This window comes from Aliiruegeria lutimaris (assembly GCF_900099935.1).
Classification (GTDB): Bacteria; Pseudomonadota; Alphaproteobacteria; order Rhodobacterales; family Rhodobacteraceae; genus Tropicimonas; species Tropicimonas lutimaris.
This window is the reverse complement of record NZ_FNEK01000007.1, coordinates 55,852-111,394: the sequence shown is the minus strand read 5'-3', so window position 1 is coordinate 111,394 and position 55,543 is coordinate 55,852. Positions and strand designations below refer to the sequence as shown.

56 protein-coding genes (2 of these 56 running past the window's edge) are annotated in these 55,543 nt (G+C 62.1%); 28 read left to right on the top strand and 28 right to left on the bottom strand.

Translation table 11 applies throughout. From position 1 onward, the window contains the following. Window positions 1-402, bottom strand: partial view of a flagellar basal body-associated FliL family protein gene (locus BLR85_RS05430; protein WP_093151152.1) — the 5' portion only. 102 nt of this gene lie to the left of the window's left edge; 402 of the gene's 504 nt are visible here — the first part of the coding sequence; the start codon lies at window positions 400-402; the stop codon falls past the left edge of the window. Between the two features lie 204 nt (window positions 403-606). Here BLR85_RS05430 and BLR85_RS05425 point away from each other — a divergent pair, with 204 nt between their 5' ends. From BLR85_RS05425 to BLR85_RS05395, 7 genes are all read left to right on the top strand, one after another. Further along, complete coding sequence (locus tag BLR85_RS05425; RefSeq protein ID WP_093151149.1) at window positions 607-1,218, top strand: ribonuclease D; 612 nt, start codon at window positions 607-609, stop codon at window positions 1,216-1,218. Between the two features lie 4 nt (window positions 1,219-1,222). Further along, the gene (locus BLR85_RS05420; protein WP_093151144.1) at window positions 1,223-2,200 is read left to right on the top strand and encodes a KpsF/GutQ family sugar-phosphate isomerase; all 978 of its coding nucleotides are present in this window, start codon (window positions 1,223-1,225) and stop codon (window positions 2,198-2,200) included. 4 nt (window positions 2,201-2,204) lie between these two features. After that, window positions 2,205-2,825: an LPS export ABC transporter periplasmic protein LptC gene (gene lptC, locus BLR85_RS05415; RefSeq protein WP_093151141.1), complete on the top strand. Its 621-nt coding sequence runs from the start codon at window positions 2,205-2,207 to the stop codon at window positions 2,823-2,825. Window positions 2,826-2,838: 13 nt separating this feature from the next. After that, window positions 2,839-3,351: an LptA/OstA family protein gene (locus BLR85_RS05410; protein WP_342028772.1), complete on the top strand. Its 513-nt coding sequence runs from the start codon at window positions 2,839-2,841 to the stop codon at window positions 3,349-3,351. Next, window positions 3,348-4,112: an LPS export ABC transporter ATP-binding protein gene (gene lptB / locus BLR85_RS05405; RefSeq protein ID WP_093151132.1), complete on the top strand. Its 765-nt coding sequence runs from the start codon at window positions 3,348-3,350 to the stop codon at window positions 4,110-4,112. The genes BLR85_RS05410 and lptB overlap by 4 nt, the downstream gene beginning before the upstream one ends. A gap of 338 nt (window positions 4,113-4,450) precedes the next feature. Continuing rightward, window positions 4,451-5,029 carry a ribosome hibernation-promoting factor, HPF/YfiA family gene (gene hpf, locus BLR85_RS05400; RefSeq protein WP_093151128.1) on the top strand — a complete coding sequence of 193 codons (579 nt, stop codon included), beginning with the start codon at window positions 4,451-4,453 and terminating at the stop codon, window positions 5,027-5,029. Window positions 5,030-5,067: 38 nt separating this feature from the next. After that, window positions 5,068-5,532: a PTS sugar transporter subunit IIA gene (locus BLR85_RS05395; protein WP_093151122.1), complete on the top strand. Its 465-nt coding sequence runs from the start codon at window positions 5,068-5,070 to the stop codon at window positions 5,530-5,532. A 9-nt stretch (window positions 5,533-5,541) separates the two neighbouring features. Here the strand turns inward: BLR85_RS05395 and BLR85_RS05390 are convergent, their stop codons facing one another. The 8 genes from BLR85_RS05390 to cysQ all read right to left on the bottom strand — a co-directional run bounded on the left by BLR85_RS05390 (window position 5,542) and on the right by cysQ (window position 14,642). Continuing rightward, window positions 5,542-6,954 carry a hypothetical protein gene (locus tag BLR85_RS05390; RefSeq protein ID WP_093151118.1) on the bottom strand — a complete coding sequence of 471 codons (1,413 nt, stop codon included), beginning with the start codon at window positions 6,952-6,954 and terminating at the stop codon, window positions 5,542-5,544. 4 nt (window positions 6,955-6,958) lie between these two features. After that, window positions 6,959-8,656, bottom strand: coding sequence for a DUF5927 domain-containing protein (locus BLR85_RS05385; RefSeq protein ID WP_093151114.1), 1,698 nt, complete (start codon window positions 8,654-8,656; stop codon window positions 6,959-6,961). Then, on the bottom strand, window positions 8,653-9,639 hold the full coding sequence (locus BLR85_RS05380; protein WP_093151182.1) for a glycosyltransferase family 2 protein: 987 nt from the start codon (window positions 9,637-9,639) through the stop codon (window positions 8,653-8,655). Before BLR85_RS05380 ends, BLR85_RS05385 begins: the two co-directional genes overlap by 4 nt. Before the next feature lie 269 nt (window positions 9,640-9,908). Then, window positions 9,909-10,946 carry a glycosyltransferase family 2 protein gene (locus tag BLR85_RS05375; RefSeq protein WP_244520607.1) on the bottom strand — a complete coding sequence of 346 codons (1,038 nt, stop codon included), beginning with the start codon at window positions 10,944-10,946 and terminating at the stop codon, window positions 9,909-9,911. Beyond that, the gene (gene galE, locus BLR85_RS05370; protein WP_093151106.1) at window positions 10,943-11,926 is read right to left on the bottom strand and encodes a UDP-glucose 4-epimerase GalE; all 984 of its coding nucleotides are present in this window, start codon (window positions 11,924-11,926) and stop codon (window positions 10,943-10,945) included. The genes BLR85_RS05375 and galE overlap by 4 nt, the downstream gene beginning before the upstream one ends. A gap of 16 nt (window positions 11,927-11,942) precedes the next feature. Next, window positions 11,943-12,836 carry a UTP--glucose-1-phosphate uridylyltransferase GalU gene (gene galU, locus BLR85_RS05365; protein ID WP_093151103.1) on the bottom strand — a complete coding sequence of 298 codons (894 nt, stop codon included), beginning with the start codon at window positions 12,834-12,836 and terminating at the stop codon, window positions 11,943-11,945. Between the two features lie 208 nt (window positions 12,837-13,044). Next, window positions 13,045-13,845, bottom strand: a complete 801-nt coding sequence (locus BLR85_RS05360; protein WP_093151098.1) for a 3-deoxy-manno-octulosonate cytidylyltransferase — start codon at window positions 13,843-13,845, stop codon at window positions 13,045-13,047. After that, complete coding sequence (gene cysQ, locus BLR85_RS05355) at window positions 13,842-14,642, bottom strand: 3'(2'),5'-bisphosphate nucleotidase CysQ (protein WP_093151094.1); 801 nt, start codon at window positions 14,640-14,642, stop codon at window positions 13,842-13,844. The genes BLR85_RS05360 and cysQ overlap by 4 nt, the downstream gene beginning before the upstream one ends. A 131-nt stretch (window positions 14,643-14,773) precedes the next feature. Here cysQ and BLR85_RS05350 point away from each other — a divergent pair, with 131 nt between their 5' ends. Both BLR85_RS05350 and BLR85_RS05345 read left to right on the top strand, forming a co-directional pair. Beyond that, complete coding sequence (locus tag BLR85_RS05350; RefSeq protein ID WP_093151090.1) at window positions 14,774-15,595, top strand: ABC transporter permease; 822 nt, start codon at window positions 14,774-14,776, stop codon at window positions 15,593-15,595. Continuing rightward, entirely contained in the window at window positions 15,592-16,212 is a 621-nt protein-coding gene (locus BLR85_RS05345) for an SH3 domain-containing protein (RefSeq protein ID WP_093151086.1), read from the top strand. The genes BLR85_RS05350 and BLR85_RS05345 overlap by 4 nt, the downstream gene beginning before the upstream one ends. Window positions 16,213-16,224: 12 nt before the next feature. Here the strand turns inward: BLR85_RS05345 and BLR85_RS05340 are convergent, their stop codons facing one another. Continuing rightward, window positions 16,225-16,836, bottom strand: coding sequence for an alpha-ketoglutarate-dependent dioxygenase AlkB (locus BLR85_RS05340; RefSeq protein ID WP_093151083.1), 612 nt, complete (start codon window positions 16,834-16,836; stop codon window positions 16,225-16,227). Between the two features lie 178 nt (window positions 16,837-17,014). Here BLR85_RS05340 and dnaK point away from each other — a divergent pair, with 178 nt between their 5' ends. The 3 genes from dnaK to radC all read left to right on the top strand — a co-directional run bounded on the left by dnaK (window position 17,015) and on the right by radC (window position 20,978). After that, window positions 17,015-18,928: a molecular chaperone DnaK gene (gene dnaK, locus BLR85_RS05335; protein WP_093151080.1), complete on the top strand. Its 1,914-nt coding sequence runs from the start codon at window positions 17,015-17,017 to the stop codon at window positions 18,926-18,928. Between the two features lie 73 nt (window positions 18,929-19,001). Beyond that, a complete protein-coding gene (gene dnaJ / locus BLR85_RS05330; RefSeq protein WP_093151075.1) occupies window positions 19,002-20,156 on the top strand; it encodes a molecular chaperone DnaJ in 1,155 nt (384 codons plus the stop codon). 48 nt (window positions 20,157-20,204) lie between these two features. After that, the gene (gene radC / locus BLR85_RS05325) at window positions 20,205-20,978 is read left to right on the top strand and encodes a RadC family protein (RefSeq protein ID WP_093151178.1); all 774 of its coding nucleotides are present in this window, start codon (window positions 20,205-20,207) and stop codon (window positions 20,976-20,978) included. Window positions 20,979-21,003: 25 nt separating this feature from the next. On the opposite strand, the gene BLR85_RS05320 is transcribed toward radC, so the two are convergent. The 3 genes from BLR85_RS05320 to secA all read right to left on the bottom strand — a co-directional run bounded on the left by BLR85_RS05320 (window position 21,004) and on the right by secA (window position 26,396). Beyond that, window positions 21,004-22,566 (bottom strand): phosphate ABC transporter substrate-binding/OmpA family protein, encoded by a 1,563-nt coding sequence (locus BLR85_RS05320; protein WP_093151069.1) that lies wholly within the window; start codon window positions 22,564-22,566, stop codon window positions 21,004-21,006. A 19-nt stretch (window positions 22,567-22,585) separates the two neighbouring features. After that, window positions 22,586-23,575 carry a hypothetical protein gene (locus BLR85_RS05315; protein ID WP_093151066.1) on the bottom strand — a complete coding sequence of 330 codons (990 nt, stop codon included), beginning with the start codon at window positions 23,573-23,575 and terminating at the stop codon, window positions 22,586-22,588. A gap of 118 nt (window positions 23,576-23,693) precedes the next feature. Then, window positions 23,694-26,396: a preprotein translocase subunit SecA gene (gene secA / locus BLR85_RS05310; RefSeq protein WP_093151062.1), complete on the bottom strand. Its 2,703-nt coding sequence runs from the start codon at window positions 26,394-26,396 to the stop codon at window positions 23,694-23,696. A gap of 174 nt (window positions 26,397-26,570) precedes the next feature. On the opposite strand from secA, the gene BLR85_RS05305 reads away from it, so the two are divergent. Genes BLR85_RS05305 through mutT form a run of 3 tightly spaced genes read left to right on the top strand, consistent with a single transcriptional unit; the run spans window position 26,571 to window position 29,076 of the window. Beyond that, the gene (locus BLR85_RS05305; protein WP_093151058.1) at window positions 26,571-27,422 is read left to right on the top strand and encodes a peptidylprolyl isomerase; all 852 of its coding nucleotides are present in this window, start codon (window positions 26,571-26,573) and stop codon (window positions 27,420-27,422) included. Window positions 27,423-27,433: 11 nt separating this feature from the next. Beyond that, window positions 27,434-28,681: a bifunctional glutamate N-acetyltransferase/amino-acid acetyltransferase ArgJ gene (argJ, locus tag BLR85_RS05300; RefSeq protein ID WP_093151054.1), complete on the top strand. Its 1,248-nt coding sequence runs from the start codon at window positions 27,434-27,436 to the stop codon at window positions 28,679-28,681. Continuing rightward, a complete protein-coding gene (gene mutT, locus BLR85_RS05295; protein WP_093151050.1) occupies window positions 28,678-29,076 on the top strand; it encodes an 8-oxo-dGTP diphosphatase MutT in 399 nt (132 codons plus the stop codon). The genes argJ and mutT overlap by 4 nt, the downstream gene beginning before the upstream one ends. A gap of 222 nt (window positions 29,077-29,298) precedes the next feature. Here the strand turns inward: mutT and infB are convergent, their stop codons facing one another. From infB to rimP, 4 genes are read right to left on the bottom strand one after another with little or no spacing between them, the layout of a single operon-like run. Then, window positions 29,299-31,908, bottom strand: coding sequence for a translation initiation factor IF-2 (infB, locus tag BLR85_RS05290; RefSeq protein ID WP_093151047.1), 2,610 nt, complete (start codon window positions 31,906-31,908; stop codon window positions 29,299-29,301). Continuing rightward, window positions 31,905-32,540 (bottom strand): RNA-binding protein, encoded by a 636-nt coding sequence (locus tag BLR85_RS05285; protein WP_093151043.1) that lies wholly within the window; start codon window positions 32,538-32,540, stop codon window positions 31,905-31,907. Before BLR85_RS05285 ends, infB begins: the two co-directional genes overlap by 4 nt. 27 nt (window positions 32,541-32,567) lie before the next feature. Then, entirely contained in the window at window positions 32,568-34,187 is a 1,620-nt protein-coding gene (nusA, locus tag BLR85_RS05280) for a transcription termination factor NusA (RefSeq protein ID WP_093151039.1), read from the bottom strand. Window positions 34,188-34,204: 17 nt separating this feature from the next. Continuing rightward, window positions 34,205-34,804 carry a ribosome maturation factor RimP gene (gene rimP / locus BLR85_RS05275; RefSeq protein WP_093151036.1) on the bottom strand — a complete coding sequence of 200 codons (600 nt, stop codon included), beginning with the start codon at window positions 34,802-34,804 and terminating at the stop codon, window positions 34,205-34,207. A gap of 217 nt (window positions 34,805-35,021) precedes the next feature. On the opposite strand from rimP, the gene BLR85_RS05270 reads away from it, so the two are divergent. Continuing rightward, the gene (locus BLR85_RS05270; protein WP_093151032.1) at window positions 35,022-36,227 is read left to right on the top strand and encodes a cation:proton antiporter; all 1,206 of its coding nucleotides are present in this window, start codon (window positions 35,022-35,024) and stop codon (window positions 36,225-36,227) included. An 8-nt stretch (window positions 36,228-36,235) separates the two neighbouring features. Here BLR85_RS05270 and pip read toward each other — a convergent pair whose 3' ends face one another. Beyond that, window positions 36,236-37,225, bottom strand: coding sequence for a prolyl aminopeptidase (gene pip / locus BLR85_RS05265; protein WP_093151027.1), 990 nt, complete (start codon window positions 37,223-37,225; stop codon window positions 36,236-36,238). A 69-nt stretch (window positions 37,226-37,294) separates the two neighbouring features. Between pip and ubiG the strand changes: the two genes are divergently transcribed. Beyond that, window positions 37,295-38,041 (top strand): bifunctional 2-polyprenyl-6-hydroxyphenol methylase/3-demethylubiquinol 3-O-methyltransferase UbiG, encoded by a 747-nt coding sequence (gene ubiG, locus BLR85_RS05260; RefSeq protein WP_093151023.1) that lies wholly within the window; start codon window positions 37,295-37,297, stop codon window positions 38,039-38,041. 6 nt (window positions 38,042-38,047) lie between these two features. On the opposite strand, the gene thpR is transcribed toward ubiG, so the two are convergent. From thpR to BLR85_RS05235, 5 genes are read right to left on the bottom strand one after another with little or no spacing between them, the layout of a single operon-like run. Then, entirely contained in the window at window positions 38,048-38,596 is a 549-nt protein-coding gene (thpR, locus tag BLR85_RS05255; RefSeq protein ID WP_093151019.1) for an RNA 2',3'-cyclic phosphodiesterase, read from the bottom strand. 3 nt (window positions 38,597-38,599) lie between these two features. Next, window positions 38,600-39,040: a MarR family winged helix-turn-helix transcriptional regulator gene (locus BLR85_RS05250; protein ID WP_093151015.1), complete on the bottom strand. Its 441-nt coding sequence runs from the start codon at window positions 39,038-39,040 to the stop codon at window positions 38,600-38,602. After that, the gene (locus BLR85_RS05245) at window positions 39,037-39,870 is read right to left on the bottom strand and encodes a carbon-nitrogen hydrolase family protein (protein WP_093151012.1); all 834 of its coding nucleotides are present in this window, start codon (window positions 39,868-39,870) and stop codon (window positions 39,037-39,039) included. Before BLR85_RS05245 ends, BLR85_RS05250 begins: the two co-directional genes overlap by 4 nt. Before the next feature lie 9 nt (window positions 39,871-39,879). Beyond that, on the bottom strand, window positions 39,880-40,143 hold the full coding sequence (grxC, locus tag BLR85_RS05240; RefSeq protein ID WP_093151007.1) for a glutaredoxin 3: 264 nt from the start codon (window positions 40,141-40,143) through the stop codon (window positions 39,880-39,882). A gap of 35 nt (window positions 40,144-40,178) precedes the next feature. Continuing rightward, complete coding sequence (locus tag BLR85_RS05235) at window positions 40,179-40,925, bottom strand: double zinc ribbon domain-containing protein (RefSeq protein WP_093151003.1); 747 nt, start codon at window positions 40,923-40,925, stop codon at window positions 40,179-40,181. On the opposite strand from BLR85_RS05235, the gene BLR85_RS05230 reads away from it, so the two are divergent. Together BLR85_RS05230 and hemH are read left to right on the top strand one after the other, a co-directional pair. Continuing rightward, a complete protein-coding gene (locus BLR85_RS05230) occupies window positions 40,924-41,784 on the top strand; it encodes a methyltransferase domain-containing protein (protein ID WP_093150998.1) in 861 nt (286 codons plus the stop codon). The genes BLR85_RS05235 and BLR85_RS05230 overlap by 2 nt on opposite strands. 55 nt (window positions 41,785-41,839) lie before the next feature. After that, window positions 41,840-42,874, top strand: coding sequence for a ferrochelatase (gene hemH / locus BLR85_RS05225; protein WP_093150994.1), 1,035 nt, complete (start codon window positions 41,840-41,842; stop codon window positions 42,872-42,874). 92 nt (window positions 42,875-42,966) lie between these two features. On the opposite strand, the gene msrA is transcribed toward hemH, so the two are convergent. Next, window positions 42,967-43,629 (bottom strand): peptide-methionine (S)-S-oxide reductase MsrA, encoded by a 663-nt coding sequence (gene msrA / locus BLR85_RS05220; RefSeq protein ID WP_093150990.1) that lies wholly within the window; start codon window positions 43,627-43,629, stop codon window positions 42,967-42,969. A 134-nt stretch (window positions 43,630-43,763) separates the two neighbouring features. Here msrA and BLR85_RS05215 point away from each other — a divergent pair, with 134 nt between their 5' ends. Beyond that, entirely contained in the window at window positions 43,764-44,681 is a 918-nt protein-coding gene (locus BLR85_RS05215) for a D-amino acid aminotransferase (protein WP_093150986.1), read from the top strand. After that, window positions 44,681-45,403, top strand: a complete 723-nt coding sequence (locus tag BLR85_RS05210) for a sulfotransferase-like domain-containing protein (RefSeq protein WP_093150982.1) — start codon at window positions 44,681-44,683, stop codon at window positions 45,401-45,403. The genes BLR85_RS05215 and BLR85_RS05210 overlap by 1 nt, the downstream gene beginning before the upstream one ends. Before the next feature lie 27 nt (window positions 45,404-45,430). Here BLR85_RS05210 and BLR85_RS05205 read toward each other — a convergent pair whose 3' ends face one another. Beyond that, complete coding sequence (locus BLR85_RS05205; protein WP_093150978.1) at window positions 45,431-45,718, bottom strand: SCP2 sterol-binding domain-containing protein; 288 nt, start codon at window positions 45,716-45,718, stop codon at window positions 45,431-45,433. Window positions 45,719-45,844: 126 nt separating this feature from the next. After that, a complete protein-coding gene (locus BLR85_RS05200) occupies window positions 45,845-47,068 on the bottom strand; it encodes an argininosuccinate synthase (RefSeq protein ID WP_093150974.1) in 1,224 nt (407 codons plus the stop codon). A gap of 237 nt (window positions 47,069-47,305) precedes the next feature. On the opposite strand from BLR85_RS05200, the gene ilvA reads away from it, so the two are divergent. Beyond that, complete coding sequence (gene ilvA / locus BLR85_RS05195) at window positions 47,306-48,550, top strand: threonine ammonia-lyase IlvA (RefSeq protein ID WP_093150970.1); 1,245 nt, start codon at window positions 47,306-47,308, stop codon at window positions 48,548-48,550. Window positions 48,551-48,640: 90 nt separating this feature from the next. On the opposite strand, the gene BLR85_RS05190 is transcribed toward ilvA, so the two are convergent. Next, on the bottom strand, window positions 48,641-48,973 hold the full coding sequence (locus tag BLR85_RS05190; RefSeq protein WP_093150967.1) for an Hpt domain-containing protein: 333 nt from the start codon (window positions 48,971-48,973) through the stop codon (window positions 48,641-48,643). A 185-nt stretch (window positions 48,974-49,158) separates the two neighbouring features. Here BLR85_RS05190 and BLR85_RS05185 point away from each other — a divergent pair, with 185 nt between their 5' ends. Further along, on the top strand, window positions 49,159-50,427 hold the full coding sequence (locus BLR85_RS05185) for a PP2C family protein-serine/threonine phosphatase (RefSeq protein WP_093150962.1): 1,269 nt from the start codon (window positions 49,159-49,161) through the stop codon (window positions 50,425-50,427). Here the strand turns inward: BLR85_RS05185 and BLR85_RS05180 are convergent. Next, on the bottom strand, window positions 50,399-50,869 hold the full coding sequence (locus BLR85_RS05180) for an NUDIX domain-containing protein (RefSeq protein WP_093150958.1): 471 nt from the start codon (window positions 50,867-50,869) through the stop codon (window positions 50,399-50,401). The two genes, BLR85_RS05185 and BLR85_RS05180, sit on opposite strands and share 29 nt — an antisense overlap. A 77-nt stretch (window positions 50,870-50,946) precedes the next feature. Between BLR85_RS05180 and hslO the strand changes: the two genes are divergently transcribed. The 5 genes from hslO to BLR85_RS05155 form a co-directional block, all read left to right on the top strand. Beyond that, window positions 50,947-51,942: an Hsp33 family molecular chaperone HslO gene (gene hslO, locus BLR85_RS05175; RefSeq protein WP_093150953.1), complete on the top strand. Its 996-nt coding sequence runs from the start codon at window positions 50,947-50,949 to the stop codon at window positions 51,940-51,942. Continuing rightward, window positions 51,929-52,534 carry a CoA pyrophosphatase gene (locus BLR85_RS05170; RefSeq protein WP_093150949.1) on the top strand — a complete coding sequence of 202 codons (606 nt, stop codon included), beginning with the start codon at window positions 51,929-51,931 and terminating at the stop codon, window positions 52,532-52,534. The genes hslO and BLR85_RS05170 overlap by 14 nt, the downstream gene beginning before the upstream one ends. Beyond that, window positions 52,531-53,694 carry a CCA tRNA nucleotidyltransferase gene (locus BLR85_RS05165; protein ID WP_093150946.1) on the top strand — a complete coding sequence of 388 codons (1,164 nt, stop codon included), beginning with the start codon at window positions 52,531-52,533 and terminating at the stop codon, window positions 53,692-53,694. The genes BLR85_RS05170 and BLR85_RS05165 overlap by 4 nt, the downstream gene beginning before the upstream one ends. Next, the gene (locus BLR85_RS05160) at window positions 53,691-54,287 is read left to right on the top strand and encodes a LysE family translocator (protein WP_093150942.1); all 597 of its coding nucleotides are present in this window, start codon (window positions 53,691-53,693) and stop codon (window positions 54,285-54,287) included. The genes BLR85_RS05165 and BLR85_RS05160 overlap by 4 nt, the downstream gene beginning before the upstream one ends. A gap of 80 nt (window positions 54,288-54,367) precedes the next feature. Beyond that, on the top strand, window positions 54,368-55,543 hold the 5' portion of the coding sequence (locus BLR85_RS05155) for an ABC transporter ATP-binding protein (RefSeq protein WP_093150937.1). The gene runs 669 nt beyond the window's last position; 1,176 of the gene's 1,845 nt are visible here — the first part of the coding sequence; its start codon is at window positions 54,368-54,370; the stop codon falls past the right edge of the window.

Here is a 55,543-nt window from a genome sequence, read left to right as displayed (position 1 = left end):
CATGGGCCGCTCGAGGTCTTCGGTAGCAACCGCGCGCAGATAGCCGTTCAGAACATCCATGATCCGCGGCATGATATCGGCCACTGCTTTTTGATGCGCAGGAATGGTCTCGATATGGGCCCGGAACCGCAGATGGCGCGGAGTATCGCCGCCCGGAAGCGATATCAGTATCGGTTCGATGGGCACGAATGCCACCTCCGCGATTTCGGTTGAGTGTGCGTCCGTAGCGGCGTGAGCCGCGTTCTGGCTGCCGCCCAGCAAGCCGTTCAGCATTCCGGAATACGCCGCGAAGAATCCGCCAGCCCCGAGCCCGATAGAAAGTACGAGCCCGATCAGGATCGGCAATATTCCTTTTTTCTTTGGCGCCGCCTCGTTGGCTGGCGTTTTGGATTCGTCCGCCATCGGGAATCTCCGTTGAGCTTTCTCTTCGATGGTTACGACGCCCAGGACTAACCGACTGTTAAGCACGCCCGATTTTTTCACGGAGTGACTCAGCGCGCGTGGAAGATCGTGCAGGAACGACCGGCATGCGTCCGACCCCGCCCATTGAATTTACCCGACGGACCCCGTATTTGAGCCCAGATCCTTAATAGTAAGGGCCCCGAAATGGCCATCTACCTCTATCAGAACGACCTTCCGGACGATCTGGATCTTGGATCCGTCGTCGCAATCGACTGCGAAACGATGGGGCTGAATCCACATCGGGACCGGCTTTGCCTGGTGCAGCTTTCTGGAGGAGACGGCAACGCGCATCTCGTTCAGGTCAGCAAGGGCCAGACCGAGGCTCCGAATCTCGCACGCATGCTGACCAACCCCAAAGTATTGAAACTGTTCCATTTTGGCCGGTTCGACATCGCGGCGCTGTATAACAGCTTCGGCGCGCTGGCGGCGCCGGTCTACTGCACCAAGATCGCGTCGAAACTCGTGCGGACCTACACGGATCGCCACGGACTGCGAAACCTGTGCCAGGAACTGATCGAAATCGATATCTCGAAGCAGCAGCAGTCCAGCGACTGGGGCGCGGCGCATCTCACGATTGCTCAGAAGGAGTACGCGGCCTCGGACGTTCTCTACCTGCATCGCCTGCGCGAGGAGCTGGACCGCCGGCTGGAGCGCGAAGGCCGAAGCGACATCGCGAAGGCCTGTTTCGACTTCCTGCCGACCCGCGCCAAACTCGATCTGGCCGGGTGGCCCGAGATCGATATCTTTGCCCATTGATCCGATGCTGGTTTCCTCAGACGACGCCGCACTTCTGACGACCGGCCACCGCGTGATCCAACGCGAAGCCGCGGCGCTGCGCATGCTCGACGAGTCGCTTGGCCCTGGATTTGCCGAGGCCGTGAATCTGATCCTGCAGGCCCGGGGGCGTGTGATCGTCTCCGGAATGGGGAAATCGGGCCATATCGCCCGCAAGCTGGCGGCCACTTTTGCCTCGACCGGAACCCCGGCCCATTTCGTCCACCCGGCGGAGGCCAGCCACGGGGATCTCGGCATGATGGCGGCGGGAGATGTTGCGCTCCTGCTGTCCAATTCCGGTGAAACGCCGGAACTGGCGGACATGATCGCCTATACCCGCCGATTCCAGATCCCGCTTATCGGCATCGCCAGCCGAGCCGGAAGCACGCTTCTCAACCGCTCCGACGTTGCGTTGCTATTGCCGCAGGCTCCGGAAGCCTGCGCCACCGGAATTGTCCCGACCACATCGACAACGATGACATTGGCGCTTGGCGACGCCATCGCCATCGCGCTCATGGAGCATCGCAAGTTCACGCCGGAGGATTTCCGCGACTTCCATCCCGGGGGCAGCCTTGGCGCCCAATTGTCCAGCGTCCGCGACCTGATGCACGGCGGAGATGCGCTGCCACTGGTGCGGCCGGAAACCCCCATGTCGGATACCTTGCTGGTCATGACCCAGAAGGGCTTCGGCGTGGTCGGTGTCACCGACGAAAGCGGGCACCTGCATGGTGTTATCACCGATGGCGACCTTCGGCGACATATGCAGGGTTTGCTAAACATGTCCGCCGCGGCCGTCATGACCCGGAATCCAAAGGTCATTCTGCCCGAGGCCCTCGCCGAAGAGGCCGTCGCGGAAATGAATGCACGCAAGATCACCTGCCTTTTCGTCGTCGCGGGCGAGACCACGAAGGACGTCGTCGGGGTTCTCCATATTCACGACTGCCTGCGGGCAGGGATCGTGTAACGTCATGGCTTCACACGATAACCTGCACTCGCGAATCGTCGGATGGTTGAAGATCATCCTGCCGCTATCTGCGCTTGTATTGTTGTCTTCCGTGTTCCTCGTCGCACGCTTCAAGGAGCATCGCGGAACGCTTCCCTATTCCAAGATTGCCCTCAAGGAACTGGCGAGCGTGCAAACGGTGGCGGACCCTGTCTTTACCAGCGTGACCGACGAGGGCCAGCACGTGGTGGTCACCGCGAAGGAAGCGACCCCGCGCGACGGGGATTACAACGTCGTGGACGCAGTGGGGGTTCACGGAATCCTGCAGGAGACGGATGGCGAAACTATCAATATCTGGTCAGACGCAGGAACGGTATTTTCGGCGGAATCGCGCACGATTCTTCAGGGAAACGTGCGGATCGAGACATCTTCCGGCTACAATCTCTTCACCGATCAACTGATTTCCGCGGTCGATCGCACGGATATCGAAAGCCCCGGACCTGTCCGCGGCGAAGGCCCGTTGGGAACAATCGAGGCCGGCCGAATGGAAGTAAGCTCGCAACAGACGGCGGAAGGAACGGAAGAGAAGGTAACCGTGGTTTTCAAGGACGGTGTTAAAGTGATATACACGCCGCAAACTCAGTAAGGTGTAGCGGTCTGTGTCTTTGAGAACTTCCCTGCTCGGAATTGCCCTGTCCCTTGTCGCCCTGTCGGCCGCGGCCCAAGGTACGGAAGTCGGTTTTGGAAACCCGGAACATGACAGCTCCGCGCCAGTGGAAGTCGTCGCCGACCAGCTGGACGTTCAACGCTCTGAAGGCAAAGCGAAATTCACCGGAAATGTTGTCGTCACGCAAGGGCTGATGAAGCTCTTCGGCGACGTGGTCGACGTAGAATATGCCGAGAACGCCGCAGGCGACACCGAGATCCAGTGGGTCCACGCAATCGGTAATGTCACCCTTCTGAACGGGGTCGAAGCCGCGGAGGGCGACGATGCCGTCTACACGGTCGAATCTGGCGTGGTCGTCATGACGGGCGATGTCCTGGTGACGCAGGGCGAGAACACGATGGCCGGCGAAAAGCTGACCGTACAACTCGAAACCGGTGTTGGCCAGATGGAAGGCCGGGTGCGGGTGCTGTTCAACCCCGAAAGCGAGCCGGAAAAAACCGAATGAACAGGGACGGACGCGGCTTATCGATCGCTCCCGGTTCCAGCGGGTTGCAAGTCGTCCAATTGCGCAAGAGCTATCGCCGACGCCCTGTTATCCATGACGTGACACTGGAATTGCAGCGTGGCGAGGTCGTGGCCCTGCTCGGCCCGAACGGCTCCGGAAAGACCACCTGTTTCTATTCCATCGCCGGGCTTCTCACGCCCGAATCCGGCCTCGTGCAGATCGACGGGCGGGATGTGACCACCCTGCCCATGTATCGCCGCGCCCGCTACGGGATCGGCTACCTCCCACAGGAAGTCTCGATTTTCCGCGGCCTGTCGGTCGAGGATAATATCATGGCGATTCTCGAGATCACCGAGCGCGACCGTCACAAGCGGCGGGAACGGCTCGAAAACCTGCTCTCGGAATTTGGCATCGACCATCTGCGCCGCGCCTCCGCGCTGTCGCTCTCGGGCGGCGAACGCCGACGGGTCGAGATAGCCCGCTGCCTCGCTGCCAAGCCGAAATACCTGTTGCTCGATGAACCCTTTGCTGGCGTCGACCCAATCTCGGTCGGCGACATCCGTCACCTCGTGACCGATCTGAAGAACCGCGGGATCGGCGTTCTGATCACCGACCACAATGTCCGTGAAACGCTGGAGATCGTGGATCGGGCCTATATCCTGCACGACGGGCAGGTCCTGATGAGCGGCACGGCGGAAGACGTCGTGCGCGACGAGAATGTGCGCCGGGTCTATCTCGGTCAGAATTTCCGCATCGGCTGAGCCCCTGCGCCCCCTTGGACACATCTTTCACGCTATCCGTATGATTTGACACGGATCATGGACGGCGGCACCATTGCGTCGTCCGCTTGGGGGGACAGCTTCGCAGCGATTCCTTGCCAGCAAGGCGTTGACAGAGCGGGGCGAAGCGTCGCCAAATAGGAAAAATGCAAAAGCATACCGTCAGAATTCCGCCCCATGCCGAGCTCCGCCAGGTGCGCTTGAGCAATGTGTCGGGCAATTTCCACACTTCTCTTCGCATTCACGAAATTTCGGCTTTTCAACCGGGTTCGGAAAGCGTTTGCTGGACGAACCCCTAACTTCAACCTCATGGAGGCGAGATGCGCTATCAGATCAGCGGTCACCAGATCGATATTGGGGAATCCCTCACGACCCATGTAAAATCGGAGCTCGGCGAAGCCGTGGCGAAGTATTCGGATCGGCCCACGGATTCCCAGGTGATCTTTTCCCGGCGCGGCCACGAATACATGTGCGAGACGACGGTCCATCTTTCGACCGGCCTGAACGCACAGGCGAGTGGGCGCGCCAGCGAGATCTATGCCGCCTTCGACGATTGCCGCGAGAAGCTCGAAAAACAGCTTCGCCGTTACAAGCGTCGCCTGAAGGACCACTACAAAGACCGCAAGGAGCCGGTTGAAGTCTTCGGCGCAGCCTCGTATATCCTCGCCGGATCTGACGCGGGCGTTGAGGAACAGGAACCCGAGACGCTTCAGCCGATGATCATTGCGGAGATGGAGACACAGATCCCCAGCTTGTCCGTGGGTGAGGCCGTCATGCAGATGGAGCTCGCCGGCGCACCGGTTCTGATTTTCCGCCCGGAAGGAACGAGCGCCGTCAACGTGGTCTACCGGCGTGACGACGGAAACATCGGTTGGATCGACCCGAAAACAGGGAATTGATCCGGCCCGAGGCGTAAGCCAAGGCAATTGGAAAGAAGATGGATCTTTCGAGCATTCTGAAGCCCGAGGCAGTTAAGGTTATTTCCGAGGCAAGCAGCAAGAAACGGCTGTTCCAGCGCCTCGGGGAAATCGCCGAGGCCGCCTATTCCATCGATGGGCTTCAGGCCGCCGAGGCGCTCCTTGAACGGGAGAGCCTTGGCCCGACGGGCGTGGGCCACGGCATTGCGCTGCCCCATGCCCGCCTTCTGGATGCTTCCAAGGTCACCGGCGTCTTCTTCAAGCTGGAGCGTGCGCTCGATTTCAAGGCGGTCGACCGGCAGCCGGTCGATCTTGTCTTTGCCCTTTTCGCGCCCGAGAATTCGGGCGTGGAGCATCTTAAGGCCTTGGCCCTGATCTCCCGGACGATGCGCGACCCGAAGGTCTGCGCGAAGCTGCGTGCGAATGACAATCCGACAACCCTGCACACGGTTCTGACCGAAGGGCTGGCACCGCAGGCCGCCTGACCCGCGCCCTCAGGCGTCCCAGCGCCGGAAACCGAAGGCCATGAAGTCCCGGTTATACGCCGACCTTACCGCCGCCTCGACCTCGTCATCATAGATCTCTGCCAATGCAGCGTGCCCGTCCAGTTCGGCGGACGGCGCATCCGGTATTTCTGCCAGTCCCGCTTGCTGCGCCGCTTGCGACAAGCCGAGCGCGATTTGCTCCGCCCGGATGATCATATCGATGGGAAGCACTTCGGACAGGCCTTGCAGCAGCGCCTCCTGGCTCGAAAACGCCGGGTCGGATCGAAGCGCCGTCTGCCCCGACAGCGTTTTTTTCACCACCTCTAGATAGCCGAGAAACGCGGTTCGCCGTTCCCGGGCTGTGTAGGTTTCATCCGCCGCGCCGTCCGGGATCGGCAAACCATGATCGGCCCGGAGCCGCGCGCGGATATGCGCGAAACTGCCCGGGCCACAATCGAGCACATAGCGTTCGAACACGGCATGGGCTCGCTCCACCGGGTGCGAAACGATGGTGAAACTGCGCGCATCCTTGTTGCGGTTCTTCCATTGGCGGAGGGTCTTGCGGGTAAATCCGCTCTGAACACCGCCGAACGCGGCCAGCCAGCGCGCGACTGCCTCGGTCGGCCCGCCCTTGACCGGCATGAACAGAAGCGGCGCTGCCTCTGAGACAAGGAAAGCCGGAACTGCTGCGCCGTGCCGTGGCTCGCTCGCGCCCGCCTGCACCAACCCGTCGAGATTCATCCCGGCCAACGCCGCCTGCATCTCCTCGAAATTCTCGACCTTGTCGCTCAAGGGTGCCGGGTTCTGCCGTTTCAGGCGGCCCGAAACCATGGAAATCTGCTGATTTAGCCCAAGATAGCGCGCCAGCCCGTTCAGGATCTCCACGTCGCCGATCTGCTCGAAGGAAAGCTGAAACGATGCCTGCCCTGTGGTCTGCAGAACTCGGGCGATATGCACCTCGTGTCGGCGGCGACGTGCCAGCACCGCTTCGAACTCGGCCGGCTCAAAACGGATCTTGGCTGTTTTCCGGTGCCGTTCATTGGTCAGCCGCCATTGCCCCGTCGCGTTGGCGATTTTCAGCGAGACATAGGCATCGAGCGGGTTCCGCGTCAGGTGGATCTTGGCGACCCTCGGCTCAGACAGAACGGCATCGAGCACCGCCGGATCATGATCGTGAAAAAAGCGAAACCCGCCAATCCCATCGGCCTGCTCGAAAACACGTCTCATCATCTCCAACGGGTCGGCATCCCGCGCTGCCCGGTCCATGCCGAACAATTCCTGGCTGTCGTGATGCCCCACGAAATCGGGATTGAACACCTCGCCGAGGCAGTGCAGCCCGTCGAACTGGTTCAGGCTCTCTTCGAGATGGTTCGAGCCGGTGCGCATCTCCGCCAGAAGGACAAATCCGTCGAAACGCGCCATCGTCTCACCTCACCAGATAAGGGCGGGCTTGCGGGTTCAGCGGCGCCGGTGCGTGCCCCGCGGGAAAATCGCCGGCCATATGCAGGTTCATCCCGTCATTCTTGAGCTGTTGCAGGAAGCGCCCGAAGCCGGACAGATCCGCCAGGCGCGGCACTTCGGTCAGCCGGCGCGGCCCGTGCAGGCTGATCTCGTCGAGGATCTCCTGCAGGTTGTCCATCGGGGCCTCGATAAACTCGGCGAGGTTCCAGATCCGGATCCGCGCCTTGGCCCAGCGCGACCGCAGGACCTCCACATGCGCCTGCTCGATACGCTGAAGCCGTGCGGCTTCCTTGCGGACAACCTCGGAGGTTATGTTGGTGCGGTAGAGGCCAATGGCCCAAGCCCCGGTAATCACCGATATCTGCGCATTCGGATCGCTGGCCATGAAGCCTTCGGGATGCTGGTTGTCCTGCGGGCCGAACATCAGGCATTGTCGTTCACCGCGCGTGTTCCAGACAAGATTGGTGAGAAAACCGCAGGGATTGTAGTCCCTGAGCGACGCGCTGTCCGACAGACCGCCGTTGAAGACCTTTTCCCCGGCTGCGAACTCGACCCGCCCGGGGCTGTACAGATGGCCATGCACCCGGCAACCGGTGACCTTGCCCAGCCAGGACTCGAAATTCTCAAACAGGTGGTCGAATCCTTCGAAGACCGAATAGGGCCCGGCGGAACGGGCATTGTCGCGCTCCTGCGCCGGGAACCGGCTCTGCATGTACAGGCCCGGTCGCCCCTGCAGGCGGGTCTCGGAGGCCTTGGCGAACAGACGGTCGATTTTGCCAGGGCTTGGCTCCGCATTCTTGGTTACCGACGGGTCGTTGGACAGGAAGCTCGAATAGAGCCGTTCCGCCCGAGGCCAGATCTTGCGCGCGACGAAACAATCGGAGCGGCGCAGCAATTGCAGATGATCGTCATAGAAGGTGTGCGGCTTGCCCTGGTGGTCGAATTTCGACAGAGTCAGCGAGCGGCTTTCGATCCGTTGCGAATGCAGCCGCGCAAGGCTCTGGAAATAGCTCTCGTCCGGGATCCAGACATTGCGGAAGAAGCGGTCATACTCCGCGCGGCGCGGATCGTTCAGGATCGCGTCAAGCGTCCGGCGGCTCAGGCACCACCATTGTGACCCCAGATGCGGCACCAGGCCTTCGGGCAGGTGCCGCTTCACGCCGAGCTTTCGCTGAAACTCCACGAAATGGTCGAACAGGAAACGCTTTCGCTTGAAGGAAAACGGGAAACGCAGCGCGAACCGCTCGTGATCGAAACCGCCCTTGGACCAACGAACGTCTTCAATGGTCACCGACTCGATGAAATCGGTGCGCGGCCGCTCGGCAAGATAGGCGACCAGCTCGGGCACCGGGCGCAGCGGCAGGCAGGAGCCCGAGGCGAGATAGACATGGCCGAGATCCGGATACGCCTCCAACATCTGCGCGGCCGCATCGATCGTTGCGCCGACGATGCCCCAGGTGCCCCATTCACATCTCTGCCGGCGCTCGGCGAAGATTACGTTTTGCAGATCCTTCAGAGAGTCCCGGAAGGGAATGAATTCCGCATCGGGAACCTTCGCGTCGGCATGGATCACCACCGGGCAGCCGCTCTGGGCCCAGTGCCGTGCTACCTGCGTCGCGCGATCCAGCGCGGTGTGAACCAGCATCACGTAGCCGACGCTCATGCCCAGTTCCCCTTCGACATCAGCCCGAGGATCTCAAGCTGCCGCCAGTTGATGTATTTCTCGGACCAGCGGTTCCACAGCACCGTCCTGTCCTTCAGATGCTCGGCATAGGCGCGGTATTCCCGGCTGCCGGCATAATGCTCGCCGCGCTGGAGTTCCTCTTCGGCCTTCTGCTCCAACGTGTTGAGGAATTTCGCATGCAGCAGCGCGCCGGAGGTCATCTCGCCCCCCTGCCGGTCATAGACGTGGTTCAGCCCGCGCGGCAGCAGCATATGGGTGGACTGCACGTAGACGTAATTCTTCCGCCATTTCACCAAAGGGATCTTGTTCAGCGAGGGCGCGGCTTTCGGCTTGTCGGCAAAGAAGGCCCGCGCCCGTGGCCCGCCCTGAATCCACAGGTTATGGTAGAGCGGATTGCGGGTGATGGTGTAATTGCCGCTGTCGAACCAGTTGGCGATCTCCATCGGGTTCTGCCCCTCCTGGTAGGACTCGGCATCCAGCTGCCCCTTGGGGTAGAGGTCGATCAGCATCGCCCCGAAACTGCGCTGCCCGCAGGCATCGAGCCAGTCGGTCAACGCCTGCACGGGGCGGGTGTCGCAGAACGGGTAGATGAAGAACTCGTCGGGATCGACAACCAGCGTCCAATGCCCGTGCCCATGGCGCCGCATCAGGTGGTTCAGCCAGTCCACACCATAGCGGGACGCCTTGTAGCTCGCCGGTGTCGTCCACAGCGAAACATCATCCTGCTCGGCGAGGTATTCGCGCCCACCATCGTCGCTGCCATTATCGACGATCAGGAAGTGCCCTGCGCCGATCTTGCGATAATAGTCGAGGAAATAGGGCAGGCGCAGGCGTTCATTCCGCAGGGTGACGAAAACCAACACGTCCTGCGGGCCAATACTCGCTGTCCGGTCCGAAACCTTGCGCAATTCGAAGCTCTTGCGCAGCGCACGCAGCCGGTACCGCTTGCGCCGCAGGCGCATCCGGTAGGATTGCAGAAGGCTCATCGCATCGCTCCCGGCATCTGACCTCTTCCTCTTCGCGCGGACTTTCGCGCGCCAAGGTTAAGAACGCCTTGCCTCGGTCCGGCCGGCGCGCGGTCTGAATGGTTCGGAAATGCTCTTTGCACGATCTGGCGTCGGCCTCATGAAAGTCTTTGGAAAAGAATAGGCAATCCCGCGACGCGGGTAAACTGGAGCGAATCCACTGTGCTGCTTCTACGAGGCGACGTCACGCAATCGCATCACAAGTGCTAACGCCAGTCCCCGGTCGCCATCAGGCCCAGGGCTTCCAGTTGCTTCCAATCGTGAAGCTCGACCGAGTCCGGACACCACAGATCCGGGTTGCCCGAAATCGCATCGTAATAACTGTCATAGTGCCCCGGCGCGCCGAAATGCTCCTGCCGGGCTTTCTCCTCCACCGAGCGGGACACGATGGAGGGCAGGAACTTCGTGTGCAGGAGCACGCCGCAAGGTCCGGCGTCGCCCGGCCCCTCATAGGCAAGATTCAACTGCCGCGGCAGGATCGAGTGCGTGGAATTGCGATAGGCATAGTGCCGTTTCCAGCGCACCAGCGGCAGCTTGTTGAGTGTCGGCGCCCGTTCGGGCCGATCCGGGAAAAACAGCCGGTCCCGCACGCCGCCCTGCACCCAGAGGTTCCACTCCGGCAGCTTGCGCCGCGTCCGATAGGGCCCGGCATCGAAATAACGAAGGTTCCTGAGCGGATCCTCCCCCGGCACATGGACGCTCCCGCCGACCGCACCTCGCGGATAAAGGTCGAGCATCAGAGCGCCGAAGGCAACGCGACCGCGCGCCTCCAGCCATCCAACCAGATCTGCGAGGGTCCGTTCCGGCCAATGCGGGATCAGCAGCAATTCATCGGCATCGACGGTCAGGCACCAATGGCCGTGGCCATAGCGCATTTGCAGCCATGTCAGCCAATCCACGCCGAAACGCGATTTCTTGTAACTCGCCCCCGTGCGCCAAAGGGAAACGTTGCCTTGCTCGGAGAGGTATTCCGCCGATCCGTCATCGCTGCCATTATCGACGATCAGGAAATGCGACACGCCCAACGCGCGGTTATGCGCAAGGAAGGCAGGCAGGCGGTCCATCTCGTTGCGAAGGGTCGAGAAGCCGAGGATGTCTCCGGTTCGAATAGCCTTCGTGCGGTTGATGACGACGCTCAACTGGTGCCGCGCACGGAAGGAGCGCCAAAGCAGCCTGCGCCGCTTCCAGCGCAGGCGAATTGAATCCCGAAAGTTCGAGAACACTCCCTCCGGGGCGCTGCTCACTTCTCGTAATGGCCGGTTTGGTGCCAGCGCCAGGCATCCTCGATCATCTGCGGCATGGTCGAACGGCGCGGCTTCCAGCCCAGCTCGTCGATCGCCCGGCTGGAACCGGACACAAGCCGGGTGGCGTCACCCGCCCGCCGCGGCCCCTCGTCATAGGGAACGGGGCGGTTCGTAACCTGCCCGGCCGCATCCATCACCTCGCGTACCGAAAAGCCGGTTCCGGTGCCAAGGTTGAACTCACGGCTCTGCTTGCCGGATTCCAGCCATTTCAAGCCCAGAACATGCGCCTCGACCAGGTCCATCACGTGTACATAGTCCCGGATGCAGGTCCCGTCCGGCGTGTCATAGTCGGTGCCATAGATGGTCAGCTTGGGCCGACGCCCGTCGATTGCGTCCAGAACCAGCGGGATCAGGTGGGTCTCGGGACGGTGGAACTCGCCGACCTGCGCTTCCTCATCGCCACCCGCGACATTGAAATAGCGATAGATCACCCGCTTCATGCCGAAACTGGCTTCGAAATTGTCCAGGATATCCTCGATGGCGCGCTTGGAGGCACCATAGGCGTTGATCGGCATCTGCTTGGAATTCTCGTCCAGAACCACACCGTCCTGATCGCCATAGGTGGCGCAGGTGGAAGAGAAGATGAACTTCTCACAGCCCGCTTCGACCGCCGCTTCGCACAGATTCGCCGCCCCGCCGACATTGGAGCGCCAGTACCAGCCCGGCACCTGCATCGACTCGCCCACCTGGCTCAGGGCGGCGAAATGCATGATCGCTTCGGGCTTGTGCTTGGCAAAGACCTCGTCGAGCCGTTCCCGATCCAGCAAGTCGCCCCTCTCAAACGGGCCGAACTGCACCGCGTCTTCCCAGCCGGTGGAGATATTGTCGAAGGTAATCGGGGTATAGCCCTCGCGGGCCAACACCTTGCAGGCATGCGAGCCGATATAACCCGCACCGCCTGTCACAAGAATCTTGGTCATGATCCCGTCCCGATGATTATTGCGCGGCGTTTCTTACCGCCATCAGGTCTTCGAGGTAATGGGAGAATTCGTCACGCAAATCTTCCCGCGCGAGGCCGAAGGCCACCGTCGCCTGCAGGAAACCCGCCTTGGAGCCGCAGTCGTAGCGCTTGCCCTCGAACTGGAAACCGAAGACGTTCCGCCCAACCCGGATCTCATCTGAAATCGCATCCGTGAGCTGAATCTCGCCGCCAGCACCGGATTTCATCCGGTTGATGTTCTCCAGGACGCTCGGCGTCAGGATATAGCGGCCGATCACGGCAAGGTTCGACGGCGCATCCCCCGCCTTGGGTTTCTCGACCATCCCCTTGACCCGGATCTTGGCACCGTCCACGGAGTCCACGTCGAGGATACCATAGGCCGAGGCCTTGTCCTCCGGCACTTCCATGGCAGCGACCATGCAGCCACCGGTCTCTTCATAGGCTTCGACCATCTGCTGCAGGCAGGGCTTCTCGGCCGAGATCACGTCATCGGGCAGCATCACCGCGAAAGGCTCGTCGCCGATAAGACGCCGGGCACACCATACAGCGTGACCAAGGCCAAGCGCCTGGTGCTGGCGAATGTAGGCAATCGCACCGCTGGGCATGTTGCTCGACTGGAGCGCCTCCAGCAGGTCGGTTTTGCCCTTGCGCTGCAACGCCGCTTCCAACTCCGTCGAGGTGTCGAAATAATCCTCCAGCGCGCTCTTGCCCCGAGAAGTCACGAAAATGAAATCGGTGATCCCAGCCGCGCGTGCCTCGTCGATGGCGTATTGAATCAGCGGGCGGTCGACCAGAGTCATGATCTCCTTCGGAACCGACTTTGTTGCCGGCAGAAAACGGGTTCCAAGACCCGCCACAGGAAACACGGCCTTCGTGACCTTGCGTTGCATGTATTCTATTCCTTTCCTTCCGGTTTCACGGATCGCGCCCTCCCAGCTCGAGCTGGACCGGTATCAAAACAATTCGGGCGCACCTTAGCGGCACTTCACTGTCAATGTCCCGGTCGATACTGCCATATAGCGGCCAGAGCAGCACGACGATTGCTCAAATCACAAGCGTTATTAGCATGTTCGCTCGATATTTTAGCACGAGTTATGGTCATTCAATCCCCATCTCCGCCATCATGGTCTCCAACCGGGGAACATCCTGCGGGTTGTTGAGCTCCCAGAACTGCCGTCCGCGCGCATCGACCTCGACGCAAAGCACGTGCCGTCCGTTCTCCAGGAACCGCAACTGCTCCAGCCCTTCCAGGGCTTCGAGCGGGCCATGTGCCCATTTCGGATAATCCGCAAGTGCCGCCGCGCGATAGGCGTAGACGCCGACATGGTGATAAACCGGCGTTTCGGCCTCGGGCGCATAGACAGTCGCGGTATAAGGCACGACTTCCTTGGAAAAATAGAGCGCCCGGTGATCGGCATCGAAAACCGCCGTCGTTCCGCCCACCCGGCCCTCCGCTCGGTCACCCTTCAGGGCGGCCAGCGCGCGGCCATCGCAGCGCAAGACCGGCGTGGCGATCTGCGCCTCCGGAGAGGATCGCAGACCGTCGATGAGATCGGACACGAACCAGGCCGGCGTCAGCGGCGCGTCCCCTTGCAGGTTCACCACGATCTCGTATCCGCCGCCGAGGTTCTCATGCGCTTCCGCACAGCGTTCGGTACCGTTCACACAAGCCTCGGAAGTCATCACAACCTCCGCGCCAAAGCTTTCTGCCTCGGCCCGAATGCGGGTGTCGTCGGTGGCCACGACCACCCGGTCGACGCCCTTGACCGCCATTGCCGCCTCCCAACTCCGCCGGATCAGGGTCAACGACTTGCCGCTGACGCCCTTGAGCGGGACCAGCGGCTTGCCGGGATAGCGATGCGACGCGTAGCGGGCGGGAATGGCGATCAGGACACTCATGAGGCGGGTTTCAACTCCACTCCTGGGGCATAGGCAATGAAGAACGGGTTTTCGTAGCCGGGCTTGCCATAGGTGAAATCGGTATGGTCATCGAAGCGGACCATCTTGCCGCCGGCGCCCCGCAGAACGGCGTCGGCCGCGGCGGTATCCCATTCCATCGTCCGGCCAAGGCGTGGGTAGAGATCCGCTTCGCCCGCCGCCACGAGGCAGAATTTCAGCGAGGATCCAGCCGAAGTCATGTCCTTCACGCTGTACTTGGCGATGTAGTCGTCGGTCGCCTGATCGCGGTGCGATTTCGAGGCAACAACCATCAGCGCCGTATTGTCCGGCGTGGTCACGGCGAGCGGACGCACCGGGCCGGGGGCGTCCTTGGCGAACTCACCGGTCTCCTCGACCGTCTGCCCGCTGGCGTCGGTATAGAACAACCGACCCTTTGCGGGGGCATAGACGACACCGCGCAAGGGTGTGCCGTTCTCGATATAGGCGATATTGACCGTGAACTCCCCGCGGCGCTTGACGAATTCCTTGGTGCCGTCGAGCGGGTCGACGATCAGGAAATTCACTGCACTCTCGCTATGGGACGCCGCCTGCTCCTCGGTCACAACCAGAACATCGGGGAAAGCCTCGGCCAGACCGGCAGAAATGAGCGCATCGGCGGCTTCATCCGCTTCCGTTACCGGGCTCTCGTCGGATTTCGATTTCACCTCGAAATCGTCCGAATTGTAGATCTCCATAATCTTGTCCCCCGCTTCCAGCGCGAGGCGCCGGGTCACGTTGGCCAGTTTTTCAAAATCCATTTTCATACTCCAGGGGGCAGGTGAATTCGTTGATATATGCCATCCAGCCCCTTATCGTTCCGCGTCAAGGGAACGGCAAGTTTTCCTTGGCAAAAAGAACTGGCCCTAACCTAAAAGCGACAATTCTCCACATGTTCCAGGTCAGCAAACCGAATAGCAGCACCGGGTCGGCCCTCCGGCTCGGACAGCTGATCTATCACGCGACCGTCCGCAGCCTGCGCAAGACGCATGGCAACGCCCTCATCGGCCTGTTGATGAACATGATGCAGACGGTCGTCTTCGTGATGGCCTTTTTCGTGATGTTTTCGGTCATGGGGTGGCGCGGCGCGGCCCTCAGGGGGGACTTCCTGCTCTACATCATGTCGGGGATCTTCCTCTTCATGACCCATACCAAGGCCATGGGCGCCGTGGTCAGTTCCGAAGGGCCGTCCTCGGCGATGATGAAACACGCGCCGATGAACACGATCATCGCGATCTCGGCGGCGGCTTTCGGTGCGCTCTATATCCAACTGCTGACAATGCTCGTGGTGCTGGGCATCTATCACCTCGCCATCACCCCGGTCATCATCGACAAACCGATCGGCGCGATGGGCATGGTGTTGCTCTCCTGGTTCTCGGGCGTGGCCATCGGCATGGTCTTTCTGGCGATCAAGCCGTGGTTCCCTGGCTTCGTCCAGGTCGTTTCCAGCGTCTATTCCCGTGCGAACATGATCGCCTCGGGCAAGATGTTCGTGGCCAACCAGATGCCCGGATTCATGCTCGCCTTTTTCACCTGGAACCCGCTTTTTCACACGATCGACCAGTGCCGCGGATACGTGTTCATCAATTACAATCCGCACCACTCGAACATCGCCTACCCGTTCTGGCTCAGTGTCGCGCTCATTTTCATCGGTTTGATGGGCGAGCATTACACCCGCAAGAACGCATCCCTTTCCTGGCAGGCCAAAAGATGATCCTCAGAACCCTTTGCATCCTCGCCGCTGTCGCCCTGACAGCTTCCAGGCTCTCCGCACAAATCGAACAGGTCCACATCCCGCAATTGCATGATGTCACCGGGGTGGCCGCGGACGACACGCTGAATATCCGCGCCGAAGCGAGCGGCGCGGCAGCGATCATCGGCGAACTGGGCCCTTTCGAGACCGGTATCGAGGTGACCGCTCTGAACTCCTCCGGCGCCTGGGGCCGGATCATTGCCGGGGAAACCGATGGCTGGGTCTCGATGGCGTATCTGAGCCCGCGCCCGCTTCCTTCGGGCGGTTTTCCCAACGGTATGCGTTGCTACGGGACAGAGCCGTTCTGGTCGATCGACTTTTCGGACGGGATGGCCACCTATAGCGAGATGGGAGACGCTCAGCCGCAAACCGGCTCCTTCTTCGCCGCGCGTCTCTACGACGTTGTGTCCGGTTTCGACATTCCCTTGCCGAACCACGATCTGTCCGGCGTCATCGAACCGGCTTCCTGCACGGACGGGATGTCGGACCGGACCTTCGGCTGGCAACTCCTGCTGCTCACGAGGCAGGGAAACGCCCGACATCTCCTCCATGGCTGTTGCACCCTCGACCAGCGCTGACCCCTTTGCCGGTTAGCGCGCCACCCTCAGCGTCAGGTTGATCCGCCCGCCCTCCGGCAGCAATTTCGAGCTTCCCGTCCGGATCCGGTCGATCCCGTGATAGACAAGCCGGGCCGCGCCCCCCATCACCAGCACATCGCCCGATTTCAGCCAGACGGACTCCGTCTTGCCGCCACGGGTCAGGTTGCCGATGCGAAACAACGCGTCATCGCCGAGCGAGATCGACACCACCGGCTGCTCTAGGTCTACCTCGTCGCGATCCTGGTGCATGCCCATGCGGGCATCGGCATCGTAAAAATTGACAAGGCAGGAATCGGGCGTCCGCGCATCCGGGGCGACCCGCGACCACACCGCGAGAACCGACTCGGGAATGGGCGGCCACTCTGCGCCGTCGGGATGGCGCGGCTCGTAGCGATACCCCCGCCGGTCACTCACCCAGCCGACCTGTCCGGCCGACGTCATTCGCACCGACATCGCCTGTCCGCGCGAGGTCACCGGGCGAAAGAAAGGAGCCGCGCGGGCCACTTCCCTGAGCGCAGCGACCATTTCCGCCTGGGCGGCCGAATCGAGCAGCCCTTGGAAAATCGAGACGCCTCGAATGCACAAACTCGGTGTCGGTTCCATTTTCTTCACCTTTTTTGCCCCATATCTGCTTCGCTTCCCGGCTTGCAGGGGTAGGAATGCACTCCTATATACCCCGAGATGCTCGGCCGGGCAGCCATCCGGCCGACTAACCGGGATTGGGGACGGGAGCCTGACAGGGCCTGTGCCCCGCAACATCGCCAAGAGAGGTAGAAAGCAAATGGCCAAAGTCATCGGTATCGACCTCGGTACGACGAACAGCTGCGTCGCCATCATGGACGGGTCGCAGCCCCGCGTGATCGAGAATGCCGAAGGCGCGCGTACGACCCCGTCGATCGTCGCCTTTACTGAGAACGAACGGCTCGTGGGCCAGCCCGCCAAGCGGCAGGCCGTCACGAACCCCGAGAACACCATCTTCGCCGTGAAGCGCCTGATCGGCCGCCGCGAAGATGACCCCGCGGTCGCCAAGGACCGCAAGATCGTCCCCTTCGAAATCGTCGATGGTGGCAACGGCGACGCCTGGGTTCAGGCGCGCGGTGAAAAGTACTCCCCGAGCCAGATTTCGGCCTTCATCCTGCAAAAGATGAAAGAGACCGCTGAGTCCTACCTGGGTGAAAGCGTCACGCAGGCGGTGATCACGGTTCCCGCCTATTTCAATGACGCCCAGCGTCAGGCCACCAAGGACGCCGGCAAGATCGCCGGCCTCGAAGTGCTGCGGATCATCAACGAGCCGACTGCGGCCGCGCTGGCCTATGGCCTCGACAAGGAAGAGACCAAGACGATCGCCGTGTACGACCTCGGCGGCGGTACGTTCGACGTCACGATCCTCGAGATCGACGAAGGCCTGTTTGAAGTTAAATCCACCAACGGCGACACGTTCCTCGGCGGTGAAGACTTCGACATGCGGATCGTCCAGTACCTGGCCGACGAGTTCAAGAAAGAGCACGGCGTCGACCTGACGAAGGACAAGATGGCCCTGCAGCGCCTGAAGGAAGCCGCCGAGAAGGCCAAGATCGAGCTTTCCTCCAGCCAGCAGACCGAGATCAACCAGCCCTTCATCTCGATGGACCCGAATGGCGGCACGCCGCTGCACATGGTCATGAAGCTGACCCGTGCGAAGCTGGAAAGCCTCGTCGGCGACCTGATCAAGGCGTCGATCAAGCCTTGCCAGGCCGCGCTCAAGGACGCCGGCGTTTCCATCAACGAAATCGACGAGATCGTTCTGGTCGGCGGTATGACCCGCATGCCCAAGGTGGTCGAGGAAGTCACCAAGTTCTTCGGCAAGGAGCCGCACAAGGGCGTGAACCCCGACGAGGTCGTGGCCTCCGGTGCTGCCATCCAGGCCGGCGTTCTGCAGGGTGACGTTAAGGACGTGGTCCTGCTTGACGTGACCCCGCTCTCGCTCGGTATCGAAACGCTGGGCGGTGTGTTCACCCGCCTGATCGACCGCAACACCACGATCCCGACCAAGAAGAGCCAGATCTTCTCGACCGCCGAGGACAACCAAAACGCCGTTACGATCCGGGTGTTCCAAGGCGAGCGCGAGATGGCTGCCGACAACAAGATGCTCGGCCAGTTCAACCTGGAAGACATCCCGCCGGCGCCGCGCGGCATGCCGCAGATCGAGGTGACCTTCGATATCGACGCCAACGGCATCGTGTCGGTCTCCGCCAAGGACAAGGGCACCGGCAAGGAGCAGAACATCACGATCCAGGCTTCTGGCGGTCTCAGCGACGACGAGATTGACCAGATGGTCCGCGACGCCGAAGCGAATGCCGAGGCCGACAAAGAGAAGAAGGAACTGGTCGAGGCGAAAAACCAGGGCGAAAGCCTGCTGCATTCGACCAAGAAATCGATCGCCGATCACTCCGACAAGGTCGACCCCTCGACCGTCGAAGCGATCGAACTGGCGATGGGTCCGCTCGAAGAGGCACTCGAAGGTACCGATCTGGGCAAGATCAAGTCCGGTATCCAGAACCTGACCGAAGCCGCGATGAAGCTTGGCGAAGCCATCTATAAAGCCGAGCAGCAGAAGGCTGGCGAAGCCGCGCCGGAAGGCGATGACGAGCCACATGGTGTCGACGAAGACATCGTGGATGCCGACTTCGAAGATCTCGGTGACGAAAAGCGCTGAGCACCGTAATACCTCCAGTGGGCCGGTCCGGGTAACCGGGCCGGCTTGCGTCGTGGAGGCAAAGGGATAACCGATGGCAAAACGTGACTATTACGAGGTGCTGGGCGTCGCGCGTGGAGCATCGGAGGCCGAGATCAAGAAGGCCTACCGCCGCAAGGCTCGTGAGCTTCACCCAGACAGCAATTCTGACAACCCGAATGCCGAAGCCCAGTTCAAGGAAGCGAACGAGGCCTATGACGTTCTGAAGGACGCCGACAAGAAGGCCGCCTATGACCGCTTCGGCCACGCCGCCTTCGAGGGTGGCATGGGGGGCGGCCCCGGTGGCGGTCCGCGCGGTGGCTTCCACGGCCAGGGCGATTTCGCCTCGGCCTTCTCGGACGTTTTCGATGATCTGTTTGGCGATTTCATGGGCGGCCAGCGCGGCGGTGGGCGGCAACGCGCAACCCGTGGCTCCGACCTGCGCTACAATCTGAAAGTGACCCTCGAGGATGCCTACAAGGGCGTTCAGAAAACGATCAACGTTCCCACCTCCGTCGCTTGCGGTGCCTGCTCTGGCACCGGTGCCGAAGGCGGTGCGGAGCCCGTTTCCTGCCCGACATGTTCGGGCATGGGCAAGGTTCGCGCGCAGCAGGGTTTCTTCACGGTCGAGCGTACCTGCCCGACCTGCAACGGGCTCGGCCAGATCATCAAGAATCCCTGCCAGACCTGCCACGGCAATGGTCGTGTCGAGAAGGAGCGCTCGCTCTCCGTCAATATCCCCGCCGGGGTCGAGACGGGCACGCGCATTCGTCTCGCGGGCGAAGGCGATGCCGGCACGCGCGGCGGCCCGTCGGGCGACCTCTACATCTTCATCGAAGTTGCCCAGCACGAGATCTTCAACCGGGACGCGCAAAACCTGTTCTGCCAGGTTCCCGTGAGCGTGTCATCGGCGGCGCTTGGCGGCGATATCGAGGTTCCGACCATCGAGGGCGGCCGCAGCCGGGTCAAGGTGCCCGCCGGTTCGCAAACCGGCAAGCAGATGCGCCTGCGTGGCAAGGGGATGCCGGCGCTGCGGGGGGCTGGCTTCGGCGACATGTTCATCGAGCTTGTCGTGGAAACGCCGGTGAACCTGACCTCTCGTCAGAAGGAACTGCTGCGGGAATTCGACGAGTTGAGCGCCGAGAACAACCCGCGTTCATCGAACTTCTTCTCCAAGGTGAAGGATTTCTGGGACGAGATGAAGGGATAACCCTTTACCCTTAATCTTTGATTCAAAAGCTTGGGCGATGGTTTGGACATGACCATCGCCCAAGCTTTTTCCGAGTCCTCCCTGCCGCTTTTCGGCACTGACGAGGCGCCGGTTCCAGCGCCACCAGCGCATGGAGCGGAAACGACGCCGCCATCCTACCTGAAGGATCATCGTCAGCGCCTTCGGGAACGTTTTCTTCAGGCAGGCCCCGCGTCGGTTCCCGATTACGAATTGCTGGAACTGGTGCTCTTCCGCGCCGTGCCCCGCCGCGACGTGAAACCGCTGGCCCGGCAGCTGATCGACACCTTCGGCGATTTCAACCGCGTCATCTCCGCCCCTGCCAGCCGCCTGCAATCCGTGCCCGGTGTCGGGACGATGGTGATCCTGGAGCTCAAGATCGTCGAAGCGGCGGCACAGCGCATGAGCCGCGCCAAGATCCTGCGCCGGCCTATCCTCTCCTGCTGGGAGTCGCTGCTGGATTACTGCCACATGAACATGGCGCACCAGGAAACGGAGCATTTCCACGTGCTCTATCTCGACTGCAAGAACACGCTGCTCGCGGACGAGGAGCAGGGGCGCGGCACGGTCGATCATGTGCCGGTCTATCCGCGGGAGGTGGTCAAACGGGCGCTGGAGTTGAACGCGTCCGCGCTCATTCTCGTTCACAATCACCCCTCCGGAGATCCGACACCGTCCTCAGCCGACATTGCCATGACAGAAAAGATCGTGATTGCCGCGGAAGCGCTCGGGCTGGCGATCCACGACCATCTTGTGATCGGGCGGGAAACGGAATTCAGCTTCCGAAGCGCCGGCTTCCTATGAACGCTGAACGCGTGTCGGGCCGCGACTACCGCAGCCACACCTCGACCCTGCGATTCGTCTGCCGGCCCCGTTCATTGTCGTCGCAGGCGAGTGGCAGAGCCTCCCCCATGCCGATGGCCGTCAGCCGAACCCGTTCCCAGTCGGCGGCCGGAATAATCGCCCGCAGGGCATCGCTCACCGTTTGCGCACGCTCCAGCGAGAGCGCCCGGTTGGCATCCGCCGGGCCCAGCCCGTCGGAGAAACCGGCCAGGATGATTTCGTTTCCGTCGTGCAGACCGATCTCGATATCACGGGCGAGGCGATCGAGGTTTCCCTCCGACTGCGCGTCGAGATTGGCGGAGCCGTTTCGGAACCGGAACGTCGCCGTCAGGCGCCGGGCGCCGGACATGGCCGTGACAAGCTCCTGCAGGTCTTCGAGCGAAACCTCGTCACCGGCTGCAGAAATCGCGTTGGCAAGCCGCTCTCCCTGCGCCGCCACGGGAATCTCCACCGGAACCTGATCGACATAGCCCGCGCGCCGGACGGCCATCTCGGCCGAGGGCGTGTTGAGCCAGTCGAGGAATTCCCGTCCCAGCAGTGGCAGCCGCCGCGGCGGGACATACAGGTAAAGCGGCAGCGGCAGCGGGTAATCCTCTGCCTTGATCGCTTCGGGCGAGACTGAAATCTGCCGCCCACAACTGCCCGTCAGGACCAGAGGACGCGCATGGTCCATCTTGGAGTATCGTACGAGCCCGAGAGCTTCGGGATTCCGCGCCACCGTGTCCACGAGGCCGGGGCTGGATTCATGGCGCAGCAACCAGCCGGAACGCTCCGATTCCGCGCCCTTAGCGCCGCCTTCCGGGAAAAATTGCTCGGTGGTTCCATCCGGGACCATTTCATGCAGGTCGATCGCATTCGGCGTGCCGCCAAGCTCCGACCAGCTCTGTATCTTGCCAGACCGGATTCCGGCCAGTTGCTCCAGGCTGATCCGCCGCACCGGGTTCCGGGACGCGACCACGGCCACCAAGGCATCCAGAGCGACGATCCGGGACCGTCGAGGACCGGAAAGGTCACCGATCCCGGCCGCCTGCCCCCGGGCAATCTCGTCTGCAGTCGCGGCGCGATTGGCCATGGCCAGGTCCGCGCGATCCTCCATTAGGTCGTTCAGTCCCTGCGCCGTATCGGACAAGTCGAAGTGGAATCGGGCAACCAGACGATCCTGCGTCGGGTCGATCAGATGATAGCTGAAACGTTCCTCCGTCTCCTGCACCCGTTTCGGCAGGAACGCGTTCGTGGCCGCGAAGGTTTCGACCATGGCCGGCAACAGGATCTGCCCGAGCGATGCGTCGCCGGACAGACGGATATCCGCAATCGGACTCAGCAGATCCGGGCAACCGGGCCCCTCGCAATCCACGCCCTCGGCATCGATCGTTATGACGCCGAACTCGGTCCTCAGCCGATAGAACTCGCCGTCGAAACCGAGCATCGTTCCTTCAAGACTGATTCCACCGTCGCGGGACGTCAGAAAGGCGTCCTGCGCCGCGACGGGTGCAGCTCCGAATAGAAGAAGCGCGGCGATCGCCGCCGCGCGTGAAAGCATTGGTGCCATTATCCGGGATCGGCCTGTATCAGTTGGCAGCGATACTCATGTCTCGCAGGAGGTTGTTCAACACCAGAAATTCGCCGACAGAGTCGCAGGCAGGCACGGAAAGCGACAGATCCATCGGTTCGATCTCGCCGTCCGTGGCCGCTCGCAAGGCCTGGGCCTGAATTTCGCGACCGCAATTGGCCTCGCTCACCGCAAGCTCGACCGACATCCGGACCATTCCTTCATACTGGGCGTCGGCGGCCGGGAAGCTGTAAATCTCGGCTTGCGGTCCATCCTGAGCGGAGCCCAGTTTCACCATGAACCCGGCCCCGAGGAGTTCCGCCCGGCGCGGCGAGCGCGGGTTTCCGGCATGGATGTGGCCGGGATGGCCCCGGGCCGCACCGAATTCAAAGGCGTGCAATTCAACCCCGGTCTCGCCCTGCCATTGCAGCCCGATCCGCTCGAACTCTGCCAGATCGGGGATCACGGCAGAAGTTGCGAGAACCTGACCGTCGGAAAACTGCGCCGTGACATGCGCAGCCTCGCGCAGGACCGGCATCTGGATTTGCAGTTTCCCCGAGCTGTCGAGGGTCTCGGCAAAGACCAGCGCTTCATGCCGAATCTCGACCCGTTTTCCAGCCTCGCAGGGCGCGGTGATTTCGAGGGCAAGCATTGCCGAGGGCTTCGCCTTGGCGGTCAGGCTCGCTTCACAAAGCGGAGCGGGTTCCGGTTCGGGCTCCGGTTCCGGCAACAGCTCGGCAAGGCGGCTCGCATAGGCCTGGGTCGCAGGTCTGCCGAGCGCGGCAACCGCGGGTTCGACCGGAACGAGGGGCTCTTCTTCGGAAAGTTCTGCCAGGGGAGCGGCAATGTCGGCCTCCACCTGCGCCGTGGTGTCCAGTCGAACCTGGTCCGGTTTGTCATTTCCCCCGAAACGCGCCGCGAGCGCGTCGGCATTCTGCATTACGTAGCCGGTGGAAAAGGCGATCACGAAGATCGCTCCGGCATTGATGAAACGTGGATTCACACGCATGTCTGCCTCCTTCGGGTCGGAACCTTCCGAAAGGCATAAGCGAAAAAATGGGCAGCGCCGTGGCGCTGCCGGGACCCGATTAGGTCACATTCATGGAAAATTCGCCGCGTTCAAGCGCTCAGAGCGCCCCGTGGCAGTGCTTGAACTTCTTGCCCGAGCCGCAGGGACAGGGCTCGTTCCGGCCCGGATTTCCCCAGGTATTCGGATCGTTCTCGTCGAAACCTTCGATCAGGGCGGCCTGTTCTTCCGGCTCTGGCTCGGACTCGCCACCCGTGGCGGCCTGCTGCATCGCGGCCTGCTGGGCCATCATTTGCTGCATCATCGCCTGCTGCTCTTCCGGCGTCAGCGGACGGATCTGCCCGAGTTTCTCCGAAACCTCTTCACGCAGACCGTCGAGCAGGTTCTCGAACAGCTGGAAGGCCTCGTTCTTGTACTCGTTGAGCGGGTCACGCTGCGCGTAGCCACGGAAACCGACAACGGAGCGCAGGTGCTCAAGCGTCAGCAGATGCTCGCGCCACTTGCTGTCGATCGTCTGCAGCAGGAGCTGTTTCTCGATCATCCGCATGTTCTCGGGGCCGAAATCCACCGCCTTCTGGGCCATGAACGCATCAGACGCATCGTAGAGGCGCTCGCGGATATCGTCGTCATCCACGCCTTCCTCTTCGGCCCATTCCATCACCGGGGCGTCGATGCCGATCTTCTTGCGAATATCCGCGTGCAGCGCCTCGGTCTCCCATTGGTCGGCATAGCTCTTCTTGGGCATGTATTGCGCGACCAGATCGTCGATCACCTCGTGCCGCATGTCCTGGACGATTTCCGACAGATCCGCGGATTCCATGATCTCGCGACGCTGGCCGAAGATCACCTTCCGCTGGTCGTTCATCACGTCGTCGAATTTCAGCAGCTGCTTGCGGATGTCGAAGTTGCGCCCCTCGACCTTGGCCTGCGCGCGTTCCAGCGATTTGTTCACCCAAGGGTGCACGATGGCCTCGCCTTCCTGCATCCCAAGGCGGTTCAACATGGAGTCCAACCGCTCGGAGCCGAAAATCCGCATCAGGTCGTCTTCAAGGCTCAGGAAGAAGCTGGATTTGCCCGGGTCGCCCTGACGACCCGAACGGCCGCGCAGCTGGTTGTCGATCCGGCGGCTTTCATGACGTTCGGTCGCCAGCACGTAAAGACCGCCGGCATCCTTCACGGCCTGCTCGTCGCCCTTGTGCTGGGCCTCGATATCGGCGCGGATCTGCTCCGGGTCGGCCTCGGGATCAGCCGCGATGGCTTCCATCACCTTGAACTCGACATTGCCGCCCAGTTTGATGTCGGTCCCGCGACCGGCCATGTTGGTGGCAATCGTTACCGCGCCCAGCTTGCCGGCGTCGGCTACGATCTGGGCTTCCTGCTCGTGCTGACGCGCGTTCAGGACGTTGTGCTTGAGCCCTTCTGCCTGAAGCATCTGGCTGAGCATTTCCGATTTCTCGATGGAGGTCGTGCCGACCAGAACCGGCTGGCCCTTTTTATTGGCCTCGCGGATTTCCTCGATCACGGCTTTGAATTTCTCGGCAGCGGTCCGATAGACCTGATCGTGCTCGTCCTTGCGCGCAACGGGCAGGTTGGTCGGAACCTCCACAACGCCGAGCTTGTAGATCTCCATGAATTCATCCGCCTCGGTCAGCGCCGTGCCGGTCATGCCCGAAAGCTTGTCGTAGAGGCGGAAATAGTTCTGGAAAGTCACCTGGGCGAGGGTCACGTTCTCGGGCTGGATCTCGCAGCCTTCCTTGGCCTCGATCGCCTGGTGCAGACCATCCGACAGGCGGCGGCCATGCATCATCCGACCGGTGAACTCGTCGATCAGCACAACCTGCCCATCGCGGACGATGTAGTCCTTGTCCCGCTGGAACAGAACATGCGCTTTCAGGCCCTGGTTGATGTGGTGCACCAGCGTGGTGCTCTCGGGGTCATAGAGGTTCTGCCCTTCCGGCAGCAGCTCGTAATGCCGCAGCCGCTGTTCGAGGAACTCGTTGCCCTCGTCGGTATAGGTGACGTTCTTGGATTTCTCGTCGAGCTTGTAATGCTCCGGTTGCACCTCGGGGATGATCCCGTCAATGGTGCGGTAAAGTTCGGAACGGTCCTGGCTCGGGCCGGAGATGATCAGCGGCGTCCGCGCCTCGTCGATCAGGATCGAGTCCACCTCGTCTACAATCGCGAAGTTGTGATACTTCTGACAGACATCCTTGAGCTCGGATTTCATATTGTCGCGCAGGTAATCGAAGCCGAGCTCGTTATTGGTGGCATAGGTCACGTCACAGCCATAGGCGCCGAGTTTCTCTGCCTCGGGCTGCTGCGGGTAGACAACGCCACAGGTCATGCCGAGATGGGTATAGACCTTGCCCATCCACTCTGCGTCCCGCTTGGCGAGATAGTCGTTCACGGTGACGATATGCACGCCCTTTCCGGAGAGCGCGTTGAGATAGGCCGGGAAGGTGGCCACGAGCGTCTTGCCCTCGCCCGTCTTCATCTCCGAGATATTGCCCTCATGCAGGAAGATGCCGCCCATCAGCTGCACATCGAAGGCCCGCAGGCCAAGGGCGCGCTTTGCGGCCTCGCGCACATTGGCGAATGCTTCCGGCAGAAGCGCGTCCAGATCCTCGCCATTGCGGGCGCGTTCCTGAAGCTCGCGCGTCTTTTCGATCAATTCGGCATCGGTCTTCTTCTCGAATTCCGGTTCCAGCGCGTTGATCTGATCGATGACGGGACGGGTTGCCTTGATCTTGCGGTCATTCGGCGTACCAAAGACCTTTTTCGCGATCGTTCCAATTCCCAGCATATCTGCTCCGCCATGACTAATTCGTGTGAGAGGACGCCTTGCCGGCCCTTGCGTGCATCGTTACCTAGGCATCTAGCGAAGAGCGGCCCGCCTCCCGGACCATGCGGGATGTAAGGGTGCGCCCTGTGAGTGTCAACGCTGCGCAAGGGCGCGGCCACGAAGGAGCCTATCGCGATGCAGATCACCAACAAAACCTGGGGTGCCGGGATCTTTGCCCTCGCAATGGCGGCCAGCCTGCCGGCAGGGGCCGAAGAGATCACCGCGGATACCGTTGTCGCGACCGTCGGCGGGGCCGACATTACGATCGGTCACATGATCGTGGCGCGGCAGACGCTGCCGCAGCAATACCAGCAACTGGAGCCCGCCGTGCTCTGGGAAGGTATCCTCGACCAGCTCACCCAGCAGAACGCCATGGCCCAGTCGCTCGGCGACGAGGTGACCAAGGCAACCCAGCTGTCCATCGACAACCAGATCTCCGGCCTTCTCGCCGGCGAGGCGATCGGCAAGGTGGTCCGCAACGCGGTGAACAACTCCAGCCTTCAGGCGGCCTATGAGGCACGTTTCGCGGATGCCAAACCGACCAAGGAGTTTCACGCCGCCCACATCCTCGTGGCGACCGAAGAAGAGGCCAAGGCTATCCGCGAAGAGCTCGATGGCGGCGCCGATTTCGCCGCTCTGGCGATGGAAAAGTCCACTGGCCCCTCCGGCCCGAGTGGCGGCGATCTCGGCTGGTTCGGTCTGGGCATGATGGTGCCGGAATTCGAACAGGCCGTGATGGCGCTCGAAGATGGCCAGGTGTCCGACCCGGTGCAGACGCAGTTCGGCTGGCACGTGGTCAAGCTCAACGAGTCCCGGACTGCCGACGCACCGAGCCTCGACGAGGTTCGCGTGGAACTGGCCGCCGAGATCGAGAATGCGGCCGTGACCGAAGCGCTCGCAGCAGTGATGGCCGAGACCGATGTGGTGAAGTCCGAAATGGAATTCGATCCCGGTTTGCTCAACAATCTTGATTTGATCGCCGAGTAACGGAGAGAAAGATGGCCGGAAAACTGTCCGTTTCACCACTTGCGCCTGCATCATTTCCGGAACTGCCCGAAATCGCCGGTGTGGAATTCTCTGCGCTGGCGGCGGGCGTGCGATATGCGGGCCGAACCGACGTGATGTTGGCCCGGCTCGCGCCGGGCAGCGCCATCGCCGGCGTCTTTACCCGGTCTTCGACCCGCTCCGCTCCGGTTCTGGATTGCGAAGCCAAGCTGGCGGCCGGCGCCGAAACGGATGCCGGCGCCGCGATCCTGGTGAATTCGGGCAATTCCAACGCCTTTACCGGTGCTGCCGGTGAAGGCTCGGTCGCCGCGATCTGCGCGGCTGTGTCCGCCGCGTCCGGCATTCCGACCGCCCGGGTTTTCACCTCCTCCACGGGTGTGATCGGGGAACGGCTGCCGCATGAACGGATCACCCAACGGCTCGACGAACTGGTCGCAGGACTGGTTCCCGACGGGATAGAGACCGCCGCGCGGGCCATCATGACAACGGACACCTATGCCAAGGGCTCCGGTGCCGTCGTTCAAAGCCCTGCCGGCGAAATCCGCATCGCCGGCATCGCCAAGGGGTCCGGCATGATCGCGCCCGACATGGCCACGATGCTTGTCTATATCTTCACCGATGTCGCGATCGCCCAACCCATCTTGCAACAGGCGCTGAGTTCGCTGACCGAGCAGACCTTCAACGCGATCACGGTCGATGGAGACACCTCGACCTCCGACACGCTGCTGCTGGCTGCCACCGGCAAGGGTGCGGCCCGTATCGACGACCTGAACGACGCGTCCGGAAGGGCGTTCGTCGAGGCGTTGCACAAGGTCATGCTGGATCTGGCGCACCAGGTGGTCAAGGACGGCGAAGGCGCGTCGAAGTTCCTCGAAATCCGGGTCACGGGTGCGACCGACGATGCCGATGCCAAGACCATAGCCATGTCCATCGCCAATTCACCGCTGGTCAAAACGGCCATCGCCGGTGAAGACCCGAACTGGGGTCGAGTTGTGATGGCGGTCGGCAAATCCGGCGCGACGGCCAATCGCGACAGGCTCTCCATCCGCTTCGGTGACATCCTCGTGGCCGAAAAGGGCTGGGTCGCCCCGAGCTACACCGAGGAGGCCGGCGCGGCCTACATGAAGCAGCCGGAATTGCAGATGTCGGTCGATCTCGGCCTTGGAAACGGCGCGTTCACCGCCTGGACCTGCGATCTGACCCACGCCTATATCTCCATCAACGCGGATTACCGTTCGTGAAGACGGTCCTTGTCTCTGCCGTGGCGCTCGTCGATTTTGACGGGCGCGTGCTGCTGGCACAAAGACCAGAGGGAAAATCCATGGCCGGCCTGTGGGAATTTCCCGGCGGCAAGATCGAAGCCGGGGAAACGCCGGAAGCCTGCCTAATCCGTGAGCTTCACGAGGAACTGGGCATCGACACATGGTCCTCCTGCCTCGCTCCCCTGACTTTCGCCAGCCACTCCTACGCGGATTTTCACCTGTTGATGCCGCTCTTCATCTGTCGAAAGTGGCAGGGAACACCTGCCTCGCGGGAAGGGCAGGCCCTGAAATGGGTCACCGGCGACAAGCTGCGCGACTACCCGATGCCCGAAGCGGATATCCCGCTGATCCCGCATATTCGCGAGTGGCTCTGACCTGCCATTTCGGCGTCTAAGGAGGGGGCTTTGCCCCCCGCGCTCTTTCGAGCGCTCCCCCCAGGATATTTTCAGAAAGATGATCGCGAGCCCAATTCGGTTTCATTTTTCTCCAAATACCTCCGCCGGAGGCACGATCCGAAGAGACGAAAATTACCGGTTCCAAATGAAAAGGGCGGCTGTAACCAGCCGCCCGATATCGATTCGCGTTGTCTTTCGAGATCAGGCCAGCTGACGTTCGACTTCCTCGCGCTCGAAAATCTCGATGACATCGCCTGGGCGGATACCGTCGTAATTCTCGAAAGCCATACCGCATTCCTGTCCGGACTGCACTTCTGCAACCTCGTCCTTGAAGCGCTTGAGCGTCTTGAGCGTGCCTTCGTGGATAACCACGTTGTCGCGCAGCAGGCGCACGCCGGCGGAACGGCGGGCGATGCCCTCGGTGACGAGACAGCCGGCCACCTTGCCGACATGGGAGACCTTGAAGACCTCCTTGATCTCGGCATAACCGATGAAGTTCTCGCGCACTTCGGCGGAGAGCAGGCCGGAAGCTGCCGCTTTCACGTCGTCCACGAGGTCGTAGATCACCGAGTAGTAACGGATCTCCACACCCTTCTGGTTCGCCGCTGCACGAGCCGGAGCATTTGCACGGACGTTGAAGCCGATGACAGGTGCACCGGAAGCTTCGGCCAGGCCGATATCGCTCTCGGTGATTGCACCGACACCGGAATGCAGAAGGCGTACACGCACCTCGTCATTGCCGATCTTCTCCATCGCCTGGGCGATGGCCTCGGCGGAGCCCTGCACGTCGGCCTTCACTAGAATCGGCAGTTCGGCAACGTTCTCGTCGGCCTTGGCCTTGGCCATGAGCTGGTCGAGCGTCGTTGCGGCACCAGCCGCTGCGCGCTTGTCCTTGGCGGCCTGCTCGCGATACTCGGCAATTTCCCGCGCCTGAGCTTCGGTTTCGACCACGTTCAGCACATCACCGGCTTCCGGCGTGCCGTTCAGGCCGAGCACCTCGACCGGAACCGACGGGCCAGCTTCCTGGACGCGGTTGCCCTTGTCATCGACCAGCGCACGTACCTTGCCCCACTGCTCGCCGACAACGAAGATGTCGCCCTGCTTGAGCGTGCCGTTCTGCACCAGAACGGTGGCGACCGGGCCACGGCCCACGTCGAGCTGGGCTTCGATCACGGCACCGGAAGCGGCGCGGTTCGGGTTGGCCTTGAGTTCGAGGATCTCGGATTGCAGCGCGATCGCTTCGAGCAGTTCATCGAGGCCCTGGCCGGTCTTGGCCGACACCTCGACATCCTGCACTTCGCCCGACATCTGCTCCACGACCACCGAGTGTTGCAGAAGATCGGTGCGCACCTTCATCGGGTCCGCGTCCGGCTTGTCGACCTTGTTGATCGCCACGATCATCGGCACCCCGGCCGCTTTCGCGTGGCTGATCGCCTCGACCGTCTGCGGCATCACCGCGTCATCGGCGGCCACCACCAGAACGACGATATCCGTCACCTGCGCACCGCGGGCACGCATGGAGGTAAAGGCGGCGTGGCCCGGCGTATCGAGGAAAGACAGGATCTGTCCGTTGTCCGTGGTCACCTGGTAGGCGCCGATATGCTGGGTAATGCCACCGGCCTCACCCGACACCACCTTGGCGTGGCGGATCGCGTCAAGCAGCGAAGTCTTGCCGTGGTCGACATGGCCCATGACCGTAACGACCGGCGGACGGGACTGCAGATCTTCTTCCTTGTCCTCGACGGAGTCGATCACGTCTTCCACGTCGGAATCCGAGACCCGGACGATCTTGTGGCCGAATTCCTCAACGATCAGCTCCGCCGTATCGGCATCGATCGCCTGGTTCTGGGTCACCATCATGCCGTTCTGCATGAGCGCCTTGACCACGTCGGCCACACGCTCGGCCATGCGGTTGGCGAGTTCCGAGACAACGATCGTCTCGGGCACCTGCACGTCGCGCACAACCTTTTCACGGTTTTCGATGCCACCCATGGCCTTCTGACGGGCACGCTCCTGCTTGCGCTTCATCGCGGCCATGGACCGCTGGCGCCCGCCTTCGCCACCAGACATTGCCTGGTTCAGCGTCAACTTGCCGGAACGACGGTTGTCGTCACGATTGCCCTTGCCGCGGGCATCCCGGTCACGATCCTCACGACCGCCCTTGCGCGGAGTCGCGTCGGGCTTGGTGAAGGTCTTGGGCTGCGCCTGCGACTGGGCTTCCCTGGCGGCCGGTGCGGCTTTCTCGGCTGTCTCGGCTTGAGCGGCCTCTGGCTCGGCTTTCTTGGCCGAACGAGGCTGAGGAGCTTGCGCGGAACGGGACGGCGTGGCCAGAACCGCCTTGCGGGACGCCTCGCGCTCTTCGCGTTCACGCTTGACAGCTTCGGCAGCCTCGCGCTTCTTGCGCTCTTCTTCCTCGGCCTTGGCCTTCAACGCTTCTTCGCGTTCGCGCTCCTCGCGCTCCTTGGCCTCGATCTCTTCGCGTCGGCGCTGACGCTCTTCGTCGCGGCGCTTCTCGTCCGCGGCACGTTGCTCGGCCTCCTCGGCCTCGCGCGCCTTGGCCAATTGCAGCGCCTTGAGCCGGCGATCCATCTCGGCATCCGAAATACCGGCCGGACGGCGCGAAGGATCTCCGCCCGCCTGTCCGCCGCCGGCGCCGGCTTTACCCGCCCCCGGTTTCGGAACAACGACCCGCTTGCGCTTCGTCTCGACCACGACGTTCTTGGTGCGTCCGTGGCTGAAACTCTGCTTTACCGAGCCGGAGCGTGCTCCGCCCTTAAGGCCCAGGGTCTTTTTGCCGTCATTCTCGCTCATGCGATACCATCGTCCTTTCCGGGGCCGTCTGCCCCGATATTGCCGCGCAGGCCGGAAAGCCGTGTGGCCTCCTCAACGACACGAGTCGTGAGTCCTCCGGCACACAGCGCCGCGTGTATTACATGGTCTCGACCAAAGGACAAACCCATTTCATGGGCCGTCAGACAGTCGAAATAGGCACCTTCCTCCGGTGGAAGGCGCAATTTGCTCTTTCCGCGCTCCGAGCCATCACTGGCCTGGAGCAAAACGACCGCTTCGCCGGTCTGGATCAGCCCGCGGACCTTCTCGTAGCCCGCCATCGCCAACCCGGCCTTGCGTGCCAGCGACAGCGTGTCGGTCACGCGTCGCGTCAGCCCCGCTTCGATCGCATCGACCAGTCCCTCGGGCACGGCGACTTGTCGCTTGGCACCGCGGGCAAAGGCCTTTTTCTTCACGGCCAGCGCCAGAGCGTCGCGCGTAGCCGTCACCCAGATACCGCGTCCGGGCAGCTTGCCGGCGAGATCGGGCACGATCCCGCCATCCGGTCCGACCACGAAGCGGATCATCTCCGCCTTTGGCCGTATCTCACCTGTGGCGACGCATTTGCGTTCGCTCGCCGCCTCCCGGTCCTTTTTATGTCCACCGCGACCCAAGGTCCGATACCCATCCAGCGCCAGGAATCAGGCGCCGGCCTCCTCGGTCTCAACGCCTTCCTCGGCCTCTTCGGCCTCGGCCTCGAGCTCCGCGGGATCGACCCAGCCAAGCTGGATGCGGGCGGTCATCACCATGTCCTGTGCCTCGGCCAACGAGACGTCGAATTTCTCCAGAACGCCGTCATCCTTGACCCGCTCGCCGTCAACCGTAGTCCAGCCGCCGGCCAGCTCCCAGTCCGCGCAGGTGGCGAAATCTTCCAGCGTCTTCACGCCGTCATCGGCCAGCGCCTCGATCATCTGCGGGGTCAGGCCCTCGAAATCGATCAGGCTCTGCTCGACACCCATCTCGACGGCTTTCTCCAGCGCCTTGCGGTTGATCGCGTCGATATGGTCACGGGCACGGGCCTGAAGCTCGTTCGCTGTGTCCTCGTCCACGCCGTCGATGACCAGGAGTTCGTCCAGTTCGACATAGGCGACTTCCTCGAGATTCGAGAAGCCCTCGGAGACCAGAAGCTGGGCGAAGAACTCGTCGAGATCCAGCGTGTCCATGAAGAGCTGCGTGCGCTCCTCGAATTCCTTCTGGCGGCGTTGGCTCTCTTCTTCCTCGGTCATGATGTCGATATCGAGACCGGTGAGCTGGCTGGCCAGCCGCACGTTCTGGCCGCGACGACCGATGGCGAGCGAAAGCTGCTCGTCGGGCACAACAACCTCGATCCGCTCGGCTTCCTCGTCGAGAACGACCTTGGACACCTCGGCCGGCTGCAGCGCGTTCACCAGGAAGGTCGGCACATCCTCGTTCCACGGGATGATGTCGATCTTTTCGCCCTGAAGTTCGTTCACGACGGCCTGCACGCGGGAACCGCGCATACCGACACAGGCACCGACCGGGTCGATGGAACCATCATAGGAGATCACGGCAATCTTGGCACGCGAGCCGGGGTCACGAGCCACGGCCTTGATCTCGATGATGCCGTCATAGATCTCCGGCACTTCCATCTTGAACAGCTCGGCCATGAATTCCGGCGAGGTGCGGCTGAGGAAGATCTGCGGGCCGCGGGCCTCGCGGCGCACGTCCTTGATGTAGCAGCGGATACGGTCGCCATTGCGATAGCTCTCGCGGCCGATCTTCTCGTTGCGGCGCAGGATGCCCTCGCCACGACCGATATCGACGATGACGTTGCCATATTCCTCGCGCTTGACGACACCGTTGATGATGGTGCCGGCGCGGTCCTTGAATTCCTCGAACTGGCGGTCACGCTCGGCCTCGCGCACCTTCTGCAGGATAACCTGCTTGGCGCTCTGGGCGGCGATCCGGCCCATCTCGACCGGCGGGACTTCGTCGGTCAGCGTGTCGCCAATCTGCGGATCGGCCATGTATTGCTTGGCCTGCTCGACCGTCATCTCCGCCTGGTAGTTCTCCAGCAGGTCGTCTTCGACCACGGTGCGCACGCGGGTAAAGGTCGCGCGGCCGGTCTTGCGGTCGATGGAAACACGAATGTCCATCTCGGAGCCGTAACGCGACTTCGCGGCACGGGCGAGGGACTCTTCCATCGCCTCGATCACCAGCTCCGGATCGATCATCTTCTCGCGCGCCACCGCCTCGGCGGTCTGCAGCAGTTCCAGCTGGTTGGCGGATGTGATGGCCATCTCTTGTTGTTCCTCTTTTACGAGTTCTCTTTGGCGTCGTCCTCGGACGCCATGAATGTCTGCACTTCGTCGAACTGGGCTTCGTCGATCTCGCCCGCATGTTTGCGCTGGTTGAGCATCTCGCGGATCAGCTCGTCGGTCAGCACCAGCTTGCCTTCGGAGAGCCAGTCGAATTGCAAGCCGATGATCACCGGCGCGCCTTCGTGCTCGATCTCGATCAGCACCTCGTTGCCTTCGACACCCTTGAGCGTACCCTTGAAGCGACGACGGCCGTCGATCAGCTCCTCGGTTTCCAGCTTGGCGACATAGCCGGCCCAGGTCTCGAAATCTTTCAGCCGGGTCAGCGGCCGGTCGATGCCGGGCGAGGAAACCTCCAGCGTGTAATTGTCCTCGATCGGATCCTCGACATCCATCACCGCGGAGACGGCTGTAGAAATCTCGGCGCAGTCGTCGACCTCGATACCGCCTTCCGGCTTCTCGGCCATGATCTGCAGGGTCGGTGTATTGCCGGACATAAGCCGGATGCGCACCAGCTCGAATCCCATCCCCTCGATGACGGGGGTCAGGATCTCTGCCAGTCGCTGGTCGATGTTCGTCTTGGCGATAAGGTCGGTCATATTCTGTCCGGACACAAAAAAACGGGCGCGCGGCCCGTCGATACTTCCCGGTGGAACCTCGGTTGAGCACCGACGCGCCGCTGTTGAACGGGCATATACGTGCTTCGGCCCCTTCTGGCAAGGGGGGACGGAAAACTCCTGCCCCCGGCAGACCGAAGCAGCGCATTGCCACAAGCACGCATACACCCCTAAGCTTCCAGCATCTGGGGAGTTTTCCATGCATTTCCAAGTTCTCGGCATTGCGGTCGTTATTCTGCTCTATTGTTATTTCTCCGCAGCGATCAGCCGGCGCGGCATCACGATGCCGATGATTTTCCTGAGCTTAGGTGTGGTTTTCGGAATGAGCGGTATGCATCTCACCCATGATTCCGCCACTATTTTTCACAACTTGGCGGAGATGACGCTGGCGCTGCTGCTCTTTGCAGACGCCACCTTGCTCGATCGGAACGCGGTGGAGCGGATCGGGCAACGCGCCGGGCGCATGTTGCTCATCGGGCTCCCGATCGCCATTGGTCTCGGCGCATTGGCGAACTGGTTGCTCCTGCCCGGTTGGCCGCTTTGGGAAATTTTCCTGCTGGCCGCGCTGCTCGCGCCGACCGACGCCGCACTTGGACAGTCCATCCAGTCCAACGAACGAATCCCCGAGATCATCCGAGACACGTTGAACGCCGAAAGCGGGCTGAACGACGGGCTCGCCCTGCCCTTCGTGATCTTCTTTGCCGGCCTCGCCGTCAGCGCGAATGACCCCGAGCTTGGCGACGGTTCGCTGCTGCGGCTGGTTGCCGTGCAGATCGGACTCGGCGCGCTTGTCGGTATTCTGGGCGGGGCCGCGGCCGGGTTGCTGCGGAATTTCTCCGTAGAGCGCAATCTTATCGATCATGGGCTGACCAAGGTCGCCGTGCTGGCCCTCGTGGGCGTGATCTATTTCGCCGCCGAGCACGCGGGCGGCAATTCCTTCGTCGCGGTTTTCGTCTCGGGCATCGCCTATGCGAACATGGCCAAGGGAACGGTCTCGCATGCAAGGGAGTTCATCGAGGGCGACGGGCAGTTCCTCGCCATCCTGAGCTTCTTCTTCATCGGCGCGCTGTTCGCGCCGGTCGCGTTGGAGAACATCACCCTCGCGGGCATTGCCGTGATCGCGGTCTCGCTATTTGTCGTTCGCCCCGTAGTAATCTGGCTGTCGCTGGTGGGAACCGACACCACGCCGAACGAGCGCCTGTTCTATGGCTGGTTCGGCCCGCGCGGCCTGGCCACCGCGCTTTTCGCCGTTTTCGTGATCATGGATTTCGAGCATCTGCAAAGGAGCAATCCGATCCTCGTCACTGCGATCGCCGCGGTACTGATCTCAGCCTTCCTGCACGGATTGTCGGCCAAGTACGCTGTACAGATCTTCCGGCTGGACTCAGCCGACAAGGACAGCTGAGAGGCTTTCTAAAGCCCCAACTGCGCCGCCATGCGCGGGAGCGCCTTGGTGGCGCGCACCAGCTCGGCGGTAATCCCCGGCTCGCTCAGCGCGTGACCGGCCATCCCGACCATCCGCAATTCTCCGCGCGACCAGCGTTCGGTGATTTCCCAGGCCGAGCGGGGCGGGCAGATCATGTCCTGCCGGCCCTGGATGACGATTCCCGGGATCTTCGAGATCAGCGGCATGTCTTCAAGGATCTGCGCGTCGCGCTCAAGCCAGCCCTTGTGGCGGAAATAGTGGTTCTCCAGCCGGGCGAAAGCGCGGGCGTAATGCCCCGGCGCGTCCGAATGCGCGCCGTCGCTCCTGATCGTGGCCAACGCATTCTCCCACCGGCACCAGGCACGCGCAAAATAGGTCTGCGCGGTCTGATCCTCGCCGAAGAGGCGCTTTTCGTAGGCGCCGATCAGGTCGGAGCGTTCCTCGGGTGGAATGATATTGGTGAAGCTCTGCCATTCCTCAGGGTGAAACTGCCCCGCACCGCCACCATAAAACCAGTCCAGCTCCCGCTGCATCATCAGGAACACGCCGCGCAGCACAAGATAGGCCACCCGGTCCGGATGCGCCTGTGCATAAAGCAGGCCCAGCGTCGCGCCCCAGCTTCCCCCGAACACGACCCAGCGTTCCACGTCGATATGTTCGCGAATCGTCTCGATATCGCGCACGAGGTGCCAGGTTGTGTTGTTCTCGACGCTCGCATGGGGCCGCGACATTCCGCAGCCGCGCTGATCGAACAGGATGATGCGGTATTTTTCAGGATCGAAATAGCGGCGCATTGCCGGACTGCAACCGCCACCCGGACCACCGTGCAGCACAACCACCGGAATTCCGTCCGGTGCACCGCATTGCTCCATATAGACCTTGTGGCCGTCGCCAACATCCAGCAGACACCGGTCGAAGGGCTCAACCGACGGATAGAGGTAGTGCAGTGCGCTTTTGTGTCCCGCGACCTTGTCCATAACCGAGCTATATAGCGGTCGGAAAGCCGGCGCCACGCCGAACGACCGCCCCGAACAAGGAGCCGCAGCATGAACATGTCCCAGACCACCGTCGATCCGGCCGAAGTGGCCAAGTTCGAAGCGATGGCCGCCGAATGGTGGGATCCGACGGGCAAGTTCAAGCCGCTGCACATGCTGAACCCGACACGGCTCGACTACATCACCCGTCAGATCGCCGCCGAGTTCGACCGTGACCTGACCGCGCCGAAGCCGTTCGAGGGGCTGCGCCTGCTCGATATCGGCTGCGGCGGCGGCTTGCTGTCGGAACCGATGGCGCGGCTGGGGGCGACGGTTGTCGGCGCGGATGCGGCCGCGCGGAACATCCCGGTGGCGCAGATCCATGCCGAGCAATCCGGGCTGGACATCGACTACCGCTGCATCACCGCCGAGGAGATGGCCGCGGCGGGCGAGAAGTTCGACGTGCTGCTGAACATGGAAGTGGTCGAACACGTGTCGGACCCGCTGGCCTACCTGACCGCCTGCCATGACCTGCTCAAACCCGGCGGGCTGATGATTTGCTCGACGATCAACCGCAACCCCAAGAGCTTCGCGATGGCGATTGTCGGCGCGGAATGGGTGATGCGCTGGCTGCCCAAGGGCACGCATGAATGGAACAAGTTCATCACGCCCGACGAGCTGAAGGAATTGCTGGAAAAGGCCGGGCTCCGGCACGAGGACGCGACTGGGTTCGTCTTCAACCCGATCTTGTGGAGCTGGTCGCTCTCCGCCAGCGACCTCTCGGTGAACTACGTCACCGCCAGCACCCGCCCGGCGTAAGGGCGCCTAGGCAATCCCTAGCTCATAACAGGCCAGCTCGCTATGGCGCGCGGGGCCGTGTCCAAGCTCCGACCGATAGAGCGAAAAACTCTCCGCCAGAAAGCCGGGGATATCCGCCAGTGCGTTGGCCTGAAGGAAATCCGCCAACCGGTCCGCGGCTTCCCCCGACGGGGCGCGGTTGAAGCGGGCAAGTGTCACATGCGGGCGAAAGCGGGTGCGTTTCAGCTCCAGCCCGGACCGGCGGGCGGCCTGCTGAACCTTGTCGTGAAGATGCACGATCCCCGGTTCGGGGCGCACGGCGGCGTGCAGGATCTCCGGTTTCGCGCCGCCGAAAAGATCCAGCCCGGCAAAACTGATCTCAACTGCTGGATGGGTGATTTCGCTTAGGGCCAAATGCAGATCCCGTGCCTGCATCTCCGCCACATCGCCCAAAAAGACGAGGGTCAGGTGCAGGTTCTCGCGCGGTGGCACCCGTCCAACCGGCAACCGGGCCGCGAGCATTTCCAGCCGGTCCAGAACCGGGTCGGGCAGCGAAATGGCCAGGAAACAACGCATGGTTCAGCCCGCGCCAAGCTTCTCGCGCAATTCCCTCAGCACCGGCAGCGCCAGCCGAACGCGATCCGTGCCGATCTCCTCGACAACCTCGGCGATGATCGGCGAGACCGCGGCAATCGCCGCTTCCCGCGCCGCCCTCCCGGACGGGTTGATCGAAATGAATTTGCGCCGCGCGTCGTTCCAGTCGGGCCGCACGTGGATATGGCCCGCCCATTCGAGCTTGGACAGCGTGTTGCTCATCGCACCGCGCGTCAGGTGGAAGGCTTGCGCGAGCTGCGCGGGCGTGCGCTCCTCGCCCACGCGCGCGAGGTGGTTGAGCACGGAGAACTGGCTCAGCTCCATCCCCTTGGGCAGCGCCTTTGACAGGCGGTTATGGGCAAGCTGGTCGATCGTGAAGATCTCGGAAAACAGCGCCACGGCGAGGCTATCGGTCTGCTGGCTCATTCCGGCCCTCCGAAGGGTCGGTCATGCGTGAGCGAAGGCACGCGGGAACGGGCGCGGGTCACCTCGGCCATGTCGATATCCACCAACATGACAGTGGGGTCCTCGCCGGCATCCGCCAGCACCTCGCCCCAAGGCGCTACCACCATGGAATGACCATGGGTGCGCCGCTGCTTGCCCCGGCTGGTCGGATGCACCCCGCATTGCGCGGGCGCCAGAACGAAGGCGCCAGTCTCGATGGCGCGGGCGCGCAGGAGCAGTTCCCAATGCGCCGCGCCAGTGACGGGCGAGAAGGCGGCCGGGATGGTCAGGATTCCGGCACCGGCTTGCGCAAGCCGCCGGTAGAGATGCGGAAAGCGAATATCGTAGCAGATCGTGAGGCCAAGCTTGCCGAAAGGGGTCTCTGCGAGCACCGCCTCGGTCCCCGGACGGTAGCCAGCCGATTCCCGATAGGTCTCGGTTTCCGACACCGTCACGTCGAACATGTGGATCTTGTCGTAACGGGCGACGATCGCTCCCTCGGGGTCGATCAGGAAGGACCGGTTAGCAAAACGCCCATCCGGATCGTCGGTCTTGAGCGCCAGCGACCCTATCAGCAACCAGATCCCGTGTCGCGTCGCCGCCTCACGCAGAGCGGCGAGAGTAATGTCCTCCGCTTGCCCTTGCAGGACTTCGCGCTGCCGCGTCGCACTTCCCGAGAGGCAATTGGTCACTTCCGGTGTCAGCACGAATTCGGCACCCGCACCCACAGCCTCCTCTACCCGCGCCAATGTCTCGGTGAGATTGGCGGCCGGGTCATCGGAGACGTTGAGTTGCAAAAGTCCTGCGCGCATGACCCCGTCTTAGGCCTCGACGCCCAGAAGCGGATCGAGCTTGCCCGCGTGCTCCAGGCCATAAAGTTCGTCACATCCGCCAACATGGGTCCCGCCGATGAAGATCTGCGGCACGGTATAACCGCCATTCGAGCGGCTCAGCATCTCCTGCCGGCGTTCTGGTGCTCGGGAAAGGTCCACCTCGGAAAAGGAGATACCCTTCTGTTTCAGAAGTCGCTTTGCCGCGTGGCAGTAACCGCAAAAAGGCGTGGTGTAGATTTCGACAGGCTGCATCAGTCCTCAAGGCTCCGGCTAATCCAGAGGAGACCTTACCCCTCCTTTACCACCCGCGCCAGAGCCACGACACGAACATCTGATGCACCTGCAGCATAACAAGCCTCGGCGCAGGCCGCGGGTGTCGCGCCGGAGGTCAGAACATCGTCCACGAGCAGGACGGGCCGATCCGTGATCCGCGCTCGCTGACGTGGATTCACAGAAATCGAATCGACCAGGTTGGCAAAACGGGCGTCCCCGCCCTTGCCTTCCTGGGAGCCGGTGAAGCGATGCCGTTTCAGCAGGTCCGGACAATGCTCCAGTTCCAGCTCCCTCGCCAGCCGCGCCCCGAGCAGCGCGGCCTGGTTGTAGCGGCGTTTGAAGAGGCGCCGCCAATGCAGCGGCGTCGGCACCACGATCTGGCCGGGCAGGCGGATGTCGCGCGCGGCGATTGCCATCCAGGCACCGGTCGCGCGGGCCAGTTCCGTCCGGTCGCCATGCTTGAAGGCCAGCACGAGCCTGCGGCCATTGTCCCGATAAGCGAGCACGGCGCGCCCCTTGCTCCAGGGCCGGGCGATCCGCAGGCAATCGTCGCAACAGGCGATCTCGGTCGGGTCGTCGCCCGGCAGCGGCACCCCGCAAAGATCGCACCGCAGCCCGGTGAGAAACGGCGTCTGCCCCCAGCAAGCGGCGCAAAGACCGTCATCGGTGCCGACGATCGCGTTGCAGGTCAGGCAATGGGGAGGGTAAACAACATGCATCATCGCCCGAACCCCGGAACGCAAGGCAGCATTTCCCAGCATGACGACCCCTCGATTGACCGATCGCGCCGCCCTCAGCCGCGCCCGTTCCCGCGCGCGTGCCACCCAAGGCGGCATGGCGGACTTCCTCCATCGGATGATGGCGGACGAGGTGGAGGAAAGACTGCAACTGGTTAACAAGACGTTTACGGATACCGCCGTGATCTCGGGTTTTCCCGCGCTCTGGTCCGAATTGCGCCCGGATGCCAAGCAGGTTCACGACGAGGAAACCCTCGGGCTCGATGTGGCCGCGCATGATCTGGTAATCCACGCCATGGCGCTGCACTGGGCCGACGATCCGGTTGGCCAGCTTGCCCAGGCGCGCCACGCGCTGCGCCCGGATGGATTTTTCCTTGGCTTCGGTTTCGGCGGCGAGACCCTCACCGAGCTGCGTCAGGTCCTCGCCATGGCCGAGACCGAGGTGATGGGTGGCCTGTCGCCACGCGTGGCGCCAATGGGCGAGATCCGTGACCTTGGCGGGCTCTTGCAGCGTGCCGGCCTTGCCCTGCCCGTGGTCGACAGCCTGCCGCTGACCGTGACCTACGAGACGATGTTCCACCTGATGCGCGATCTGCGTGCGATGGGCGAGGTGAATGCGCTGGCCAACCGGCACAAGGCGCCGGTGTCGCGCGAGTTTTTCCTGAAGGCCGCCGAGGAGTATGCCCGCCAGTTCGGAACAGAGGACGGGCGTATCCGTGCCACTTTCGAGATCCTCGTGATGACGGGATGGGCGCCAGATGCCTCGCAGCCACAACCCTTGCGCCCGGGCTCGGCCACCACGCGGCTGGCCGATGCGCTCGGCGCGAAAGAAATCGGCTTGAACGATCCCGCCGGACAGGGCCGAATTGCCGACGAAGATTGACGAAACACCCCGCGATTCTATTTGATCCCAGACCACTTAAAGCCAGGACAGACCGATGATCATGACCCGCCCCGATGACCACCCGAGTTTCCCCGAAGAGAAGATCGGCGTGTTGCTGGCCAATCTCGGAACGCCCGACGCCACCGATTACTGGTCGATGCGGCGTTACCTGAGCGAGTTCCTGAGCGACCAGCGGGTAATCGACTACCCGAAATGGAAATGGCAGCCGCTGTTGCAACTCATCATCCTGTCCAAGCGGCCGTTCACATCCGGCGAGGCCTATCGCTCGATCTGGAACAACGAGTTGAACGAGAGTCCGATGATGACAATCAGCCGGGCCCAGAAGGAAGCCATCGCCGCCGAAATGCAGGTACGCTACGGCGACAAGGTCGTGGTGGATCTGTGCATGCGCTACGGCAACCCCTCGACCAAGGAGCGGGTAAAGGCGCTGATCGAGCAAGGCTGCCGCAAGATCCTGTTTTTCCCGCTTTACCCGCACTATGCCGGTGCCACTTCTGCCACGGCGAATGACCAGTTCTTCCGCGTTCTCATGGAGGAGAAGTGGCAACCCACGGCCCGGATCGTACCGCCCTATTTCGACGAACCCACCTATATCGACGCGCTGGCGCAATCGGTGGAGCGCGGCTTTGCCGGGATGGAGGAAGCGCCGGACATGCTGGTGTGTTCCTATCACGGCGTGCCGAAGCGCTACCTGATGGAGGGCGACCCGTATCACTGCCAGTGTCAGAAGACGACACGGCTGCTGCAAGAGCGGACAGGGATGGACCCGGAAAAGATCTGCACCACTTTCCAGAGCCAGTTCGGGCCGGAAGACTGGCTGCGGCCCTACACGGTCGACCATGTCGCCGACCTTGCGCGGCAGGGGAAGAAGCGCATCGCGGTGATCGCGCCGGCCTTCTCCGCCGATTGCATCGAGACGCTGGAAGAGATCAACGAGGAGATCAAGGAAAGCTTCGAGGAAGCGGGCGGCGAGAGCTTTACCTATATTCCCTGCCTGAACGACGACGCGGCCCATATCTCGGCGCTGAGCGAGGTAATCACGAACAATCTCAAGGGTTGGATCGAATAGGGGCACTCCCGCCCGTCGTCGTCGCATCAAAGATGCGCTGCTCCCGTTGGGGGTGGCCGCGCGCCACGGGCGCGCGGCGGATTTTCCGGTGATCAACCGCCCACAAAAGGCGCGTCGTTGCCCCAGAGTTGCCGGACCCGGTCATCGCGACCGCAGCTGTCTCGATACAGCTTGTAAGCCTTTGCCTTGGAGCGGGGACCGAAGCGGGTGAGGATCAACTCGTCCTGCTTGTAATAGTCCTGATGGTAGTCCTCGGCTGGGTAGAATGCCTGAGCGGCAAGGACGGGGGTCACAATCCGCTTGCCCAACGCCTGCTGGGCCGAAGCCAGCCCGGAGTCTGCTGCCGGTTTCTGAGCAGGCGTTGCGAAAATCGCCGTGCGGTAGCTGTCGCCACGGTCGCAGAACTGTCCGCCCGCATCGGTCGGGTCGACCGACCGGAAGAACAGGTCCACGAGCTGGGGATAGCTGACTTTGGCCGGGTCGTAGGTGATCTCCACCGCCTCGTAATGACCGGTTCCACCGCGTACGACCTGTTTGTAGCTGGGGTTCTCCACCGTACCCCCGGTGAAGCCGGACACCGCTTCGATCACGCCCGGGACACTCTCGAAATCGGATTCCACGCACCAAAAGCACCCGCCGGCAAAGATCGCCGTTTCGGTTTGCGCCGCCTTGGCGTCGCCGCAATGCACAACCGTCCCGATGGCGATGAACAGCGCCAGAACGGCCGGTTTCACGTTGTCCAGAATGGCTTGCATGACATTTCCTTTCCTTTGACGGCAATGTGCCCACAGGCGCGTTTCACCTGCAATTCAACGGGCTGTGAGATCACGTACAGGTGACGCAGGTTTCAGGCTTTCCCTTTCCTTCACGCCCCCTTAGCGTCGGCGCCATGACACAGAGCGCTGACAAGATCTCCACCCACCAGGCGGCCGAGGACGCCCGCAACGAAACCATCTCGATCTGGCTGAATGGCCGGGTCGTGCCCAAGGCCGAAGCCGTGGTTTCGGTATATGACAGCGGGTTCATGCTGGGCGACGGCATCTGGGAAGGGCTGCGGCTCTATAATGGCCACTGGGCGTTTCTCGATGAACATCTGGACCGGCTTTTCGAGGCCGCGCTGGCGGTGGGTCTCGACATCGGGCTGGACCGGGAAGGCCTGAAAGCCGCACTCGAGGAAACGCGGGCGGCCAATGGCATGGAGACGGACGCCCATGCGCGGCTGATGGTGACACGCGGAGTCAAGACGCGACCCTTCCAGCACCCGTCGCTCTCGCAGCAGGGGCCAACCGTCGCGATCATCATGGAGCATTCGACGCCATCGCTTCCGCGGCCGATCCGGCTGGCGACCGTTCCGCATATCCGTGGCTTGCCGATGAGCCAGGACCCGAAGCTCAACTCGCATTCCAAGCTGAACTGTGTGCTGGCCTGTATTGCCGCCGAGAAGGCCGGTGCAGACGAAGCGCTGATGCTGGACGTGAACGGCTTCGTAAACACGACCAATGCCTGCAATTTCTTCATCGTCCGCAAGGGCGCCGTTTGGACCTCGACGGGCGATTACTGCATGAACGGGATCACCCGGCAGAAGGTAATCGATATCTGCCGGGCGAACAGCATCCCGGTTTTCGAGCGGAACTACTCGCTGGTGGACACCTATGGGGCCGACGAGGCGTTCTTGACCGGTACCTTTGGCGCACAGACTCCGGTGGGCGAGATCGACGGCCGGCAGATCGGATCCGGCCAGATGGGGCCTATGACCGAGCGGTTGCGGGGGCTCTACAAGGACCTCGTCACGCGGGAGTGCCACTGATGCGGATTGCGATGTGGTCCGGGCCGCGGAATCTCTCGACGGCGATGATGTATGCCTTTGCCAACCGGGCGGATTTCGCAGCGGTGGATGAGCCTTTCTATGCGGCCTACCTCGCCGCGACAGGACTGACCCACCCGATGCAGGACGAGATTCTCGCCGCACAGCCAACCGATCCGGCGGAGGTCGTGGCCTATCTCACTGGACCGGTTCCGGGTGGCGCTCCGCATTTCTACCAGAAACACATGACCCACCACATCTTTGCCGGCATGCCGACGGATTGGATGGACAACATGGTGAATGTCTTCCTGATCCGGCATCCGGCGCGGGTGATCGCCAGCTATGGCCTCAAGCGGGAAAACCCGACGCTGGATGATATCGGATTCTGGCAGCAGGCCGACCTTTTCGACCATGTCGCGGAGGTACATGGCAAGGCGATCGTGGTGGACAGCCACGACATTCGCCACAACCCCGAAGGGATGCTGCGCGCTCTTTGTGCCGAGATCGGACTGGAATTCGACCCAGCAATGCTCTCCTGGCCAGCCGGCGGCAAGGGTTGCGACGGAGTCTGGGCGCCGCATTGGTACGAATCCGTCTGGAAAAGCACTGGGTTCGCCGGTCGCGAGGGACCCTTGCCGGAAGTGCCGGAACATCTGCGGGATGTTCTGGAGGCCGCCCTGCCGCATTACAAACGGTTGGCGGCGAGCGCCTTGAAACCAGCGTAGGGCGGGTTTCCACACCAGCGTTTCGGATCAGCCTTTCAGCAGTTTGCCAAGCTTCATTGCCACGGACGGATCGCCGCCGACCTTGATCTTGCCCATCATGACCGCCGTCATCGGGTTCAGTTTGCCGGTGACGAGCTTTTCGAGGTTCTCGACGCTCATCTTCAGCGTGCAGGCCGCCGGTCCGTCTTCGAGAGACACCTGCTTGTCGGCAATCATGATCACGCCGGCGGTGCCGCAGTCGAATTTCAGACTGTCAGTGAAATCGCTCTTCGAAAGACCCTTTTCAATGGTTTCGGCGATCGCTGTCAGTGACATGGCTTTCCTCCCTCTGTCTCGAAATCGGTAGGAAGGCGCGTCCAGTCCGGCAAGCCTGACGCTGCGTTGCGGCAAACGAAAAGGGCCGCCCAGAAGGACGGCCCCGTTTCGATATCCCGGATCGGTTTAGTTGAACCGCTTGTCCCGGCGGGCCAGCAGCCTCAGTCGCAAGCCCTGAAGCTGGATGAAACCCTGCGCGTCGGACTGGTCGTAGGCGCCCATATCCTCTTCGAACGTCACTTGCTCCTCGGAATAGAGCGAATGGTCGGACCAACGGGCGACGACGCGCGCCAGCCCCTTGTAGAGCTTCATCCGCACCGTGCCGGTGACATGCTCCTGGCTCTTGTCGATTGCCGCCTGAAGCATTTCGCGCTCCGGGCTGTACCAGAAACCATTATAGATCATCTCGGCATAGCGCGGCATCAGCTCGTCCTTGAGATGGATCTGCATCCGGTCGAGCGTGATCGACTCGATGCCGCGGTGGGCGTCGAGCAGGATCGTGCCGCCCGGCGTCTCGTAGATGCCGCGGGATTTCATGCCTACGAAACGGCCCTCGACGAGGTCCAGCCGGCCAACGCCATGCTTGCGGCCATATTCGTTGAGTTCGGTAAGGATCGTGGCCGGGCTCATCCGCTCGCCATTGATGGCAACCGCGTCGCCCCTTTCGAACTCGATCTCGATATATTCGGGCGTGTCCGGCGCATCCTCGGGATGCACGGTCCGCTGGTAAACATAATCGGGCGCTTCCTCGGCCGGGTCTTCCAGAACCTTGCCCTCGGACGAGGTGTGCAGAAGGTTCGCATCGACGGAGAACGGCGCCTCGCCACGCTTGTCCTTGGCAATCGGGATCTGGTGGGCTTCGGCGAATTCGAGCAGCTTGGTGCGCGAGCCGAGATCCCATTCCCGCCAGGGCGCGATCACCTTGATCTCGGGGTTCAGCGCATAGGCCGAAAGCTCGAAGCGAACCTGGTCGTTGCCCTTGCCGGTCGCGCCGTGGGAGACCGCATCCGCGCCGGTCTCGGCGGCAATCTCGACCAGCCGCTTGGAAATCAGCGGGCGGGCGATGGACGTGCCGAGCAGGTAAAGCCCCTCGTACTGTGCGTTGGCACGGAACATCGGGAAGACGAAGTCGCGCACAAATTCCTCGCGCAGATCCTCGATGAAGATGTTTTCCGGCTTGATGCCAAGCATCTCGGCCTTCTTGCGCGCGGGATCAAGCTCCTCGCCCTGCCCGAGATCGGCTGTAAAGGTGGCGACTTCGCAGCCGTATTCCACCTGCAGCCACTTGAGGATGATGGATGTGTCGAGGCCGCCCGAATAGGCAAGCACCACTTTCTTGGGCGCGGACATACTGAATCCCTTTGTCTCATTTTCCTGCGCGCGATATCGCCTTTTCTGTGGCAGGGCAAGGTAAGCCAGTACACGGCACATGGTGCCAAGGGTGAGTTCGATGCAACAGAACGCGTTTCCGCTGGGTTGCTACGATGGTCTCGATGAGCCCGCTGGCCAAGCTCTATGGAGTCCTCATCGAGGCACGGGCGCAGCACTGAGGCTTGCGTCCGCATCCGCCATGCGCCAGATGGAGGCATGACCTCCTTCGCAGAAAAAGCCCGCGCTGCGACTGCCCAGATGCGCAGCCTGTTTCCGCCGACACCACTTCAGCGGAACGATCACCTGTCCGACAGGTTCGGCGCCGAGATCCTTCTGAAGCGGGAAGACCTCTCGCCTGTGCGCTCCTACAAATTACGCGGTGCGTTCAACGCCATGCGCAAGGTGCTGGCGGACAAACCGGACCAATCGCTTTTCGTCTGCGCCAGCGCGGGCAACCATGCACAGGGCGTCGCTTTCGTCTGCCGCCATTTCGGCGTGCGGGGCGTGGTGTTCATGCCTGTGACGACTCCCCAACAAAAAATCCAGAAGACGCGGGTTTTTGGCGGAGACTCGATCGAGATTCGCCTGACCGGCGACTATTTCGACGACACTCTGGCGGAAGCGCAGAAATGGTGCGTTGCCGAGGGCGGCCATTTTCTCGCACCATTTGACGATGTCGATGTCATCGAGGGGCAGGCTTCGGTGATGGTCGAGGTGCTCGACGAGATCGACCCGCCCGACATGGTGATCCTGCCTGTCGGTGGCGGCGGTCTGTCCGCCGGGGTGACGCAATACCTGGCGGAAACCGCACCATTGGTCGGATTGCGCTACGTCGAGCCCAAGGGCGGGGCCAGCCTGAGCGCAGCGGTGGCTGCCGGACACCCTGTGACGCTGGACCGTGTGAACACCTTCGTTGACGGCGCAGCCGTGGCACGAATCGGCGACCTGCCCTTCGAAGCGCTGGACCATGTCGCCCCGGCGGATGTTCTCTGCGCGCCGGAGGACCGGATTTGCACCACCATTCTCGAGATGCTCAATATCGAGGGTATCGTGCTCGAACCGGCGGGGGCGCTATCGGTGGACGTGCTTCCGGATCTGGCCAACCAGATCCGTGGGCGGCGTATCGTCTGCGTGACCTCAGGAGGGAATTTCGATTTCGAGCGGCTTCCCGAGGTGAAGGAGCGCGCGCAGAGATACTCCGGCGTCAAGAAATACATCATTCTCCGCCTGCCCCAGCGGCCAGGCGCCCTGCGGGACTTCCTGGACCTTCTTGGGCCCGAAGACGACATTGCCCGTTTTGAATACATGAAGAAATCCGCCAGGAATTTCGGCTCGGTCCTGTTGGGGATCGAGACGAGCCACCCGGCGAATTTCACGGCGCTGTTCTCGCGTCTCGAAACGGCCGGGCTCGTCTACAACGACATAACGAGTGACGAGACCCTGTCAGAATTCGTGATCTGAGCGGAGTGAGTGGCGTTGCCGCGACGGGCAGTATAGTGCGATTTCGCGCTCGCCAGGTCAGCTTATCGCGACACGGCCGGAAAACCGTTGTCAGGCGGCCAGACCATTTTCCATGCCCTCGAAGAAGAAGATTTTCGACCTCTCGTAGCAGTTGAAGATTTGAGAGAGATTCACTTTCGCCGCTTCACCACGGGCCGCCATCGTCTCGCCTGCAAGGCAGAAACCGGCGAGGTCCGCGAAGCCGAGATTTGCCGAACACCCCTTGAGGAAATGGAAATCCTCTTCGAACAGGTCTGGATTCGGGTTTTCCCGCAGCCGGTCCATCACGCTTTCGACCTCTTCGAGGAACAGCTCGACGACCTCGTCAAACTCTGACGCGCCGATCTCGCGCTTCAAATCACCAACGCGTTTCCAGTCGATCATTTCGAATCCTCCGGCCATTGCCGATATGTTGCGAACCCGAAGCTAAGACTCCGCCGTTAAAAAAGACCTTAGACATAAACATTCAGGAAATGTCCCAAGTTCACCGTACGTTAATTGCCCTGTGTCACCCAATTACTGGAGACGAGGCGCATAGTTGAAATTGACGACCGGATTCTAGCACCGCCATGCAGACGCACAGCCAAAAAACGAATCCGGATTCCAATCGCCCGAATATCCTCGTGGTCGATGACAGCCGATTGCAGCGCCGGATCCTCTGCGCTTCGTTGAATCGGTGGGGTTTCAACGTGGACGAGGCCGGCTCTGGCCCCGAAGCTCTGGAAAAATGCGCGGCGAACCCACCGGATTTCGTGATCAGCGACTGGATGATGCCGGGGATGAACGGCCCGGATTTTTGCCAGGCCTTTCGCGCCATGGAGCGGGATTCCTACGGGTATTTCATCCTGCTGACGTCGAAGTCCGAAGCGGTGGATGTCGCGCAGGGGCTGGATGCGGGAGCGGACGATTTCCTGACCAAACCTGTCAGCGGAGACGAGTTGCGCGCTCGCCTCAATGCCGGCGAGCGCATCCTGCGCATGGAGCAGGAACTGGTGGACAAGAATCGCCTGCTGAGCAGCACATTGGAAGAACTCCAGGCACTTTACGATTCGCTGGACAGCGACCTCATCGAGGCCCGCAAGTTACAGCAATCGTTAATCAAGGAACGAAACCGGCGCTTTGGCGATTCCGAAGTCTCGCTCCTGCTTCGTCCGAGTGGCCATGTCGGTGGCGACCTCGTGGGCTTCTTCCCGATCGATTCCCGGCGCGTGGGCCTGTTCGCGATCGACGTTTCGGGTCACGGCGTCGCCTCTGCCCTCATGACCGCCCGCCTTGCAGGATACCTGTCGGGAAGCAGCGCAGACCAGAATATCGCCCTGTTCGAAGGCGAGTTCGGTATCTATGATGCTCTTCTCCCCGAACAGGTTGCCGAACGGCTCAACAACCTGACACTCGATGAAATCCAGACGGAGACCTATTTCACCCTGCTCTACGCCGAGGTCGACCTGATAAGCGGCCATGTGATGCTGGTCCAGGCCGGTCATCCTTATCCGGTAATCCAGCGAGCTGATGGTTCGGTCGAGTCAATCGGCTCGGGAGGTATGCCGGTCGGCCTCATGCCCGATGCATCCTTTGAGCGGGTCGAATGCGATCTCGATTGCGGAGACAGGCTTTTCATCGTTTCAGACGGTGTGACCGAATGCGAGTCCCCGGACGGCAAGATGTTCGAGGAAGAAGGCTTGAGGAAAACCTTGGCCAACAACCGGCATCTGAAAGGGCAGGAATTTCTCGAGGCGGTGACGTGGGACCTGCACCAGTACGCGGAGGAAAGGGAATTTTCGGACGACGTTTCCGCCGTCCTTTTCGAGTTCACCGGTCCGAAACGGAACGCGGATTGAGCCCCGAACGAATCGCCGTCGAGAGGAAAAGACGATCCCCTTCATTGCCCAGATACTCTGCGGCCTCGGCAGCCGGTATCCAGACGGCAAGATGGCCCTTTTCCGTCGGCGCGCCCTGTCGGCGCACGGGCATACCGGCATAGACCGTACAGAGCTTCTCGGCCCAAAGATCGTATTCGGGCATGTAGGTGAAGCGCCGAAAGGCCCCCAACCGCCTTTGCAGCCGCATGCTCCAACCGGTCTCCTCGTAGACTTCCCGATGCAGCGCCGCAATAGGTTGTTCCCCCGGATCGATACCGCCACCCGGTAGCTGCAATTCGGGAATGGGAGCGGCCTGATGCGTCAGCAACACGTGGTCCCCCCGCAACAAAACAGCATAGACGCCGTGGCGCAGGATGTATCTTTCGCCCGCCTGAACGGGCCCTCCGACACGCCGGATCATGGGTTTCCCCTTTTAACAGCGCATTGCCGCGCCTACATGGCTGCGATATGCCAGCCACAGGCCTGCAAGGAAACCCCATGACCATTGGTTCCAGAATCGCGTGGGACGACACTGTCCTGCCCTTCCAACTTGACCGTTCCGACATCCGTGGCCGGGTCGCCCGTCTTGACGGCGTTCTGGATCGGGTGCTGGAACAACATGACTATCCGCCGGCCATCGAGGCACTTGTCGCCGAGATGACCCTTCTGACCGCGCTGATCGGGCAGACGCTCAAGCTCCGCTGGAAGCTATCGCTCCAAGTGCGCGGCGACGGTCCTGCGCGGCTGATCGCGACCGATTACTACGCCCCGAAGCAGGACGGCACACCGGCGCAGATCCGCGCTTATGCCAGCTATGACGACACGCGCCCACTTGAAGGAAAGCCGTTCGAACTTATCGGCAAGGGCTATTTCGCCATCCTGATCGACCAAGGCAAGGGAACGACGCCCTATCAGGGGATCACCCCGATTGCCGGAGGAAGCCTGTCGCAATGCGCGGAGACCTATTTCGCGCAGTCCGAACAGATCCCGACGCGCTTTGAGCTGCGCTTTGGCCATTCGACCGGCGTCGATCACGAGGGTTGGCGGGCCGGGGCTATCATGCTGCAGGCGATGCCGAAGGCCTCCATTCCGACGCCGCCGGAAAATTCGGAGGCTGAACCGCAACTGCTGTCGGCCGATGACATTCTCGATGGCGAGGAGGGTGAGAACTGGCAACGCGCCAATATCCTGCTCGACACGGTGGAGGAGCTTGAAATGGTGGGCCCGTTGGTGCAGCCGACGGAGCTTCTGGTGCGCCTGTTCAACGAAGAACGCCCCCGGGTCTTTGACGCGCAGCCGGTCGAGTTCGGCTGTACCTGTTCGCCCGACAAGGTGCGCCAGTCGCTGTCGATCTACTCGGCCCGCGATATCGGCCACATGACAACCGAGGAAGGCACGGTAACTGCAGACTGCCAGTTCTGCGGCGCGCATTACGTGTTCGATCCCAAGACACTCGGTTTCGAAGCCGCGGAGGCCCCGGGTGACACCGCGTGACGCTCTCCGATCCCGGCTGCTCGGCGCCATTGCTGCGCCGGGCAGACCGTCGTCGGATTACGACCTGAACAAGAATATCGCGCTTCCGCCCAACAGGCGGCTCCGCGCGGCTGCCGTGCTGTTGCCAATTGCGCTGGAGCCGCGCGGCATCCGCCTCTACCTCACCAAGCGGTCGTCGCGCCTGAAACACCATCCGGGACAGGTCGCCTTTCCCGGCGGCAAACTGGACGAGGCGGATTTGGGCCCGGAAGCCGCGGCACTTCGGGAAGCGCATGAGGAAATCGGCCTCGATCCGGCGAATGTCGAGATCCTCGGCACGCTGCACAGCCACGAGACGGTGACCAGCTTCGACGTGACCCCCGTGGTCGGCCTTTTGCGTGACAGCTTCAAGCCGGTCCCGGAACCGGGCGAAGTGCAGGAGGTTTTCACCGTGCCGCTGGGACTGGTCACGGATCCGACCCGCTTCACGATAGAGACCCGTAATTGGCGCGGGGTCTCGCGCAGTTTCTATACCGTGCCCCACGGCCCCTATTACATTTGGGGCGCGACCGCGCGCATCCTGAGGTCATTCGCCGACAGGATACCGCAATGAAAACGATCTCGGCGCCCTGGCTGGAAAGCCCCGCTGTCCAGCATGTCTGCAAGTTGCTGGAGGCGGGTGGCTACAAGGCGCTGTTTGTCGGCGGTTGCGTGCGCAACACGCTGCTGGGTTTCCCGGTCTCCGATCATGACCTGTCCACCGATGCGCCACCGCAGGCGGTGATCGCGCTGATGCAGGATGCCGGGCTAAAGGTCATTCCCACCGGTATCGAGCACGGAACTGTCACCGTTATCGTCGATGACGAACCGTTCGAGATCACGACCTTTCGCCTCGATGTCGCGACCGATGGGCGCCGCGCCGTGGTGCATTTCGCCACCAATGTAGTCGATGACGCCCACCGGCGCGATTTCACGATGAATGCCATCTATTGCGACCGTCACGGCGAGATTTTCGATCCGCTGGACGGTCTGTGCGATCTGAATGCAAGGCGTCTGCGCTTTGTCGGCACCGCCGTCAAACGGGTGCGGGAAGATTACCTGCGCATCCTGCGATTCTTCCGGTTCTCGGCCTGGTATGCCGATCCCGAACAGGGCATGGACCCCGAGGCGCTCGACGCTTGTGCCGGGGAGAGCGACGGGCTGCGCCAGATCTCCGCCGAACGGATCGGTGCGGAAATGCGCAAGCTGCTCTCGGCGCCCGAACCGAGCCAGGCTGTTTCCGTCATGCAGACAACCGGCGTGCTTCCGACGATCCTTCCGGGAGCCGACGTGACGGCGTTGCCGATCGTGGTTCATATCGAACAACAGCTCGGCCGCCGTGCCGATCCCGTTCTGCGCCTCGCCGCGCTGGGCGGCGAAGACGTGGCGAACCGGCTGCGGCTGAGCCGAAAGGACGCCCGCAAGCTGGAACGAATTTCCGATGCCGCGCGGTCCGGCATGTCGGCCCGCGAGATGGGGTATCGCCTCGGCGCGTCCGACGGGCCCGCGGCGGTGATCCTCTATTCGGCGCTCATTGGTGTTTCCGTTTCGCCGAAGGCGATGGAGGAGGCCGCGCGGGGCGCGAAGGCGGAGTTCCCGGTTCGGGCAAAGGATCTCATGCCCGATCACGCCGGTCCGGAAATCGGCACCGCGATGAAGGCAATGGAACGACGCTGGATCGAGTCCAGTTTCCAGCTTTCCCGTGCGGAATTGCTGTCGGAGAGTTCGCAATGAGCCTCGACTCCTTCCTCGCCCTGCTGGGATTGGCGGCTGTTGCCGCGTATACACCCGGCCCGAACAATGCGCTCGTGGCCAATTCCGGCGCAACCTTCGGCCTTCGGCGCACGCTACCGCATATCTTCGGTATCGGGTTCGGCTTCCCGGTGATGGTCTTCCTCGTCGGCTTCTTCCTGGGAGGGCTGTTCCAGTCCTCGGCGCTCCTGCGTGAGGCGCTTCGCTGGATCGGCGCAGCGATCCTGCTCTGGCTGGCCTGGAAAATCGCAACTTCCGGCGGGGTGAGCAGCGCAGGCCAAAAGCCGCGCCCCTTCACCTTTCTGGAAGCCGCCGGCTTCCAATGGATCAACCCGAAGGCCTGGGCCATGGCGATCGCGGTCACCGCGCAGTTCATCCACCCCGAGGCACCGCTCGCGACCGCGTTGATGGTTGGCGCGGTCTTTGTTTTCATGGGGCTCAGCAGTGCCGCCACGTGGGCGCTTGTTGGGCGCTCGATCATCCGGATGCTCACCGACGAACGCCACTTGAAGCAGTTCAACATAGCGATGGCGATCATCGTCGCGGGCTGCGTGGGCTTGCTTTTCCTCGAGTGAGTCGCCTTTGCGCAACGCGCAATTTCCTGTAACAGGGCTAGGTTATTGATGGCCTCATCCTTTTGCCAAGGCTGACCAAATTGTTCCGACGCTTTGAAAACCTCGTCGATCCCTATACCGCGTATAAGGAGACCGATACGCCGCCAAGCCGGCTCTGGCCGTTCCTGTGGGACTATTCGCAGCCCTTCAAACGGATCTTCGCCGTAGCCGCGACGCTGTCGGTCATCGTGGCAATGGTAGAGATCGCCCTGATCCATTACATGGGCCGGGTGGTCGACATGCTGGGCAGTACCAGCCCAGGCGATGTCTGGACGGAACACGGCTGGGAGTTGATCGGCATTGCCGCCTTCATACTGATCCTCCGACCGCTGATCCAAGCGCTCGACGTCCTGGTGCTCAACAACGGCATCATGCCGAATTTCGGCACGCTGATCCGCTGGCGTTCGCATCGGCATGTGCTGCGCCAGTCGGTCGGCTGGTTCGAGAACGATTTCGCGGGCCGGATCGCCAACCGGATCATGCAGACCCCGCCCGCTGCCGGAGAGGCCATCTTCCAGATCTTCGACGCGCTGTCCTTTTCGTTCGCCTACCTGATCGGCGCAACGATCCTGCTTGCGCAAGCTGATCTGCGCCTCGCCCTGCCGCTGCTGGCGTGGTTCTTGCTCTACGTTCTGCTGTTGCGCTGGACCATTCAGAGGGTCGGGCCGGCTTCCAAGGCGGCCTCGGATGCGCGCAGCGAAGTGACCGGGCGGGTGGTGGATAGCTACACCAACATCCATTCAGTCAAGATGTTCGCCCATCATGACCGCGAGATCGACTACGCCCGGGACGCCATCGAGAACACCCGCAAGACCTTCCAGAAGGAGATGCGGATCTACACGGTGATGGATATCTCGCTGACCATCCTGAATGGCTGGCTGATTGTCGGTGTCGTCGGTTGGTGCGTAGCGCTCTGGATGCAAGGTTCGGCGAGCGTGGGTGTCGTGGCGGCGGCGACGGCACTGACCCTGCGGCTCAACGCCATGACCGGCTGGATCATGTGGGCGGTTTCCAGTTTCTTTCGCAATCTCGGCGTGGTGGCCGAGGGGATGGAGACTATCGCTCAGCCGATCGCATTGGTGGACAAGCCCGGTGCACCGGAATTGCAGATGGGCGACGGCCGGATCCGTTTCGAGAAGGTCAGCCACCACTACGGGCGCGGCGCAGGCGGGTTGGACGAACTCACGCTGGATATCGCGCCGGGCGAGAAAATCGGC

Bases quoted from the DNA above. Each gene is read 5' to 3' on its own strand.
- BLR85_RS05425 (WP_093151149.1), top strand. From the start codon at position 607: ATGGCCATCTACCTCTATCAGAACGACCTTCCGGACGATCTGGATCTT.
- dnaJ (WP_093151075.1), top strand. From the start codon at position 19,002: ATGGCAAAACGTGACTATTACGAGGTGCTGGGCGTCGCGCGTGGAGCA.
- galU (WP_093151103.1), bottom strand. From the start codon at position 12,836: ATGCAACGCAAGGTCACGAAGGCCGTGTTTCCTGTGGCGGGTCTTGGA.
- BLR85_RS05270 (WP_093151032.1), top strand. From the start codon at position 35,022: ATGCATTTCCAAGTTCTCGGCATTGCGGTCGTTATTCTGCTCTATTGT.
- lptC (WP_093151141.1), top strand. From the start codon at position 2,205: ATGGCTTCACACGATAACCTGCACTCGCGAATCGTCGGATGGTTGAAG.
- ubiG (WP_093151023.1), top strand. From the start codon at position 37,295: ATGAACATGTCCCAGACCACCGTCGATCCGGCCGAAGTGGCCAAGTTC.
- BLR85_RS05250 (WP_093151015.1), bottom strand. From the start codon at position 39,040: ATGAGCCAGCAGACCGATAGCCTCGCCGTGGCGCTGTTTTCCGAGATC.
- BLR85_RS05165 (WP_093150946.1), top strand. From the start codon at position 52,531: ATGAAAACGATCTCGGCGCCCTGGCTGGAAAGCCCCGCTGTCCAGCAT.
- cysQ (WP_093151094.1), bottom strand. From the start codon at position 14,642: ATGGATTTTGAAAAACTGGCCAACGTGACCCGGCGCCTCGCGCTGGAA.
- BLR85_RS05190 (WP_093150967.1), bottom strand. From the start codon at position 48,973: ATGATCGACTGGAAACGCGTTGGTGATTTGAAGCGCGAGATCGGCGCG.
- hpf (WP_093151128.1), top strand. From the start codon at position 4,451: ATGCGCTATCAGATCAGCGGTCACCAGATCGATATTGGGGAATCCCTC.
- BLR85_RS05160 (WP_093150942.1), top strand. From the start codon at position 53,691: ATGAGCCTCGACTCCTTCCTCGCCCTGCTGGGATTGGCGGCTGTTGCC.
- thpR (WP_093151019.1), bottom strand. From the start codon at position 38,596: ATGCGTTGTTTCCTGGCCATTTCGCTGCCCGACCCGGTTCTGGACCGG.
- BLR85_RS05185 (WP_093150962.1), top strand. From the start codon at position 49,159: ATGCAGACGCACAGCCAAAAAACGAATCCGGATTCCAATCGCCCGAAT.
- BLR85_RS05235 (WP_093151003.1), bottom strand. From the start codon at position 40,925: ATGCTGGGAAATGCTGCCTTGCGTTCCGGGGTTCGGGCGATGATGCAT.
- BLR85_RS05360 (WP_093151098.1), bottom strand. From the start codon at position 13,845: ATGAGTGTCCTGATCGCCATTCCCGCCCGCTACGCGTCGCATCGCTAT.
- BLR85_RS05180 (WP_093150958.1), bottom strand. From the start codon at position 50,869: ATGATCCGGCGTGTCGGAGGGCCCGTTCAGGCGGGCGAAAGATACATC.
- infB (WP_093151047.1), bottom strand. From the start codon at position 31,908: ATGAGCGAGAATGACGGCAAAAAGACCCTGGGCCTTAAGGGCGGAGCA.
- BLR85_RS05420 (WP_093151144.1), top strand. From the start codon at position 1,223: ATGCTGGTTTCCTCAGACGACGCCGCACTTCTGACGACCGGCCACCGC.
- rimP (WP_093151036.1), bottom strand. From the start codon at position 34,804: ATGACCGACCTTATCGCCAAGACGAACATCGACCAGCGACTGGCAGAG.
- BLR85_RS05210 (WP_093150982.1), top strand. From the start codon at position 44,681: ATGCGGATTGCGATGTGGTCCGGGCCGCGGAATCTCTCGACGGCGATG.
- BLR85_RS05305 (WP_093151058.1), top strand. From the start codon at position 26,571: ATGCAGATCACCAACAAAACCTGGGGTGCCGGGATCTTTGCCCTCGCA.
- galE (WP_093151106.1), bottom strand. From the start codon at position 11,926: ATGACCAAGATTCTTGTGACAGGCGGTGCGGGTTATATCGGCTCGCAT.
- nusA (WP_093151039.1), bottom strand. From the start codon at position 34,187: ATGGCCATCACATCCGCCAACCAGCTGGAACTGCTGCAGACCGCCGAG.
- argJ (WP_093151054.1), top strand. From the start codon at position 27,434: ATGGCCGGAAAACTGTCCGTTTCACCACTTGCGCCTGCATCATTTCCG.
- ilvA (WP_093150970.1), top strand. From the start codon at position 47,306: ATGACCTCCTTCGCAGAAAAAGCCCGCGCTGCGACTGCCCAGATGCGC.
- BLR85_RS05215 (WP_093150986.1), top strand. From the start codon at position 43,764: ATGACACAGAGCGCTGACAAGATCTCCACCCACCAGGCGGCCGAGGAC.
- hslO (WP_093150953.1), top strand. From the start codon at position 50,947: ATGACCATTGGTTCCAGAATCGCGTGGGACGACACTGTCCTGCCCTTC.
- lptB (WP_093151132.1), top strand. From the start codon at position 3,348: ATGAACAGGGACGGACGCGGCTTATCGATCGCTCCCGGTTCCAGCGGG.
- BLR85_RS05395 (WP_093151122.1), top strand. From the start codon at position 5,068: ATGGATCTTTCGAGCATTCTGAAGCCCGAGGCAGTTAAGGTTATTTCC.
- BLR85_RS05350 (WP_093151090.1), top strand. From the start codon at position 14,774: ATGTTCCAGGTCAGCAAACCGAATAGCAGCACCGGGTCGGCCCTCCGG.
- BLR85_RS05200 (WP_093150974.1), bottom strand. From the start codon at position 47,068: ATGTCCGCGCCCAAGAAAGTGGTGCTTGCCTATTCGGGCGGCCTCGAC.
- msrA (WP_093150990.1), bottom strand. From the start codon at position 43,629: ATGCAAGCCATTCTGGACAACGTGAAACCGGCCGTTCTGGCGCTGTTC.
- pip (WP_093151027.1), bottom strand. From the start codon at position 37,225: ATGGACAAGGTCGCGGGACACAAAAGCGCACTGCACTACCTCTATCCG.
- grxC (WP_093151007.1), bottom strand. From the start codon at position 40,143: ATGCAGCCTGTCGAAATCTACACCACGCCTTTTTGCGGTTACTGCCAC.
- BLR85_RS05345 (WP_093151086.1), top strand. From the start codon at position 15,592: ATGATCCTCAGAACCCTTTGCATCCTCGCCGCTGTCGCCCTGACAGCT.
- BLR85_RS05245 (WP_093151012.1), bottom strand. From the start codon at position 39,870: ATGCGCGCAGGACTTTTGCAACTCAACGTCTCCGATGACCCGGCCGCC.
- secA (WP_093151062.1), bottom strand. From the start codon at position 26,396: ATGCTGGGAATTGGAACGATCGCGAAAAAGGTCTTTGGTACGCCGAAT.
- dnaK (WP_093151080.1), top strand. From the start codon at position 17,015: ATGGCCAAAGTCATCGGTATCGACCTCGGTACGACGAACAGCTGCGTC.
- hemH (WP_093150994.1), top strand. From the start codon at position 41,840: ATGATCATGACCCGCCCCGATGACCACCCGAGTTTCCCCGAAGAGAAG.
- BLR85_RS05385 (WP_093151114.1), bottom strand. From the start codon at position 8,656: ATGAGCGTCGGCTACGTGATGCTGGTTCACACCGCGCTGGATCGCGCG.
- radC (WP_093151178.1), top strand. From the start codon at position 20,205: ATGACCATCGCCCAAGCTTTTTCCGAGTCCTCCCTGCCGCTTTTCGGC.
- BLR85_RS05230 (WP_093150998.1), top strand. From the start codon at position 40,924: ATGACGACCCCTCGATTGACCGATCGCGCCGCCCTCAGCCGCGCCCGT.
- BLR85_RS05315 (WP_093151066.1), bottom strand. From the start codon at position 23,575: ATGCGTGTGAATCCACGTTTCATCAATGCCGGAGCGATCTTCGTGATC.
- BLR85_RS05380 (WP_093151182.1), bottom strand. From the start codon at position 9,639: ATGCGCCTGCGGCGCAAGCGGTACCGGCTGCGTGCGCTGCGCAAGAGC.
- BLR85_RS05390 (WP_093151118.1), bottom strand. From the start codon at position 6,954: ATGGCGCGTTTCGACGGATTTGTCCTTCTGGCGGAGATGCGCACCGGC.
- BLR85_RS05320 (WP_093151069.1), bottom strand. From the start codon at position 22,566: ATGGCACCAATGCTTTCACGCGCGGCGGCGATCGCCGCGCTTCTTCTA.
- BLR85_RS05340 (WP_093151083.1), bottom strand. From the start codon at position 16,836: ATGGAACCGACACCGAGTTTGTGCATTCGAGGCGTCTCGATTTTCCAA.
- BLR85_RS05205 (WP_093150978.1), bottom strand. From the start codon at position 45,718: ATGTCACTGACAGCGATCGCCGAAACCATTGAAAAGGGTCTTTCGAAG.